The organism is Bradyrhizobium nanningense, from assembly GCF_004114535.1.
Lineage (GTDB): Bacteria > Pseudomonadota > Alphaproteobacteria > Rhizobiales > Xanthobacteraceae > Bradyrhizobium > Bradyrhizobium nanningense.
Genome location: NZ_LBJC01000031.1, coordinates 330,081 through 380,630, shown reverse-complemented (window position 1 = coordinate 380,630; position 50,550 = coordinate 330,081). Strand labels below are relative to the sequence as shown.

Sequence of the window (50,550 nt, the reverse complement as noted above, 5' to 3'; positions counted from 1 at the left end):
CCGCGCTCAAGCGCTCGGCCGGCGGCCGCGGCCTGCTGCTGGGCGGCGTGCCCGGCGTGCAGCCGGCGCGCGTCGTCGTGCTCGGCGGCGGCGTGGTTGGAATGCAGGCGGCGCGCATGGCCGCAGGCCTCGGCGCCGAAGTCACCGTGATCGACCGCTCGATTCCGCGCTTGCGCGAATTGGACGATCTCTTTGCCGGACGCGTGCGCACTCGCTTCTCGACCATCGAGTCGGTCGAGGACGAGGTGTTCGCTGCCGACGTGGTGATCGGCGCGGTGCTGGTGCCGGGCGCCAGCGCACCCAAGCTGGTGACGCGCGCGATGCTGAAATCGATGCGGCCCGGTGCCGTGCTGGTCGACGTTGCGATCGACCAGGGCGGCTGCTTCGAGACCTCGCATCCGACCACGCATAGCGATCCGACCTACGAGGTCGACGGCGTCGTGCACTATTGCGTCGCCAACATGCCGGGCGCGGTGCCGGTGACGTCGAGCCAGGCCCTGAACAACGCGACGCTGCCGTTCGGCCTGATGCTGGCGAGCAAGGGCTTTGCCGCGGTGCTGGAGAACCCGCATCTGCGCAACGGGCTGAACGTGCATCGCGGGCGGATCACCAACAAGGCGGTGGCGGAGAGTCTCGGGTTGGAGTTTGCTCCTGTCGGAAGTGGGCTTGCCGCGTAGAGGCCGCAACCTCCGTCATTGCGAGCGTAGCGACGCAATCCAGAATCCCTCCGCGGAAAGACCCTGGATTGCTTCGCTACGCTCGCAATGACGACGTGGGACGAACGCAATTCAAGCGTCGGCCAAGTCAGCGCCGAGAGATTGCTCCTAAGCTTTCGTCAAGCTGTACTGCCGCAGATCCGGATCGTGCGTCATGCGCCAGTAATCGACGAACCGCCACGGCATTGCCGAAAACACGCGGCCGCTCGAATTGCGGTAGTAGGTGCTCATGCCTGGATGGGTCCAGATCATCGCCTCGTGCTCGGCATCGACCTTCCGGACATAATCGTCGAGCACGTCTTGGCGAACGTCGATCGCGGCGACGTCGTGCTCGATCATGCTGGCGAGACAGGCGGCAATGTAGCGGCTCTGACATTCCGACTGGAAGATGACGCTGCCGCCGTGGGCCGGGCCGGAGTTCGGCCCCAGCATGCAGAAGAAGTTCGGGAAACCGGGCACGGTGAGGCCGAGGAAGGCGGTTGGATCGTCGTTGGCCCAGGCCTGCCGCAAATCCTTGCCGCCGCGGCCGCTGATGTTGAGACGCGCCGCCATTTCCGTGACCTTGAAGCCGGTCGCGACCACGATGATGTCGGCGGGGCGCTGCTTGCCGTCCGCGGTGACGATGCCGCTCGCGTTGAAATGATCAATCGCGTCGGTGACGAGCTCGACGTTGTCGCGCCTCAGGGTCTTGAACCAGTTGTTGTCGAGCAGAATGCGCTTGCCGTAGGGTGGATAGGTCGGCACGCATTTTGCGATCAGGTCCGGCCGCCCCTGCAGCTCCGACAAGATGAAGTCCGTCAGCTCCTGGCGGTGCCGGTCGTTGCCCTTGTTGACGGCGCGCTCGGGATGCGGCCAGGCCGGGTCCTTGCGCAGGAAAGGCAACAGGCCGTCGCCATAGCGCCAGAACATGTTGAAGCGGTACCACTGCACGTAGAACGGCAGGTGTGCCAGCAGCCAGCGGGCGCCCTCGCTGATCGGATCGGCATAACCCTTCACCGGCCGCGCCCATTGCGCGCTGCGCTGATAGACCGCGATCGAGGCAACGCGGCCCGCGATCGACGGCACCAGCTGCATCGCGGTCGCACCGGTGCCGATCACCGCGACATGCTTGCCGTCGATGTTGATATCGTCGGACCATAGCGCCGAATGCAGGATCGTTCCCTTGAAGTGCTCCTCGCCCTTGAAGCGGGCACGGGAGGGGTCGTTGAGCTGGCCGATCGCGCTGACCAGCGCGGTGGCTTCAAACGTCTCTTCGCCGTTCTTGGTCTTCAGCGTCGAGATCCAGCGTTTCTTGCCCTCGTCCCAGCGCGACGAAGTCAGCTCGGTGTTGACGCGCAGATGCTTGCGAATGCCGTATTCGTCCGCGACCTTCTGGAGGTAGAAGAGCAACTCCTCGCGCTGGCAGAAATAGCGCGTCCATGCGTTCCCTGAGCCGAACGAATAGGAATAGGAATGGTTCGGCGTATCGACGCCGCAGCCGGGATAGCGGTTGATCCACCAGGTGCCGCCGAGCTCGGCATTCTTCTCGACGATGGTGTAGGGGATGCCGAGATGGCCGAGTGCCACACCGAGCGCAATGGCGCAGACGCCGGCGCCGACAATCAACACATGCTGCTCGGCGAGCTTGTCGTTCGACGGCTGCTTGATCCAGCGCGCCTCCCGTGAGACAAAGCCCATCTCTTCGCGCATCAAGGGCGCGTATTCCGGCGCGACGTTCTCGCCGAGGCAGGCGCGCATCATCCTCAATAGCAGCTCTTCGCCGGGATCGGTGATGACCGGCTTCGGCGTACCATTGGCGAACAGCTTGACCACCGCGGCGCGGATTTCGTCCTGGATCTCCCGGGGCACACCGGCCTCGGGATCCGGGATGAGGCGGATGTCGCGCTTGGGCAAGTACGGCGGCGCGAGCCATTTCTCGTCGCCGGTCATGTGCACCAGCACCATCAGCAGGCAGCGGATGTCGCCTTCTGCGATGGTCGAGGCAAGGTCGAGCCTATGCGGAGATTCGACGTTCATGGCGTGTCCTGGTCTGCCGACGGATTGAAGAGGCCGCGCGTCATCAGCTTGCGATAGGCGGAGATGACATGATCGGGGACGGCGGTGACGACGCCTTGCGAATAGGAATAGCGGCGGCTGAGATAGCCGCGTGCGCCCATCAGCATGTGGACGATCGCTTCGAACTCCTCGTCGCTGTAATCCTCGATCGCGCCCGCAAGACGTGCCCGGCGCAAGATACGGACATAGGCGACCGAGATGTTGTCGAGATGCTTCTGGTAGCCGACGGGAGCGAAGAACTCCGCCTCGTTGAGGATGCGCAGGAATTCCGGGACCTCGCGGATGAAGTCGAAGAAGGCTGAAAAGCGCTCGATCTCCTGCCGCGCCGCATGGGCGGTGCCGGTGCGGGCTCGGATGAACTGAACCATGTCGAGGCCGATCTTCGGCAGCAGCTGGTCGAGCAACTCCTGGCGGTTCTCGAAATGATTGTAGAAGGTGCCTTGCGCCACGCCGGCCTGTTCCGTGATGCGGGCAACGGAGGCTTCGGCATAGCCATGCTTGCCGACGACCTTGGTGGCGGCCTCGAAGATCTTCTGCTTGGTCCAGGCGTTGCGCTCGACGCGGTTGAGTTTTGTGATCTTGGCGGTGGCTGGGCCTTGCGTCATGCCTCGGTCTCCAATTCAGCACGCAGCACGCGCTTGAGGATCTTGCCGCTGGGATTGCGCGGAAGGCCGTCGCGGATCACCAGCTGTCTCGGCACCTTGAAGCCTGCCAGCCGCGCGCGGCAGTGCTCGGTGAGAGCAGGGAGCTCCAGCGTGGCACCTTCCGCCAAAACGACCACGGCGACCGGACACTCGCCCCAGTGCGCATCGCGCAGGCCGATCACTGCGACTTCGCGCACCTCGGGCAATTCATAGATGACGCGCTCGACCTCGGAGGAGGCGATATTCTCTCCGCCGGAGATGATCATGTCCTTCTTGCGGTCGGTCAGGTACAGAAAGCCTTCTTCGTCGAGATAACCGACATCGCCGCTGCAGAACCAGTCGCCGAAGAAGGCGGATGCCGTCTTCTCCGGATCCTTCCAGTAGCCGCGCGTGATCTTGGGACCGCGGAGGCAGATTTCGCCGTTGACGTTGGGCGGAAGCGTCTTGCCGTGCTCGTCGCGGATCTCGATCTCGACATGGGCGATGGCGCGCCCGGTTGAGCCGATCTTCTCGATCTCGCGGCCGGCCTCCATGAAGGTGTCGCCGCCAACGGTTTCGGTGAGGCCGTAGGCGTCGATGTAGCGCGCGTTGCGGAAAAACTCGGAGAAGGCGCGGATCCGCCCTTCCGGCGTCTTCTCGCCGCCGCCGATGGCCCATTTCAGGCTGGAGACGTTATAGCGGTCGCGCGTCGGGCAGGTGAGCATCGCCGTGGTCATCACGGGGGCAAACCAGGCGGCGTTGAGCTTGTCCTCGGCAATGGCGGCAAGCGCCGTCTCAGGCTCGAAATTGCGTTCGATGCGAATGAAGCCGCCATGCCAGAGCACGGCGATGCCGGGTAAATCGAGCGCGCCGACGTGATAGAGCGGGCCGACGACGAGAAGGCGCGTACCGGCACTGAGGCCGAGCGCGATCGTCTGGTCCGCCGACTTCCAGTAGAAATTATCGTAAGAGAGCATCACGCCCTTGGGGCGGTCGGTGGTGCCCGATGTGTACATCAGCCGCATCAGGTCGGATGGCTGGCGAACGTGCATGGCGGCGGGCGGCGCATCGCTCGCCAGATGCGTGACGCTTTGCTGCGCGGCTTCGTCGAGTGCGGTGATCTTCGCGCCTGCTGCGTTGGCGGCGAGTTCTTCATCGACGATCAACAGCCGTGCGCCGGCATTGCCGGCGATGTAGCCGACCTCGTCGCGGGAGAGGCGGAAGTTGATCGGCAGGAAGATCGCGCCGAGATGGCTGGTCGCAAACACCAGCTCCAGGAAGGCCGCGCTGTTCTTCATCAGCACGGCGACGACATCGCCTGCGCCAATGCCCTGTGTCGCCAACCAGCCGGCGGCTTTGCGGACCCGGGCGTCGAAGACTGCATAGGAGATCTCCTCGCCGCGATATTTCAGCGCAGGCCGATCCGGCGTGCGGCGGGCATGAAAGGCGATGAAGCTCGACAGGTTGATCATTGCGCTTGTTTTGAGCCGGTTGGCGGCCTCATTCTCTCCCTTGATGAATTCTGACTCGTAATTCATCTTTGGCTTGACGTCACCCCCCACCCTCTGAAATCCTTGAGAACACGGAGACGCGACGATCTCCGACAGGGACAGGAAACGCCGACCCGCAAGAGGGAGGGGAAAATGAAGAGAACCCGCACGCCGGGCATCAGCCGCCGTTCAACACTGGCGCTGATGGGCGCCGGTGCGATGACTTTTGCCGCGCCGTGGGTGGCGCGCGCCCAAGCCAAGACCATCAAGATCGGAATGCCGACCATCCTGTCGGGCCGCGTGGCGCAGCTCGGCACGTCCTCGCGCAATGCGGTGATGCTCGAGGTGGAGAAGGTCAACGCCGCCGGCGGCCTCGCCGGGCGTCAGATCGAGATGGTGATCCGCGACTCCAAGGGCCAGCCGCAGGAAGCGGCGCGCGTCGCGCGCGAGCTCGTCAACACCGACGGCTGCGAGCTGCTGCTCGACGGCGAGGCGTCGTCCGGATCGTTCGCGGTGCACGAGGTCGCGCGCGATCTCGGCGTGCTCTGCATCCACACCTGCTCGGAAGCATCGTCGCTCACGGCCGATCCGAAGCAGCACATCCCCAACGCGTTCCGCTGCGTGCGTCAGGGCATCCACGATTCCATCGTCGGCGGCAGCTACGCCGCCGGAATCGCCAAGGCCAAGGGCTTGAAGAAATGGGCGACCTGCTCGCCCGATTACGCCTATGGCCGCGACACCACGGGCGAGTTCACGCTGTACCTGAAGCGCTTTGCGCCCGACGTAGAAATCATCAGCGAGTCCTGGCCAAAGCTGTTCCAGCCCGACTACACCGAGGTGGTGACGAAGATCCTGCAGGCCAAGCCGCAGGCGCTCTACTCCTGCCTGTGGGGTGGCGATCTCACCTCCTACATCGACCAGGCCAACATCTACGCGATGTTCAATCAGATGGAGGTGTTCGCGGTCAACATGGCCGACTACACCGCGCTCACGGTGGTGAAGAACCTGCCGAAGGGTATCCACTCCGGCAATCGCTACATCAAGACGTTCCCGACCACGCCGGAGAACGCCGCCTGGGGTGATGCCTACAGGGCCAAGTACAATGAATATCCGACCAATTGGTCGTGGCAGAACGCGACCGCGGTGATGTTCCTGGCCGAAGCCGCCAAGAAGGCGAACTCGGCCGACGGCAAGAAGATCGCGGAGGTGCTGAAGGGCCTCACCATCAAGTGCCCGTTCGGCGCCGACGGCACCGTGACGATGCGCGGCGACGACCACACCTTGGTCGGCTACGCCATCGGCTGGGGCACCACGATCCCGCAGGAGCCCTATGTGCCCGAGGTCAAGGCCGGCGACTGGAAGACCATCTTCGAGCTCGAGGCCGAGTGGAAGAAGAGCAAGGGCTACACCTGATGTGATGCGCGGCGGAGGCGGGCGACCGCCTCCGCCGTTTTCGTTTGGTCCTCCGCGCCGTCTCGGGCTCGCGACAATGAAAGTGCTTCCGTGGATCTCGATGCCCTTGCCGGCTGCCTTTCCAGCTCCGCCTGCCTGGTGACGCAGACCACCAGCGGCCTCATCATCGGCATGCTGCTGTTCCTGGTCGCGGTCGGACTGACCCTGATCTTCGGTGTACTGAAGGTGGTCAATTTCAGCCACGGCGCCTTCTACATGTTCGGCGCCTATTTTGCGATGACCGCCTATCAGCTCACCGGCAGTTTTGCACTTGCGATGCTGGTCGGGGCGGCAGGCACGGCAATACTCGGATTGATCTTCGAGCGCGTCTTCATGAGCCGCGTCTATGGCGCGGACGTCTTGATGCAGCTGCTCGTCTGCTATGCCTTCGTGCTGATCTTTGACGACGTCGTGCGCATCATCTGGGGACCCGAATTCAAGTCGATGGGCATGCCCTCCGCGTTCCAGGTGATGCCGCTGTTCATCGCCGGCGGCGTGGTGCCACCTTATTATCTGCTGCTGATTGGCGTGGCGCTCGTCGCGGCGATCGTGCTCGGCATCGGGCTCTCGCGCAGCCGCATCGGCAAGGTGATCCGCGCCGCCGCGCATAATCCCGGCATGGTCTCCGCGCTCGGCATCAACACCGGCCTGATCTATGGCGGCGTGTTCGCGCTCGGCGGCATGCTGGCGGGCCTTGCCGGCGCACTGGCCGCGCCGGTGCGCTCGCTGACGCCGGGGATGGGATTCTCGGTGCTGATCGAATCCTTCATCGTCACCGTGATCGGCGGCATGGGCTCGATCCTGGGCGCGCTGATCGGCGCGCTGCTGCTCGGCTTGATCCGCTCGTTCGGTTCGCTTGGCTTTCCCCTGTTCACGGAAGGCCTGATGTATCTGTTCATGGTGATCGTCTTGGTCTCAAAACCCACCGGCCTGTTTGGTAGGGAGGCGGCATGACCGATCTGGAGGCCGGGCGCACCGAGAGGCTGCTGCCGGTGCGCGGCGGCGTCGCGCTGCAACGCTATCGCGACGTTCTGATTGCGCTGGTCGCCTTCGTCGTGCTGGCGAGCCTTCCGTTGTTCACCGGCAGCAAGGCGCTGCTCGATTTCGTCATCCGATGCTCGGCTTACGGCCTGTTCGCGACTTCGCTCAATCTGCTGGTCGGCTATACCGGCCTGACCTCGTTCGGCCATGGCATGTTCTTCGGCCTTGGCGCCTACGGCTTCGGCCTGATCATGCAGAAGCTCGCCGTGCCCATTCCGGTCGCTTTCATCGCGACGCTCACAATCACGGCGGTGGTCGCCGCCGTGATTGGCGCGATCTGCGTGCGGCTGAAGGAAATCTATTTCGCCTTCGTCACGCTCGCCTTCCAGATGCTGATCCACTCGACCATCTTGTCCTGGGCCTCCTTCACGGGCGGCGACCAGGGCCTGCGCGGCGGTATTCCCAGGCCTGCGTTTCTCGGCATCGACCTTTCCAACCACGTCCATCTCTATGTCACGAGCTGCGCGCTTCTGGTCCTCGGTCTGCTGGCGATGCGTCAGATCGCGCAATCGCCGTTTGGATACACCTTGCGCATGATCCGCGACAATGCCGCGCGCGCGAGCTTCCTCGGCATCGACGTTTGGCGCGCAAAACTCACCGTCTTCGTGCTGGCGGCGCTGTTCGCGGCGATGGGCGGCATGGTGATGGCGCTGTTCGTTTCGGGCGCTTATCCGGAATTCGCCTACTGGACCATCTCGGGCGAGGGCATCTTCATCAACATGCTCGGGGGTGTCTCGACCTTTCTGGGGCCCATGGTCGGAACGGTGCTATTTCTGCTGCTCAACGACACCGTGACACGGTTCACCGAGTATCACGGCATCGTGCTCGGCGTGGTCATCCTGTTCTTCGCGCTGGGTCTGCGCAAAGGTCTGCTCGATTTCGTCGCCGAGTGGGCGGCGCGGCGGCGCGAGACAGGCGAGGGGCGCTAGCGATGCTCGAGATCCGCAACCTCGCAAAGTCCTTTGGCGGCGTGAAGGCGACCAATGACGTCACGCTCGACTTCCCTGATGGCTCACTCACCGCGGTGATCGGCCCGAACGGCGCGGGCAAGAGCACGTTCTTCAACCTGATCACTGGTGCGCTCAAACCGGACACCGGACAGGTCCTGCTCGACGGCGTCGATCTCGCCGGCCGCTCGCCGCCGGAGATTGTCCGCCACGGCATCGGCCGCGCCTTCCAGGTTGCCAGTATCTTCAAATCGTTGACGGTGCAGGAGACCATGCTGGCTGCCGTGAGCGCGGATCAGCACTCGTCCTCGGTGCTGCATAAGCGGTTTCCACTACCGGAGGCGCGCGACCGCGCCGAGCATGTGATGGAGCTGCTAGGCTTGGCAAGCAAGCGTCAGCGTACGGCGGCAACGCTGTCGCATGGCGACCAGAAGCTGCTGGACATCGCGCTGGCGCTAGTGCTCGAGCCAAAGGTGCTGTTGCTGGACGAGCCGACGGCCGGCATGGGTCCGGAAGAGCGCTGGCGCATGATCGACAAGGTGCGTGAGCTCTGGGAGACCCAGAGGATCACGGTCGTCTTCATCGAGCACGACATGGACATCGTGTTCAAGATCGCCCCAAAAATTGTCGTGCTGTGCTACGGCCGCATCCTCGCGACCGGAACGCCCGACGAGATCCGCAACAACAGCGCCGTGATCGACGCCTATCTCGGCACCGAGCATGCGGGAGCCGCCGCATGAGTTCTGTCGTCATCGAAGTCGCCGATCTCGACGTCTATTACGGCACCAGCCAGATCCTGTTCGGCGTCAGCCTGTCGGTGCGGCAGGGCGAGACTATGGCGCTGCTCGGCCGCAATGGCGCCGGCAAATCGACGACTATGAAGGCGATCATGGGCCTCGCGCCGCCGCGGCGGGGCAAAGTGAGCCTGCGCGGTACGGTGATCTCCGGCCAGAAGCCGCATCATATCGCCCGCGCAGGCCTCGGCTTCGTGCCGGAGGACCGCCAGATCTTTCCGGAGCACAGTGTCGAGGACAATCTCGTCATCGGTCGCAAGAAGGGACCGGAGGGCCAGGACGAATGGCCGATCAGGCGCATCTACGACGTCTTCCCGCTGCTGGAGCCGCTGCGCCATCGCATCGCCGGGCGCCTCTCCGGCGGTGAGCAGCAGATGCTGGCAATCGCGCGCACGTTGATGGGCAACCCGGCGCTGCTGCTGCTGGATGAGCCGAGCGAGGGGCTGGCGCCGATCATCGTGCAGCGGATTGGCGAGCTGTTGCGCCAGCTGCGAAGCATCGGATCGACCGTGCTGATCGCCGAGCAGAACATGCATTTCTGCCTCGGCCTTGCGAGCCACGCCACGGTCATCGACAAGGGGCAGATCGTCTATGCCGCCGGAATCGACGAGCTGAAGGCCAACGATGCCATCCGGCGGCGTTATCTGGCCCTGTAGGCCGGGCCCCGGTGTCCAAGTAGGCTGGAAGAAGAAAACTATTGTCCCGAGCTCGGCTGACGGAAGGAGATTTCCCTCCATGGGGCAAAAACGCCAATCGCTTCCATTGCCGTTTGGGCGGGAAACGACGACATTCCCATCACGATTTGATGGATTGACGGTTATGGAACGCACCGGATTTGAGCCCTTCGGCGAGCAGCTGGTGTCCGCAACGGACGCGCAGCCGAAATCGCGCGCCTCGAAGCTCCTGCTGCGGGCCGGCACCGCTCTGTTCTGGTCGCTTGTCGCCGGCATTGTGCTGGCGCGTGCGGCCTTCTTCGAGCCGGGTATTTATGACGGCTTCAGCCGGGTCGCCTCGCTCGCCAAGAATCTGATCTTCTAAGGCCGCCTGATCTTCTGACCCCCGAATATTCCGGGCTGAGGACAGAACTTCCCTCGGCCCTGATATGCCGAAAACTTATTCCCCATCGCGCTGGCGCTGCGTATAAATATTTCTCCTCTGGGAGAGATTTGTGTCGCAGAATCAAGCATCCAGCCCGGCCGATACCAAGCCAGCCTCCGCCACGAGCCGGATTGCGGCACTGATTCCGGGCATCCTCCTCTGCATTGCGGTCGCCGGTGTTTCGGCCCTGCTCGAACGCGCGGAACTGGGGGTTTTCGAGCATCCCTATGTCGAGGCGCTGGTGATGGCGATCCTGCTCGGCATGGCGCTGCGCAGCTTCTGGAAGCCCGCGCCGCGCTGGCAGGCCGGCATCGCCTTCAGCGCCAAACAGCTCCTTGAAGTGGCGGTGATGCTGCTCGGCGCCTCGATCAGCTTCGCGGCCATCGCCGCCTCCGGCATCGCGCTGCTGGCTTCGATCGCCGCGGTCGTCGTGGTCGCGCTCTGCGTCTCCTTCGGCCTCAGCCGGCTCCTCGGCCTGTCGACGCGACTGTCGATCCTGATCGCCTGCGGCAACTCGATCTGCGGCAATTCCGCGATCGCCGCGGTGGCGCCGATCATCGGCGCCACCAACGACGAGATCGCATCCTCGATCTCCTTCACGGCGATCCTCGGCGTGATGATGGTGCTGGGCCTGCCGCTGCTGATTCCGCTGCTGCAATTGTCGGCCACGCAATACGGCATCCTCGCAGGTCTCACGGTTTATGCGGTCCCGCAAGTGCTCGCGGCGACGGTGCCGGCCGGGCTCGTCTCGACGCAGATCGGCACGCTCGTGAAACTGATGCGCGTCCTGATGCTCGGACCGGTGGTCGTTGGCCTGTCGCTGGTCGCCTCGCGCTGGCAGAGCGACGCCAAGAAGGCCAATGTCGGCTTCTTCCGCCTAGTCCCCTGGTTCATCCTCGGCTTCCTCGCGCTCGCGACCCTGCGCTCCCTCGAGATCGTGCCGAGTACGGTGGTGGCGCCGATAACGAAGATCACCAGCTTTCTCACGGTGGTGTCGATGGCTGCACTGGGATTGGGCGTCGACGTCCGCGTACTTGCCAATGTCGGAGGCAGGGTGACCGCCGCCGTGACGCTGTCGCTGATGCTGCTGCTCGGAATCAGCATCGCGCTGGTGCACTGGTTCAAGTGAGGGACGCGAGATTGCCGTAGGGTGGGCAAAGGCGCGAACGCGCCGTGCCCACCAGTTCTACATGAGACGAAGAATGGTGGGCACGCTTTCGCTTTGCCCACCCTACGAGACCGTCATCGCCGCGAGCGGATCGGCTAAATCAGATCACGTCCGCCAGCGAGTGCCCGTGCAGCTCGATGCTCAGCCCTTGCATGCCCATGTCGGTGATCTCACCGCCCATTGCCTTCAGGCTTTCCTCGCGGATCAACGACATCAGCCCGCGGCGCAGCGCCAAAAACTCCGACGACATCATCATCGATTGCTGGCGCGGCCGCTCCAGCGGGATCGGGATCTCCGCCTTGATCGAGCCGGGGCGCGCGGTCATGCAGTAAACGCGATCGGACAGGAAGATCGCCTCGTCGATATCGTGTGTGACGAATAGCACCGAAATCTTCAGCCGCTGCCACATGTTGGTGAGGATCTGCTGCATGATGACACGGGTCTGCGCGTCGAGCGCACCGAACGGCTCGTCAAGCAGCAGCACTTTCGGGCCGGTGGCGAGCGCCCGGACGATGCCGACACGCTGCTTCATGCCGCCGGAGAGTTTTTCCGGATAATGTTTCTCGAAGGCCTCCAGCCCTGCGAGCCCCAGGAGCGTGCGCGCGGCGCGCTCGCGTTGCGAGCGCGGCATGCCGCGCATCTTCAGGCCGAACTCGACGTTCTCTCGCACCGTCTTCCAGGGGAACAGTGAATATTGCTGGAAGACCATGCCTCGTTCGGCGCTGGGGCCGTTCACGCGTTCGCCGTCGACGGTGACAATGCCGGTGGTGGGTTTAAGGAAGCCGGCGACCGCGTTGAGCAGCGTCGACTTTCCGCAGCCGGAGGGGCCGACGATCGAGACGAACTCACCAGGTTTCACATGGATCTGCGTGTCGGTCACGGCCTGCACCGCTCCCTCGATGGTCTCGTAGGCGAGGGAGAAGTCCCTGACCTCGATATGGCCCTTCGGCGCGTTCACCGAGACCTCGCTCATTTTGCTCTCCACGGCATCACCAATCGTCCCGCGCCCCTGATCAGGACGCTCGATCCGAGTCCGAGCACGCCGATCGCGATCATGCCGAGCGCGATGTCCGCGTATTGGACCAGCGAATAGGCCTCCCAGGTGAAGTAGCCGATGCCGTACTGCCCGGAGATCATCTCAGCGGCGATCAGGGACACCCAGGCAACGCCCATGCCGACGGTGAGGCCGGTGAAGATGTGCGGCAGCGAGGCCGGAAAATACACCTCGCGGAAGATCGAGCGTTCCCGCGCGCCAAGACATTGCGCGGCGCGCACCAGCACGGGGTCGACCAGCGACATGCCGTGCAGCGTGTTGACCAGGATCGGGAAGAACGAGCCGAGGAAGGTGATGAAGACGATGCTCTGCTCGTTGGTCGGCCACAGCATGATCGCCATCGGCACCCAGGCGATCGCCGGAATCGGCCGCAGCACTTCGGCGACCGGGAAAATGATCTCGTGCACCAGCTTGAAGCGTCCCATGATCAGGCCGAGCGGCACGCCCACGATGGCGGCGAGCGAGAAGCCGATGAAGATGCGCCGGCAGCTCAAGAGGATATGCATCAGGAATTTGGGATCGTGGATCGCCTTGGTGAAGCTTGCATAGACTGCAAGCGGTGAGGGTACGTTGGTGAAGCGCACAAAGAACACGACGCGATAGGTCGTGAGCAGGTGCCAGACCAGCAGGAAGGCGAGCAGTGAAATCACGCCGATCGCGGCCGCGCGCAGGCCTGCGCGATTGAGCCGGTACCAGCGCAGTGCGAGTGTGCCGAAAGAGGGGGGCATCGCGGACGGAGTGACGACGGCGGGCGCGGAGTCCGCCTCTGCAAGCGCTGTTGCCGGCATGCTGTCCTCGGAATGTCTGACGAGGGCGGGACTGCTCACGTCTTGCCTCCACCGACGGCCGCCTTCACCGCGTCTTCGAAGCCGAGCACCTTACCGCTGATCTTGGCGGCATAGGCTTCGGCATCCTTCTTCAGCAGGAAGGGGGCGACGTCGCCATTGCCGACCGCGAAGAAGGCTTGGTCGGCGAACAGCTTGATGCCGCGTGTGGTATCGAAGACGTAGGCGACGTTGATCTTCTTGCCCTTGGCCTTGAAGTCGGCATAGGCGCCAAGGGTGCAGGCGGGCGACGAGAAGGGCAGGATGCCAAGGTCATCGACCCAGACCTCACCGGCCTTGCGCGGATCGGCGATCGGCTTCTTGCAGAAGGAATCTTCGCCGGAAATCTCGTAATTCTTGGTGCTCGCAAGCTGTGCATCGTAGTCGAGCTTCATCTCGGCATAGGCCTTGCGGATGTAGCTGTCGTCGACCCATTTCTTCGGATCGAACTCCTTCATGCGGCCGAGGTTTTGGAGAACCTTGACGTCGGCGTTGGCTGCATCTATCAGCGCCGGCTTCACCGTCGGATCAGTGGTCATGTTGCCGCTCGGCCCCAGGAAGATGTAGACGACTTCCTTGTTGATGCCGGTCCATTCCTGGATTTTTTCGGCAGCCAGCTTTGGATCGTCGCGCAGCCACTGGTTGGCGGCGATCAGCGCCTTGAAATAGGCGACGACGACCTCCGGATATTTCTCGGCGAAATCGGTGCGGACCACGATGCCGTGAAAGGTCGGCAGGTTCGTTTCGACGCCGTCAAAGATCTTTCGCGCGAAGCCGCGGAACGGCAGCAGCTCGGCGAAGGGGACGAAGTCGGCGTGTGCGTCGATCTTCTTCTCCTGGAGATTGGTCGAGCCGACCTCCGGGCTCTGGCTGACGAGCTGGAAGAAGTCGGGGGCATAGCCGCGATCCTGCATCGCTTTCAGCACCATGCCGTGCGCGGCGGAGCCGAAAGGCACGCTGACGAGCTTGCCCTTGAGATCGGCGAGGTCGTAATAGGGCGAGTCCTTGTGGACGACGAGGCCGTTGCCCGAGCCGGACAGGCTGTAGGCGGCGATGCCCATCAGGCGGCTCTTGCTCTCCGGGTTACTCTCGAAGGTGAAGCCGTTCACGATCAGCGGATAGTCGCCCATCATGCCGATCTGCAGCTTGTTCGCCATCATTGCATTGGTGACGGGCGGACCTGAGGTGAAGTTCTGCCACTCCAGCTCGAACTTGATGTTGGCGTACTTGCCGTCCTTCGGCAGGTATTTCTCGAGGAGATGCAGCTGCCGGATGACGACGCCCGCGGTCACGGTGTTGGTCGTGGTGTCCTGCGTTCCGATGCCGAGCGTGACGGTTTCCGCCGAGGCCGGCTGCGCGGTTAGAAGCGCCAGCGACGTCACCGACATCGCGATCGAGAGCGTGGGAAGATGGCGGACCATTCTCATCCTCATTCGGTTGGATGTGCTGTGGTTGCCATGATTGGGTGAGGACGGGGGCAGGGCAAATCCGGAATGGCGACTGCAGTCGATTAGTTGCCGGGAAAAGGTGATTGCATACTCCTTGAGCAGTCCTGCACTATAAAGCCGCTTGCCTGTGCACCGGCCTTGGCCGCAAATTCTCCTAGTCAGATGCGTGACCGCGCATCTCCTCCAGCACGTCGGTCCGGCAGACCACGATCTGCGACCGCTTGGTCTGCACGATTCCCTTCTCCTGCATGCGCTTCAGGCTGATCGTGACCCATTGCCTGGTGGCGCCGACCATGTGGGCTATGTCGGCGTGGGTGAAAGCTGCGGCGATCACGGTGCCGTCGGCGTCGCCGACGCCGTAGAGCTCGACGAGATGCAGCAAGAGATGCGCAAGGCGCTGGGTGATCGAGCGCGTTCCCAGCATCTGCGCCAGCGCCGAATAGCATTTGCCCTTGAAGGTGAGGCCTTCGATCAGGCCGATCGCAAGGTTCGGGATTTCGGCGGCAAGGGACCGCAACTCCTTGCCGGGCAGGTGCACCACGCTGCAATTGCTGGAGGCGACGCCGGACCATTGGTGCACCGTGCCTTCGAACACTTCAGGGCCGCCGACGAAATTGCCGACATGCCAATAAGCGAGCGTGATCTCGCGGCCGAGCGGCGAGGTGTAGAACACGCGGACGCGGCCGCTCTCGATCAGCCAGATACCGTCATGCTTGCCGCCCTGGCTGAAGAGCGTCTGGCCGCGGTTCAGGACCTTTCGGCGGCCCTGCTTCAGCACCAACTCCCGCTCGCGCGGTGAGAGCTTGTCCATCAACGGTGGTGGACCGCCGATCCATTGCTGGTTCTCGGTGAGCAGCAGCGAGGAGCTGCCCGCAGGCCGGACTGTCGGGGGGGCGGCCCCGCGAACCGCATTCGCCGCCTGCAACATCGTCTGCCTCCGGAACGTTCAAACCGTTCTAAAGAGGAGCAATGTCCGTGCCAGATTTACTCCGCTGTCATCGCCCGTGAAGACGGCGATCCAGTATTCCAGAGGCCGGCGTTGGAGCGCTCGCTCTCACCACATCCGCCGCGGCGTACTGGATGCCCCGGTCAAGCCGGGGCATGACGGCGGAGGTCGTGGAACGGCTTGAGGGTCAGCGCCCCGCCAGGCTCAGCAGATACGTCTTCGGGTAAATCCCCCGGTTATGGCCGTCCGAAAACGAGATGTTCAGCCCATAGCCGAGATCGCCGATCTCGGTGATTGCAATTCCCGGAAATGTTTCCGGGAAGCGACCGTCGAAGCGGGCGCGGGTGCAGTGGGCGCATTTGCATGAGAGGCGGAGTGTTTCGGCGGGCACGCTGAGCGCGTCATCCTGCGTGGTGCGGACAAGGAGCGATGCGAGATCGGAGCTGGTTTCGTAGTCAGACACGATCGGCGCCACCAATGGAGTCATAGTCATGACGAACCTCCGACTTTCATCTATGTCGGCTCAGGCGTGCACGAATAGCAACTAATTGCCGGCGCGGGCGTGACCGCGTGCCTTCTGCTGGATCACCGCCCGCGAAATGTGAAACTAATCGACCGGGAAATTCACTTCCGAATTGCCGGACTCTCCTCTCTTCGTGACCTTGGCGTCATCGACAAGGAGAGACCATGAGTGCATTTCAGAAGGAAACGGTTCTGTCGGTCAGGCACTGGACCGATTCCCTGTTCAGCTTCACCGCGACGCGCGATCCCGGCTTTCGTTTCCAGAACGGCCAGTTCGCCATGATCGGGCTGGAGGTCGAGGGCAAGCCGTTGATGCGGGCCTACAGCATGGCCAGCGCCAACCACGAGGAGGCGCTCGAATTCTTCTCGATCAAGGTGCAAGACGGCCCGCTAACCTCTCGCCTGCAGAAGATCAGGGAGGGCGACATCATCCTGGTCGGCCGCAAGGCGACGGGCACGCTGATCACTGGCAACCTCATTCCGGGAAAGCGCCTGTTGCTGCTCTCGACAGGCACGGGCCTTGCGCCGTTCGCCAGCCTGATCAAGGACCCTGATGTTTACGAGAACTACGAGACCATCGTGCTCGCTCATGGCTGCCGACAGGTCTCCGAGCTCGCTTACGGCGAACACCTCGTCGAAGGCCTGCGCGATCACGAATTCTTCGGACCCCTGATCCGCGACAAGCTCGTCTACTACCCGACCGTGACCCGCGAGCCGTTCCGGAACCGAGGCCGCATCACCGACCTGATCGCGTCCAACCAAATGTTCGACGACATTGGGCTATCCGGCCTCGATATCGAGACCGATCGCATCATGCTGTGCGGCAGTCCCGCGATGCTCGAGGACCTGCACGCGATGTTCTCCGCCCGCGGCTTTGTCGAGGGCAACCACAGCAAGCCCGGTCATTTCGTCATCGAAAAGGCTTTCGTCGAGCGCTGAGGCGCAAATCGCGTCCCGGCGACAACTAATTGCTATCCCCGGGAGGCCCTCTGAACAAATCTGATGCAAAGGCGCCGGGGATCGGCGAGCCAGGAGCAAGTGATGTCACTAGATCAGATCGTCGACGGACTTTCGGAAGTTTCCTGCGATGTGCTGGTGATCGGCGGCGGCACGGCCGGCCCGATGGCAGCGCTGAAGGCGAAGCTGAAGAACCCGAAGGCCAACGTCGTCCTGCTCGAAAAGGCCAACGTCAAGCGCTCCGGCGCAATCTCGATGGGCATGGACGGCCTGAACAACGCCGTCATCCCCGGCTACGCGACGCCGGAGCAGTACACCAAGGAAATCACCATCGCCAATGACGGCATCGTCGATCAGAAGGCGGTCTATAAATACGCCCAGAACTGCTACAAAATCATCGAGGAGCTCGACAGCTTCGGCATCCGTTTCCTGAAGAACGAGAACGGAGATTACGCCGTCAAGAAGGTGCACCACATCGGCACCTACGTGCTGCCGATGCCGAACGGCGAGACCGTGAAGAAGGCGCTGTACCGCCAGCTCCGCCGCGCCCGCATCCTGATCTCCAACCGCTACATGGCGACGCGGCTGCTGAAGTCCGCCGATGGTCGTATCGCCGGCGCCGTGAGCGTCAATACCCGCACCGCCGAGATGCTGGTGATCAAGGCCAAGGCCGTGGTCCTCTGTATGGGCGCCGCCGGCCGCCTCGGTCTTCCGACCTCCGGCTACATGTTCGGCACCTATGAGAACGCCGCCAATTCCGGCGACGGCTACGCCATGGCCTATCACGCCGGCGCCGCGCTCGCGAACCTCGAATGCTTCCAGATCAACCCGCTGATCAAGGACTATAACGGCCCGGCCTGCGCTTATGTCGCCGGCCCCTTCGGCGCCTACACGGCGAACAACGAAGGATCGCGCTTCATCGAATGCGACTACTGGTCCGGCCAGATGATGCTGGAGTTCTACAATGAGCTCCTGTCGGGCAAGGGCCCGGTGTTTCTCCAGCTCAAGCATCTGCATCCCGACACCATCTCCGAGATCGAATCCACGCTGCACAAGGTCGAGCGTCCGACGCGCGGCTTGTTCCAGCAGGGGCGCGGCGTCGACTACCGCAGCGAGTCGATCGAGATGCACATCTCCGAGATCGGTTTCTGCTCCGGCCACAGCGCTTCCGGCGTGTTCGTCGACGACAATGCGCGCACCACCGTGCCCGGCCTCTACGCCGCCGGCGACATGGCGAGCGTGCCGCACAATTACATGCTCGGGGCCTTCACCAACGGCTCGGTCGCGGGTATCGACGCCATGGAATTCGCCGACAATCACGATTTTGCGGAGTTCGACGCCGCCGACGTCGCGATGGAGCGCGACCGCGTGATGGCGCCGACCAAGCGCGAGGACGGCATTCCGCCCAACCAGGTCGAATACAAGACCCGCCGCCTCGTCAACGACTATCTCCAGCCGCCAAAAGTCACGCGCAAATACGAGCTCGGCATGCGCCGCCTCGCCGAGGCGCGGGAGGACATGCAGGAGCGCATGATCGCGCGTAACGCGCACGAATTGCTCCGCGCGCTCGAAGTGCAGTCGATCATGGACTGCGCCGACATGGCCGCGCACGCCTCCCTCTACCGCGAGGAGAGCCGCTGGGGTCTCTATCACTGGCGCACGGATTTTCCGGAGAAGGACAACGAGAACTGGTTCTGCCACACGCTGCTGTCCAAGCAGGACGGCAAGATGACCAGCGAGAAGCGCGCCGTCGAGCCCTATGTCGTTCCGATCGCGGACGACGAGAAAGACCTCTACGACAAGCAGCGCATCCGCGCCTCCGCCTGATCACAGCGCAAAAGCAACAGGAGACATCAAATGCCTCTCGCGTCCTATCAGACATCGGTTCCGGTGGTCGTCGACGACGCCAAATGCATCGCGGACAAGGGCTGCACGGTGTGCGTCGACGTCTGCCCGCTCGACGTGCTTCGCATCAGCGACATGACCAACAAGGCCTACATGGCCTATGACGAGTGCTGGTACTGCATGCCTTGCGAGGCCGATTGCCCGACCGGCGCCGTCACCGTCAACATTCCGTATCTGTTGAGGTGAACATGTCGAGCCCGTTCGAGTCCTACGACGACTTGGAGGACGCCGACGAGCGGCTTCAGGCCGCCGATCCCGCCGAGCGCCGCGTTGCCATCATCGCGCTCGGCCATTCCGGCGATCCCGCAGCTGTCGCGCATCTCGCCAACATGGTGGCCGATCCTGACGCAGGCGTGCGCCAGCAGGTCGCGATGGCGCTGGGGGAGTTCGACGGGCCGGAGGCGGCAAGTGCGCTGGTGAAGCTGCTGGTCGATCCCGAGAGGATCGTCGCGGCCGCTGCGGCCGACAGCATGGCCGAGTTCAAGGATCCTGCCTGCGCCGATGTGATCCTGCCGCTGGTCAGGCATACCCATGCTTTCGTCCGCATGGGTGCACTGCGCGCGCTCAAGGAGCTGCGCTGCAAGGACACGCTGAAACCCGCGCTGGAAGCGCTCCAGGATGCAGATGCCGCCGTGCGTGTGCAGGCGATTGGCGTGATCGGTTTCCTCAAGCTGGAGGAATCGATCCCCGCGCTGACCGCGCTGATCAACGATCCCGATGCCCATGTGCGCCGCGCCGCTGTGAGCGCGCTTGCGTTCTCGCAGATGAAGCCCGCGGCCGAAACCATCACGCGGGCGCTGAAGGATTCGGATTGGATGGTGCGCGAGATGGCCGCGGAAACGCTGGGCTTGAACGCCAATGGCGGGATCGCGGCTGATCAACTCGTCGCTTGCCTTGCAGACGAGTTCTGGCAGGTGCGGCTGAAGGCGATCCGCAGCCTCGGGAAGATGAAGATCGAGCGCGCAGTGCGGCCGATTGGCCATTGCGTCAATCATGACCAGGCCAACCTGCGCAAAGAAGCGGCCGCCGCGCTCGGCGAGATCGCCCATCCCGACGGCGAGGCGTTCCTCGCCGTGATCGCCGACGATCCCGATCCCGATGTCCGCAAGAATGCACGTTGGGCGCTGCAGCAGATCGCGGCGCGAAAGGCGCGGGCAGGGGCATAGCCGCACGGCGCGCAGCCGCTCTGGACTTCCCCCGCCAGACGTTTATTGGTCTTCGCCAATGGGATCGGCGGCTGCAAATGCAGCTGGTCCTTAGAAACAGCGAGGGCTCGGCCATGACGACATTGACAGTGAAAGACCTTCTCCCCGCGGATGGAACGAAGGGGACGCTGGTCGGCCGTGTCTGGCTGCCGCGGGTGAGCGGTCCGGCCGTGGTTGCCGTACGCAGTGATGGCGTGTTCGACGTCACCTCGAGGTTTCCGACTGTCAGCGCGCTCTGCGAGGAAGACAATCCGGCCAAGGCGCTTGGCGCGACCAAGGGCGAACGCATCGGCGATCTCGACGCCATCGTGGCCAACACCGCCCCCGACGGCCGCGACCCCAACAAGCCCTGGCTGCTTGCGCCGGTCGATCTGCAGACCCTGAAGGCCGCCGGCGTCACCTTCGCCATCTCGATGCTGGAACGTGTGATCGAGGAGCGCGCCAAGGGCAATCCGGCCTCCGCCGAAGCGATCCGCAAAGAAGTGACGCGCCTGATCGGCGACGATCTGTCAAAACTCAAGCCGGGCTCGGATCAGGCCATGCACCTGAAGCAGGTGCTGATCGACCAAAACGCCTGGAGCCAGTATCTCGAAGTCGGCATCGGCCCCGATGCCGAGGTGTTCACCAAGGCCCCGACCATGTCGTCTGTCGGCACCGGCATGGATGCAGGCCTGCATCCGAAGTCGACCTGGAACAATCCCGAGCCGGAGCTGGTGCTGTTCGTGTCGAGCCGCGGCAAGATCGTCGGCGGCGCACTCGGCAACGACGTGAATCTGCGCGACTTCGAGGGCCGCTCGGCGCTGCTGCTGTCGAAGGCCAAGGACAACAATGCGTCCTGTTCGATCGGCCCGCTGCTGCGCCTGTTCGACGACACCTTCACGCTCGACGATGCGCGCAAGCTCGACATCAGCCTGAACGTGACCGGCACGGACGGGTTCGTTCTCGACGGCCATTCCTCGATCAGCAAGATCAGCCGCGATCCGACTGACCTCGTCGCGCAGACCATCGGCAAGATCCATCAATACCCCGACGGCTTCGTGCTGTTCCTCGGCACGATGTTCGCTCCCGTGAAGGATCGCGATGCGCCGGGGCAGGGCTTCACCCACAAGCGCGACGACATCGTCACCATCGCTGCGCCGGAGCTCGGCAAGCTCATCAACCGCATGCGCACCAGCGAAGAGTGCGAGCCCTGGACCTTCGGCATCGGCGCGCTGATGAAGAACCTGGCGCAGCGGAAGCTGATCTAGCTTCGCCTCTCCCCGCGCGTGGGGAGAGGCCGGCAGGCAAAGCGTGGCGGGCGAGGGGCCCCACCACGAGTTGGTCAGGTTGATAGACGCAGAGCTCTATCCACACCGTCATTGCGAGCGCAGCGAAGCAATCCAGGGTCTTTCCGCGGAGGAATTCTGGATTGCTTCGCTACGCTCGCAATGACGGGAGAGAGCTCGCGCGACTGGTTATCACCGTCGCTGCGGATCGAGCGCCTGCACCCCAACGCGTAAATTCCTTTCATCTCCCCGTTGCATCAATGGAACAAAATCGCGCTGAGCGTGTCATAGAACCGCGTGCCATCATGCGTCGCGCTTTCCACCAAATAGTCAAATAATATGACTAGTCGGAACCCATCTTCCGTGAAATAGTGCCTCCCGCCGCCTCAAAGGGTCGGCCTGCGGGTGCCATGCTACCAATCAGCGCCCGAGATAACACAAGATGACTTCTTGGGAGACACGCCTGATGACCCTCAAAGCCCTTTTTGCGGCCAGCGCCATGGCCGCGTTGCTTCTGCCGCTGCCGGCCAAGGCCGGCCAGCTCACCATCGGCTTCTCGCAGATCGGATCGGAGTCCGGCTGGCGCGCGGCCGAGACTTCGGTGTCCAAGCAGGAGGCCGCCAAGCGGAAGGTCAATCTCAAGATCGCCGACGCGCAGCAGAAGCAGGAAAACCAGATCAAGGCGATCCGCTCCTTCATTGCCCAGAACGTCGATGCGATCTTCCTCGCGCCCGTCGTCTCGACCGGCTGGGACTCGGTGCTGAAGGAGGCCAAGGAAGCCAAGATCCCGGTCGTGTTGCTCGACCGCGACATCGATCCCTCCGGCAAGGAGCTCTATCTCACCGCCGTCACCTCCGACAGCGTGCATGAAGGCGAGGTGGCCGGCGATTGGCTCGCCAAGACCGTCGGCAGCAAGCCCTGCAACATCGTCGAATTGCAAGGCACGGTCGGCGCCAGCGTTGCCACCAACCGCAAGAAGGGGTTTGACACCGCCATCGCCAAGCACGCCAACCTGAAGGTGGTGCGCAGCCAGACCGGCGATTTCACCCGCGCCAAGGGCAAGGAGGTGATGGAGAGCTTCATCAAGGCCGAAGGCGGCGGCAAGAACATCTGTGCGGTCTATGCGCACAACGACGACATGATGGTCGGCGCGATCCAGGCGATGAAGGAGGCCGGCCTCAAGCCCGGCAAAGACATCCTCACCGTTTCGATCGACGCGGTGCCCGACATCTTCAAGGCAATGGTCGCCGGCGAAGCCAACGCCACGGTCGAGCTGACGCCGAACATGGCGGGCCCGGCGCTCGATGCCGTCGCGGCCTTCAAGGACAAGGGCACGGTTCCGCCGAAATGGATCCAGACCGAGTCCAAGCTCTATACCGCCACAGACGATCCGCAGAAGATCTACGACAGCAAGAAGGGCCTCGGTTACTGAGGCGGGCTTGGCCGGACCGCGGCTTGCGGTCCGGCCACCCTCTTCGAAACGGCCGCGCAAACGCATAGGCTGGATGTCCGCATCGCCGGCGGGCACCCCTGGGAGTGACTTTGCCATGCAGAACAGCCTTGATCCTGCTGCCTCCCTGTTGGAGGTGCGCGGGATCAGCAAGAGCTTCGGCGCCGTGCACGCGCTGCAGCAGGTCGATTTCACGCTTCGTGCCGGCGAGATCCATGCGCTGCTCGGCGAGAATGGCGCCGGCAAGTCGACGCTGATCAAGGTCGTCACCGGCGTGTTCCCGCGCGATGCCGGCATCGTCAGGATCAGTGGCGAAGAAATTGCGCCGCGTTCGGCCAAGGCGGCGCTTGGGGCCGGCATCGCCACCGTCTACCAGGAAGTCAATTTGCTGCCGAACCTCTCCGTGGCGCAGAACCTGTTCCTCGACCGCCAGCCGATGCGCTTCGGCATCGTGCGCGAGCGCGAGATGCGGCGTCGCGCCAAGGCGCTGCTTGCGGATTTCGGTCTCGACATCGACGTCGCCGCACCGCTCGGCAACTATTCGGTGGCCGTGCAGCACGTCACCGCGATCGCCCGCGCCGTCGATCTCTCCGCGCGTGTGCTGATCCTGGATGAGCCGACCGCGAGTCTCGATCGTCACGAGGTCGAGATCCTGTTTGGTATCATGCGGCAACTCGCCGGGCGCGGCATCGGCATCGTCTTCGTCAGCCATTTCCTTGATCAGGTCTACGAGATATCCGACCGCATCACCGTCTTGCGCAATGGCCGCCTGGTCGGCGAGCGCGAGACCGCCTCGCTGCCGCGGCTCGAATTGATCCGGATGATGCTCGGCCGCGAGTTGGCCGAGACCACCAGCGAGCGGGCATCAGTAGGCGAGCACACGGTGCGCGATGTCTGTGCGAGCTACGAGGGTTACGGCAAGGCCGGTTATGTCGCGCCGTTCAATCTCGAGCTGCGCCATGGCGAGGTCGTCGGCCTTGCCGGCCTGCTCGGCTCGGGCCGCACCGAGACGGCGCGGCTGGTGTTCGGCGCCGAGCGCGCCGATTGCGGGCAGGCGAGGGTAGAGGGCGCGCCCGTCCGGCTGCAGTCGCCGCGCGACGGCGTCCGCCATGGCTTCGGCTATTGCCCGGAGGAGCGCAAGACCGACGGCATCGTCGCCGAGCTCACCGTGCGCGAGAACATCGTGCTCGCGCTCCAGGCCAAGCGCGGCCTGCATCGTCCGCTGTCGCGCCGCGAGCAGGACGAGATCGCGCGGCGCTACGTCAAGATGCTCGACATCCGCCCGGCCGATCCCGAACGTCCTGTCGGCCTGTTGTCGGGGGGCAATCAGCAGAAAGTGCTGCTGGCGCGCTGGCTCGCGACCTCGCCGCGGCTCCTCGTGCTGGACGAGCCGACCCGCGGCATCGACGTCGGCGCACATGCCGAGATCATCCGCCTGATCCGCGAGCTCTGCGACGACGGCTTGTCGCTGCTCGTGATCTCCTCCGAGCTGGATGAGATCGTGACCTATTCCGACCGCGTCGTGGTGCTGCGCGACCGCGCCCATGTCGAGGAGCTCGCGGGCGAGGCGGTCGACGTCGGCAACATTCTCGCAGTCATTGCCGCCGACGGCGCTGTGACAGCGCACGAGGGGCGGGCATGACAGCGCTGTTGCCGCGCCGCGGCCTCGCCCAGATTCTTGCGCTAATCGTGATCCTCGCGGTCGACCGCGTAGTGTCGCCGCAATTTTTCGACCTGCGCCTCCAGGACGGTCGTCTCTTCGGTAGCCTGATCGACGTGCTCAACCGCGGCACGCCGGTGGCGCTGCTGTCGCTTGGCATGGTGCTGGTGATCGCAACGCGCGGCATCGATCTGTCGGTCGGCGCCGTGATGGCGATCTGCGGCGCGATCGCGGCGAGCCTTGCTGACAGTCACGGCCTGCCAGTGGTGCTGGCTGCCGCACTCGGGGCCGGCCTTGTCTGCGGATTGTGGAACGGATTTCTCGTCGCGGTCCTCGGCATGCAGCCGATCGTGGCGACGCTGATCCTGATGGTGGCAGGGCGCGGCATCGCCCAACTCATCACCGAAGGACGCATCGTCACTTTCTCCTCGCCGGATCTGGTCTGGCTCGGCAATGGCTCGGTGCTCGGCCTGCCGGTGCCGGTCGTGATTGCCCTCGGCATGCTCATCCTCACCGGCGCCGTGGTGCGCGGCTCTGCGCTCGGGCTTTTGATCGAAGCGACCGGCGGCAACGCGCGCGCGAGCGAGCTTGCCGGTGTCGGCACCCGTGCGATGATCCTGTCGGTCTACGTCTGGTGCGGCGTCTGTGCCGCGCTCGCCGGCGTGATCGCGGCGGCCGACATCATGGGGGCGGACGCCAACAATGCCGGCCTTTGGCTCGAGCTCGATGCAATCCTCGCCGTAGTGATCGGCGGCACCTCGCTGTTCGGCGGCCGATTCAGCCTCGTGCTCGCCGTGTTCGGCGCGCTGATCATCCAGACCATGAACACCGGCATTTTGCTGTCCGGCTATCCGCCGGAGTTCAACCTGCTGGTCAAGGCGGTGGTGGTGCTTGCGGTGTTGCTGCTGCAGTCGCCGAAACTGTCTGGCGTTGCCGGCATCGCCGCGCGGCTGCGGAGGACGAAAGCATGAGAGGTCTGTCGCCCGCCCTCATCACGGCGATCGTGCTGGTCGCGGGCTTTGCGGCCTGCGCGGTGCAGTTTCCCAACATCGCTTCCACCCGTGTGGTGGGCAATCTCCTCACCGACAATGCCTTCCTCGGCATCGTCGCGGTCGGCATGACCTTCGTCATCATCTCCGGTGGCATCGATCTCTCGGTCGGCTCGGTGATCGGCTTCACCACCGTCTTCGTTGCGCTCGCGATCGAGCGCTGGGGCGTGCCGCCGCTGGTCGCCTTCGTCGCCATCCTCGTACTCTCGGCAGCCTTTGGCGCGGCGATGGGTGCGGTGATCCATGTCTTCGATTTGCCACCGTTCATCGTGACCCTGGCCGGCATGTTCCTGGCGCGCGGCGCGAGCTTCCTGCTCTCCACCGAATCGGTCCCGATCACGGCACCGATCTATTCTACGGTGTCGGACTTCGCGCTGCGGATGCCAGGTGGCGGGCGGCTGACAGCAATTGCCATCATCATGCTCGTGATCGTGACCGGCGGTGTCCTGCTGCTGCATCTCACCCGGTTTGGCGCCAACGTCTACGCGCTCGGCGGCAGCCGGGCGACCGCGAGCCTGATGGGCGTTGCGGTCGGCAAGATGACGGTGAAGATCTACATGCTGTCGAGCCTGCTCGCAGGAATCGCCGGCATCGTCTTCTCTTTCTACACCAGCGCCGGCTATTCGCTCTCTGCCGTCGGTGTCGAACTCGATACCATCGCCGCCGTCGTGATCGGCGGCACGCTGCTCACGGGCGGGCAGGGCTCGGTGATCGGGACCTTCCTCGGCGTCCTGATTCAGGGCCTGATTCAGACCTACATTAATTTCGACGGCACGCTGTCGAGCTGGTGGACAAAGATCGCGACCGGTGTCTTGCTGTTTGCATTCATCGCTTTGCAGCAGGGATTGGTCGCGCTTGCGCGCCGGCCCGCGACGAAGAGGCTGGGAGCCGCGACATGACCTCGCGCATCGTTGTCATCCCGACACGGCGGGCTCACTCCAACCATGCGGAGGTCGCCCGCTCGATCGGCGTCGACATCATCGCCGGACGTTACGCGGAGGGGACGCGCCTGCCGGGCGACGCCGAGATGATCGCGATGTTCGGCGTGTCGCGGCCGGTGCTGCGCGAGAGCGTGAAGACTCTGGTGGCCAAGGGGCTGCTCACCACCAAGGCGCGCGTCGGCACCGTCGTGCGCGAGCGCGGCGCCTGGAACATGTTCGATGCCGACGTGCTGGCCTGGCATCTGGACGCCGGCATCGACAAGCGTTTCCTGAACGACCTCGCCGAGATCCGTCTTGCGGTCGAGCCGCGCGCGGCGATGCTGGCCGCCACACGGCGATCGGACGAGGATCTCGCCGAGCTTCGGCGCAGCATGGAGCGCATGCGGCTCGAAGCGTCGGACTCGGTCGGCTTTGCCGATGCCGACCTCGCGCTTCACGTCGGCGTGGCCCGCGCCTCCGGCAATCTGTTCATGCGCTCGATCGGTCACGTCATCGAGGCGGCTCTGCGCGCCTCGTTCCTGCTAAGCGCCCCCGTGGAATCGGAGGACCGCGACACCGTGCTGCTCTGGCACCAGAAGATCGTCGATGCGATCGCGGCGGGCGATGCCGAGGCCGCTTCGGAGGCGATGGTCTTCGTCATTCACAACGGCATGCATCGCCATGAGGACACGGTCATCGAGACCGCACCGGCCGAGGCGCTGCCATCCCCGGAATCTGGAGAGAGATCGTGACCGAGCTTCGGATCGCCATCGTCGGCTTCGGCAAGATCGCGCGTGATCAGCATGTCGGTGCGATCGCCGCGGTGCCGGGTGCAACGCTGGCGGCGATCGCGAGCCGCAACGCTTCGCTGCCGGGTCTGCCGCACTTCGCCACCATTGAGGAATTGCTGGAGAGGGGGCCGCCGATCGATGCCGTCTCGCTCTGTACGCCGCCGCAGGTGAGGCGGGCGCAGGCCGCCGCGGCGCTCGCCGCCGGCAAGCACGTCATGCTGGAGAAGCCGCCGGGCACCGGCGTGGCCGAGCTCGATCCGCTGATCGCAATGGCGACGGAGGCAAAGCGAACGCTGTTCGCGACCTGGCATTCGCGCCATGCGCCGGCGGTCGAACCCGCGCGACAATGGCTCGCCGATCGACGCATTGCCTCTGTGCATATCAGCTGGAAAGAGGATGTCCGCGTCTGGCATCCCGGTCAGAGCTGGATCTGGGAGCCAGGCGGTCTTGGCGTGTTCGACCCCGGCATCAACGCTCTGTCGATCCTGACCAGGATCCTGCCGAAGCCGGTGTTCGTCACCGCGGCCGAGCTGGCCTTTCCCGCAAACTGCCAGGCGCCGATCGCCGCGAACCTGACACTGATCGACATTGACGGCCTGCCTGTGACCGCCGAATTCGACTTTCGCCAGACCGGCCCGCAAAGCTGGGATATCGTCGTCGACACCGACCGCGGTCGGATGACCTTGTCCAGCGGTGGCGCGCGCATGGCAATTGACGGCAAGGTGCTTGCCGAAGCGCCCGATGAGGAATATCGCGGACTCTACCGGCGCTTCGTCGAGCTCGCGGCGACCGGCGCAAGCGACGTCGATCTGGCACCGCTTCGCCTCGTTGCCGACGCCTTCCTGCTCGGCAGGCGCACAATTGTCGAACCGTTTGTGGATTAGACATGGCAGGCTCAAAAATCGAAAAAGATGTCTTCGGAAGACTGCCTGATGGCCGCAATGTCGAGCGCATCGTGCTGCGCGGTGCAGGCGGGTTCGAAGCGCGCATCATCACCCATGGTGCGGTGCTTCAGGCGCTGATCGCGCCGGATGCAAAGGGTGGCCATGACGACGTCGTGCTCGGCCATGACGCGTTCACCGGCTATCTCGCGGAACGAAAGTTCTTCGGCGCCACCGTCGGCCGCTACGCCAACCGCATCGCCAAGGGACAGTTTTCGCTGGATGGTGAGATGGTGCAGCTTGCCGTCAACAACGGCCCGAATGCGCTGCATGGTGGCCTCGTTGGGTTCGACCGTAAGCTCTGGGCGGTCGCGGAGATCGACGAGGGCGCCGAGCCCGCGGTGACGCTGACCTATGTCAGCCCGCATGGTGAGGAGAATTATCCCGGCCGGCTCGACGTCCGCCTGACCTATCGCGTCACCGGGCCGACCGAGCTGTCGCTTTCCATGGAAGCGCGGACCGACCGACCGACCATCGTCAACCTGACCAACCACAGCTTCTTCAATCTCGAAGGCGCGACGTCGGGCACGTCCATTCTCGACCACCGCTTGACGGTCGCCGCCGAGCATTTCCTCGCCATCGATCCCACCGCCATTCCGTTGCCGGAGCCGCCGCGGCGCGTTGCCGGCACGCCGTTCGACTTCCGCGAACCTCGGCCGGTCGGCGAGCGCATCCGGCAGGGCGACCAGCAATTGCAGAACGGCAGGGGCTACGACCACACCTATTGCCTCGGGCGTGATGGCAAGCTCGCGCTCGCCGCGCGGCTGGAGGCGCCGCGCTCGGGGCGGATCATGGAGCTGTTTACCGACCAGCCTGGCCTTCAGGTCTATTCCGGCAATTATCTGGACGGCACAATCTCGGGGAAGGGCGGCAAGCTCATCCGGCAGTCGGACGCCATGTGCCTGGAGCCGCACATCTGGCCTGATGCGCCGAACCGGCCGGATTTTCCGAGCCCGCGCCTTGATCCGGGCGAGGTCTATCGGCATCACACGGTCTATCGCTTCGCAGTGAGGACGCCATGATCGAGCAAGTCCCCACCTCCGTTCTCTCGGACGATCCCTGCCATCTCGGCGAGGGCCCGACTTATGACATGACCACCGATACCGCCTGGTGGTTCGATATCCGCGAGGGACGGCTGTTCGAGGCGCAACTTGGCAGCGGTAGCATCCGCGTCCATGCGCTCGGCCGGATGGCGAGCGCGCTCGGGCGCATCGATGCCGAGCGGCAGCTGATTGTCGCCGAGGACGGGCTTTACATCCGTAAGCTTGCTGACGGCGCGATGACGCTGTTCCTTCCGCTCGAGGCGGACAATCCCGCCACGCGCTCCAATGATTGCCGCGTGCACCAGTCCGGCACGTTCTGGATCGGCACCATGGGCAAGAAAGCCGAGCCGAAGGCAGGGGCGATCTACGCGCTCCATCGCGGCAAGATCTCGACGCTGTTTCCCGGCGTCAGCATCCCCAATTCGATCTGCTTCTCTCCGGATGGCGCCACCGGCTACTTCACCGACACCCCGCGCGCCGTGCTCTATGCCGTGCCGCTCAATCCCGCGACCGGCCTGCCGCGCGGTGAGCCGGAGGTGCTGCTGCGCCATACCGGCATTGGCGGTCTCGACGGCTCGGTGTGCGACGCCGACGGGCAGATCTGGAACGCCTGCTGGGGCGCGAGCCGGATTGATGTCTACTCTCCGCAAGGTGAACGCCTGCGCTCGCTCAGCGTGCCGGCGAGGCAGGCGAGTTGCCCGGCCTTCGTCGGCCCCGACCTGTCGCGTCTCCTCGTCACGTCCGCCTGGCAGGACATGGACGCGGCCGCACGCGCCGCCGATCCGCAAGCCGGTTGCACGTTTCTACTGGAGGCATCCGCGCGCGGTCGCGCGGAGCCCGACGTCAAGCTCGCATAGGAGGCCCGAAGCAGCCCACGACCACGTTCTCCACGACACGAAGAAACAATCTGACACCCAAGGGAGTAAAACATGCTGAAACTGAAGACCACATTCCTCGCGCTGGCGCTGGCGGGCGCTGCGACGATGGCGACGAGCCTCACCGCTTCCGCCCAGGACAAGGCGACCGTCGGCATCGCCATGCCGACGAAGTCGTCGGCGCGCTGGATCGACGACGGCAACAACATGGTCAAGGTGCTGAAGGAACGTGGCTACAACACCGACCTGCAATATGCCGAGGACGACATTCCGAATCAGCTCTCGCAGGTCGAGAACATGGTGACGAAGGGCGCGAAAGCGCTGGTGATCGCCGCAATCGACGGCACCACGCTGTCCGACGTGCTCAAGCAGGCGAAAGCAAAAGGCATCACCGTGATCGCCTATGACCGCCTGATCCGCGGCACGCCGAACGTGGATTACTACGCGACCTTCGACAACTTCCAGGTCGGTGTGCTTCAGGCGCAATCGATCGAGAAAGGTCTCGGTCTGAAGGAAGGCAAGGGTCCGTTCAACATCGAGCTGTTCGGCGGCTCGCCCGACGACAACAATGCCTACTTCTTCTACAACGGCGCGATGAGCGTGCTGAAGCCCTACATCGACAGCGGCAAGCTCGTCGTCGCCTCGGGCCAGATGGGCATGGACAAGGTCGCGACGTTGCGTTGGGATGGCGCCACCGCCCAGGCCCGCATGGACAATTTGCTCAGCGCTTACTACGGCAACAAGAAGATCAATGCCGTGCTGTCGCCCTATGACGGCATCTCGATCGGCATCATCTCCTCATTGAAGGGCGTCGGCTATGGCAGCGCCGACCAGCCGATGCCGATCATCTCGGGGCAGGACGCCGAGGTGCCTTCGATCAAGGCGATGCTGCGTGGCGATCAGTACTCGACCATCTTCAAGGACACCCGCGACCTCGCCAAGGTGACCGCCGACATGGTCGACGCCGCGCTCGCCGGCAAGCAGGTCACGGTCAATGACACCAAGACCTATGAGAACGGCGTCAAGACCGTACCGTCCTACCTGCTCAAGCCGGTCGTGGTCTACAAAGACAATTGGGAGAAGGTCCTGGTCGACAGCGGCTACTACAAGAAGTCGCAGTTCCAGTGAGGTTTCCTTTTCCCTCTCCCCGCGCGCGGGGAGAGGGGGACTCTCGATGAGGGACGAAAAGCACGTCCACAAACTCGTCATGCCCGGGCTTGTCCCGGGCATCCACGCCCTTCGTCGCAGGCGGCTGCACGTGGATGGCCGGGACAGGCCCGGCCATGACGACGCGGAGACGTTCAGGAGTATGATCGCATGACCGCCATGCTGGAGATGCGCAACGTCAGCAAGAGCTTTGCCGGCGTCCAGGCGCTGCGCGACGTCAACTTCTCGGTTCAGGCCGGGCAGATCCACGCGCTCGTCGGCGAGAACGGCGCCGGCAAGTCGACGCTGATGAAGGTGCTGAGCGGGGTCTACCCGCATGGCAGCTACGAGGGCACTATCGTCTTCGAGGGTGAGGAGCGGCGCTTCCGCGACATCAACGATTCCGAGGCGCTCGGCATCATCATCATTCATCAGGAGCTGGCGCTGATTCCGCTGATGTCGATCGCGGAAAACATCTTCCTGTCGCATCCGCCCTCGAAGCTCGGCGTGATCGATCGCGATGAGGTGTACCGGCGCACGCGCGAGCTGCTGGCGCAAGTCGGTTTGAAGGAATCTCCGGACACGCTGATCACCGATCTCGGCGTCGGCAAGCAGCAGCTTGTCGAGATCGCCAAGGCGCTGTCAAAGCGGGTGCGGATGCTGATCCTGGACGAGCCGACCGCCAGCCTGAACGAGGCGGACAGCGCTGCGCTGCTCGAACGCCTGATGGCATTCCGCGAGCAGGGCATCGGCTCGATCCTGATCTCGCATAAGCTTAACGAGGTCGCCAAAGTCGCCGACCACATCACGGTGCTGCGCGACGGCCGCACCGTCGACAGCATCGACTGCCATGCCGAACCGATCCAGGAAGACCGCATCATTCGCAGCATGGTCAATCGCGATATGGCTCACCGTTTCCCGGAGCGTAGCGCCAAGATCGGCGAGCCCGTGCTCGACGTCGCGAACTGGTCGGTCTATCACCCGATCCATCCCGAGCGGCAGGTGATCAAGAACGTCAATTTCGGCGTCAGGCGCGGCGAGGTCGTCGGCATTGCCGGATTGATGGGCGCGGGCCGCACCGAATTCGCCATGAGCCTGTTCGGTCGCTCCTGGGGCACTGCGATCAGCGGCACCCTGCGGCTCGAAGGCCGGGACATGGTGTTGCCGAGCGTCGCGGCGGCAATCGACGCCGGGCTTGCGTATGTCACCGAGGATCGCAAGCAGCTCGGCCTGATCCTGGCCGACGACGTCCGCAAGAACATCACGCTCGCCAGCCTCGACCAGGTCGCACCCGGGAGGGTGATCGACGACATCGCTGAGCTGAAGATCGCCAGCGATTATCGCGCCCGCATGCGCATCCGCTGCTCCGACGTCTACCAGGAGACCGGCCAGCTCTCCGGCGGCAACCAGCAGAAGGTGGTGCTGTCGAAGTGGCTGATGACCGACCCAAAAGTCTTGATCCTGGACGAGCCGACGCGGGGCATCGACGTCGGTGCCAAATACGAGATTTACTGTATCATCAACGAGCTGGCGGAAGCCGGCCGCGGCGTCGTGGTGATCTCCTCGGAGATGCCCGAGCTGCTCGGGATCTGCGACCGCATTTGCGTCATGAATGACGGCGCCTTCGTCGGGGAGTTCACAGGGGCCGAGGCAACGCAGGAAAAGATCATGCGCGCCATCATGCGCAACGAACGAAACATTGGGAACGCCGCGCCAGCGGCCGCGGAGATGGGAGGATCGCAGCTATGACCGACAAGACGGTATCGCTGCCCGAGGAGCGCCGGCACGGCAGCTTCATCAAGAACAATTTGCGCAATTACGGCATGCTGATGTCGTTGATCGCGATCATGCTGTTCTTCCAGGTCATGACAGGCGGCACGCTGCTGCAGCCGCTCAACCTGACCAACCTGGTGCTCCAGAACAGCTACATCGTCATCATGGCGCTGGGCATGCTGCTGGTGATCGTCACCGGCCATATCGACCTCTCGGTCGGCTCGGTCGCGGGCTTCGTTGGCGCGGTCGCCGCCGTGCTGATGGTGACTTACAAGGTCGATTACACGCTCGCCTTCATCGCCTGCCTGCTGCTAGGGGCCGCCATCGGCGCGGCGCAGGGCTATTGGGTGGCATTCTTCGGGATTCCGTCCTTCATCGTGACGCTGGCGGGCATGTTGGTGTTCAAGGGCCTCGCGCTCGCGGTGCTGCAGGGCCAGTCACTCGGCCCGTTCCCCGCGACCTTCCAGAAGCTGTCCTCCGGCTTCATTCCGGAGCTTCTGCCCGAGGCTGGCACGCTGCATCCGACCTCGATGCTGATCGGCGCCGTGCTCGCGCTCGGCCTCGTCTATGCCAGTGCCAAGGGCCGCTCGCGCGAGCAGTCGCACGGCATCGAGGTCGAGCCTTACGCGTTCTTCCTGGGCAAGAGCATCCTGCTCGCGTGCGCCGTGCTGTACTTCACCTACCTGATCGCCTCACATCGCGGCCTGCCGAACGTGCTGGTGATCATGACCGCCCTGATCGCGCTGTATGGCTTCGTCACCCGGCGTACCGTGATTGGCCGCCAGGTCTATGCGGTCGGCGGCAATGCGAAGGCGGCAAAATTGTCGGGCATCAAGACCGAGCGGCTGACTTTCCTCACCTTCGTCAACATGGGCGTGCTCGCAGCACTCGCGGGCCTCGTCTTCGCCGCGCGCCTCAACACCGCGACCCCGAAGGCCGGCCTCGGTTTCGAGCTCGACGTCATCGCCGCCTGCTTCATCGGCGGCGCTTCAGCTTATGGCGGCGTGGGTCGCGTCGGTGGCGCCGTGGTCGGCGCCATGATCATGGGCGTGATGAACAACGGCATGTCCATCCTCGGCATCGGCATCGACTATCAGCAGGTCATCAAGGGTCTCGTGCTGCTCGGGGCGGTGTGTATCGACGTGTATAATCAGCGGCGGTAGCTGCAACGGCAGTGCCGCAGGGTGGGTTAGCGAAGCAGATGTGCGAAGCGCATCTGCTTCGCGTAACCCACCAATTCGTTGCGGGTCCGCGGAAGCATGGCGGGTTACGCCTTCGGCTAACCCACCCTACGGCACTACGGCAGCGGTGATTGCGTCGTGAACAGCACCGCCGCGATCGCGACCGACAAGCCCACCGCCGATACGGTTGCCGCGGTCGACAGCACCCCCATTCGCCGAAGTGCGATGGCGAACGCGACGATGATGGGGGTCGCGGTCATCAGCCCGATTTGTGCCTCGCTCATCGCATTGCTCGCCGTTTTGGGGAACCGCCGGATGCATTCAACTTATGTCGGCGCGACGGGCGGAACGTTGCGTTAGCGCAAACGCGCCTCTGGCCGGTTGCATTATTTGTCCGGCGACAAAGTTGGAATCGCGCCGGTTGGATATCTGTCCGGCGGCTTGAGGCGGAAGGCAGATGTCGGCGACGGATTGCGAGCAACAGGGCACCGGCTGGGGAATCCTGGAAGATCTTCCCGGCGATCCCATGATCTGGGTGCTGATCTTCAGCGAACTCGCCGCTTTCGGCCTGTTCCTCGGTGCCTTCGTCATCGCTCGTGCGCTTCACCCAGCGCTTTTCGCGGCCGGTCAGGCCACGCTCGATGCACATCTGGCGGGAATCAACACCATCGTGCTCGTGACCAGTGGCTGGGCTGCCGCGCGCGGGGCGGCTGCGGCACGGGCGGGCGAAAGGGTGCGTGCGCGCGGCTGGCTGTTCGGCGCCATGGCGCTCGGCGCGCTCTTCATCGCGGTCAAGCTGTTCGAATATGCCGGCGAGATCGCGTTAGGAAACGGCCTGGAGACCAGTCCGTTCTTCACGCTGTACTTCCTTCTCACCGGCTTCCATCTGCTGCATGTCGGCCTCGGCATCGTGATCCTGGCCGTCGTTTCCTGGGGGGCCCGGCCGGAGGGCGTCGAAACCGGAACCGCTTTCTGGCACATGGTCGATCTGCTCTGGATCGTCATGTTCCCCATCATCTATCTGGTGCACCCGTGATTCCAGATCGTCTCGACATTGCCTGGATCATGTTGATCGGCCTCGCGCTCGCGACCATTTTGGTGCCCCCGCTGGTGGTGTCCCGCCCCTTGTTCGCCAATGCTTTGCTGCTGACCTTCGCCGCCCTCAAGGGCCGCCGTATCGTGCTCGATTTCCTCGATCTTCGCTCAGCGCCGGCGCTTTGGCGCGGCCTCGTCAGCGCCTGGGTCATCATCGTGGTGCTGTTCGCCTGGCTCGCATCCGCCATCGTTGCCCTGATCTGACGAGCGGTTGCGCATCGTCGCAATCCTTGCGCTTCCTCAAAGAGCGACCCGAGCCAATCGGCAATAAATCGCATCACCGATTTTCTCGACTCAAACCGGAAAGGATTGGCAATGGCTGAACGCCTGACCAAGTCGGCCGCTCGAAATGTCTTCTACGGCGGTTCGGCCTTCTTCTTCGCCATCTTCATAGGGCTGACGGCGCACAGCCATTACTACATGGCCACGACATCGACGGACGCGGCGATGCTGACGTCGTCGGTCGCCCGCGGCAAGCATGTGTGGGAGAAGAACTCCTGCATCAACTGCCACACCCTGCTCGGCGAGGGCGCCTATTTCGCGCCTGAAGTCGGCAATGTCTGGGATCGCTGGGGCGGCAACGAGGATCCGGCCGCAGCGCGCGAAACGCTGAAGGCCTGGATGCAGTCGCAGCCCTCGGGTGCGCCGGGCCGGCGGCAGATGCCGCAGTTCAATCTCACCAACCAGGAGCTCGACGATCTCGCCGACTTCCTGCAGTGGACCAGCAAGATCAAGCGGCAGGATTGGCCGCCGAACAAGGCCGGCTAAGCGCTTTCCTCTTTCAAGACAGAGAGACCTCCGAGATGAAATATCAAACTCAGAAAGTCGCGATGCTGTATTTCTACGGCGCGCTGACCCTGTTCCTGGCCCAGATCCTGTTTGGCCTTCTCGCCGGAACGATCTACGTCCTGCCCAATACGCTGTCGAGCGTCCTGCCGTTCAACATCGTCAGGATGATCCACACCAACGCGCTGATCGTATGGTCGCTGATCGGCTTCATGGGCGCGACCTACTTCCTGCTCCCGGAAGAGACCGAGACCGAGCTCTATAGCCCGCTGCTGGCGAAGATCCAGTTCTGGATGTTCTTCGGCGCAGCTGGCGTCGCCGTGGTCGGCTATCTCTTCCATTATCACGAGGGCCGCGAGTTCCTCGAACAGCCCTTCATCATCAAGGTCGGCATCGTCGTCGTCTGCCTGATGTTCCTGTTCAACGTCACGATGACGGCGCTGAAGGGCCGCAAGACCACGATCACCAACATCCTGTTGTTCGGCCTGTGGGGCGTCGCGATCTTCTTCCTGTTCGCCTTCTACAACCCGGCGAACCTCGCCGTCGACAAGATGTACTGGTGGTACGTCGTCCATCTCTGGGTCGAAGGCGTCTGGGAGCTGATCATGGCCTCCGTGCTCGCTTATCTCATGATCAAGCTCAACGGCATCGATCGTGAAGTCGTCGAGAAGTGGCTCTACGTCATCATCGGCCTTGCCCTGTTCTCGGGCATCCTCGGCACCGGCCACCACTTCTACTGGATCGGCGCGCCCGGCTACTGGCAGTGGATCGGCTCGCTGTTCTCCACGCTCGAAGTGGCGCCGTTCTTCACCATGGTGATCTTCACGGTGCAGATGACCTGGAAGGCCGGCCGCAAGCATCCGAACCGCGCCGCGCTGCTGTGGTCCGTCGGCTGCTCGGTGATGGCGTTCCTCGGCGCCGGCGTGTGGGGCTTCCTGCACACGCTGTCCTCGGTGAACTACTACACCCACGGCACGCAGGTCACCGCCGCGCACGGCCATCTCGCCTTCTTCGGCGCCTATGTGATGCTGAACCTGTCGGTGATGGCTTATGCGGTCCCGCAGCTCAAGGGACGTGCGCCCTATAACCAGTGGCTCTCGATGGCGAGCTTCTGGATCATGTGCACGGCCATGATGGTGATGACCTTCGCGCTGACCTTCGCCGGCGTGGTTCAGGTCCATCTCCAGCGCGTGCTCGGCCAGGGCTATATGGACGTGCAGGACCAGCTCGCGATGTTCTACTGGGTCCGGCTCGGCTCCGGTGTGTTCGTCGCGATCTCCGCGCTGATGTTCGTCTGGGCCGTGCTGGTGCCGAGCCGCGCGAAGCAGGCGGTCATCCCCGGCGCATTGCAGCCGGCTGAGTAGACGCAAATGGCGGCCGCGGTTCGCCGCGGCCGCCTGCTTCCTGGAAAGTCCGGAGAGACATCATGAAAGCTGCCCTTCACACGGTGACCTCGACGCCCGAGCTGCCGGACTATGTTCCATCCGGAAACGAATGCGAGCTTTTCGAGCATGCCTGGCGACGGCGTCTGCCGGTTCTGCTCAAGGGGCCGACCGGCTGTGGCAAGACCCGCTTCGTCGCGCACATGGCGGCGCGGCTGGGACTGCCGCTTCACACCGTCGCCTGCCATGACGATCTGACCGCCGCCGATCTCACCGGCCGCTATTTGCTCAGGGGCGGCGACACCGTGTGGACCGATGGTCCGCTGACGCGCGCGGTGCGCGAGGGCGGCATCTGCTATCTCGACGAGGTCGTGGAGGCGCGCAAGGACGTCACCGTCGTGCTGCATCCTCTGACCGACGATCGCCGCATCCTGCCGCTGGAGCGTACCGGCGAGGAGCTGGTGGCGCCGAGCAGCTTCATGCTGGTCGTCTCCTATAATCCCGGCTACCAGACGCTGCTGAAGGCGCTGAAACCCTCGACGCGGCAGCGCTTCGTCGCCATCGAATTCGATTTCCTGCCGCCAGAGCAGGAGATCGGCGTCGTGTCCGCCGAAAGCGGGCTGTCGCCGGAGCGCGTGCGGCCGCTGGTGGGGCTGGCTGGGCGGCTGCGCGCGCTCAAGGGCCACGATTTGGAGGAGGGCGTCTCGACCCGGCTCGTGGTCTATTGCGCGACGCTGATCGCCGCGGGCACGCCGGTCGCCGATGCCGTGCTGGCGGGCATGATCGAGCCGCTCACCGACGACGCCGACGTGAAGGCGGCGCTTCTGGACGTCGCGCGCGCCGTCATCGGGTGAGGCCGCGTCATGCTCGACTTCCTCGAACTGGAGGAGACGGTCGGCCGCGCCTGGCACAGGATGGTCGGCGGCATCGCGAGCTATCCGGTTCACGACGATCACGCCGTCGCACTGACCGAGGTGAGGGGGCGGCTCGCGGTGATGTTCCGCGCGCTCGGCGGCGAGACCGGGGTGCAGATTGCGAGCGCAGGCGCGCGAAAATCGGGGCATCGTCTCGGCTGGCGGCAGCGCATCGGCCTCGGAGACGAGCGGCTCGAGCAGCCGGGCCGTGACGCCGCGACCATCTTCCTTCCCGATCGCATCTCGATCTTTCCCGACCGCGGGTTGAACGCAGCGCTCTATCGCTGGCTGGCGGCATGGTTCGCCGCCGCGCCGATCGATACGATCACGGAAGTCGATGCGCTGCGGCGGGATCTTCTGGTGTTGCGCCGGGCGAGCGAGACGGCGGTCTTCGTGCTCATGCAATTTCCCGGTCTTGTTGGCGATTATGCGAAGCTCGCCGCAGCGACGGCCGAGGCCAGGCCTCGCCGCCCCCTGCCGCGCATCGAGCAGGAGGTCGAGCAGATCGTGCTGGCCCTGCTCGGAGCCGGCAAGGCGCCTGCGGGTAGACTGTGGCCGGCGATGATGGGGACGGGCCCGCTGCCCGACAAGGCGCCGCCGGGCTATCATTCGATCCTGCCGTGCCCGCTCTGGGGGGATTGCTGGACGCGCGAGCTCTCCCCCGCCCATGCCGGCGAGGACGAATGCGCGCCGGGCGCGGAAGCCGCGCCCGAGAACGATCGCAAGCGCTTTGCCGTCCGCGAGCGCGAGGACAACGCCAACCGCCGCGATCCGTTCGTGCTCAACCGCTTCGAGAAGATCCTCGCGATGGCCGAAATGGTCAACGTCGACCGTCCGGCCGACGACAGCGAGGACGAGGATGCGCAGAAGGCCGCCGACGATCTCGAGGAGATCACGCTGAGCCGCCGCACCGGCAAGCCGGCGAGCCGGTTCAAGTTCGATCTCGACCTGCCGCCGGAAGCTCTCGATGCCTCGAAGCTGAATGCAGATCTTACCTATCCCGAATGGGACTATCGTAGCGGCTCCTATCTGCCGGACCATTGCCGCGTGCTCGCAGGCGCAGCCTCCGAGCAGGGTGAGAGCTGGACGCCTGACGATGCCACGCGTCGGCACATTCGCCAGGTGCGCCGCCGCTTCGAGGTGCTGCGGCCGCGCCACGAGCTGATGCGCGCCCAGGCCGACGGACATGATCTCGATCTCGACGCGCTCGTGCGTGCGCGGTGCGACCTCCGCGCCGGCAGCGGCGGCAGCGGTCTCGATCGCATCCACGTCGCCATGCGGCCGCAGGGGCACGATCTCGCCGTCACGCTGCTCGTCGACGTCTCGTTGTCCACGGACGCCTGGGTCGATGGCTATCGCGTGCTCGACGTCGAGAAGGAGGCGCTGCTGGTGCTTGCGCATGGGCTGTCGGCCTGCGGCGATCACCACAGCATTCTGACCTTCACCTCGCGCCGGCGCTCCTGGGTGCGGCTCGAGACGGTGAAGGCCTTCGGCGAGCCGATGAGCGGGACGGTGGAGCGCCGGATCGGCGCGCTGAAGCCGGGCTATTACACGCGGATCGGCACGGCGGTGCGCCATGCCGCGGCCGAGCTCGCCCGCCAGCCGCAGCGCAAGAAGCTGCTGATCGTGCTCACCGACGGCAAGCCGAACGATGTCGATCATTACGAGGGACGCTTCGCGGTCGAGGACACCCGCAAGTCGGTGCAAGAGGCGCGCCGGCTCGGCATCGCCGCCTTCGGCGTCACGGTGGACGCGACAGCCCAATCCTACTTCCCGACCCTGTTCGGCCGCGGCGGCTACGCCATCGTCGGCAACATCAAGCGGCTGCCAGCGGCGCTGCCGGCGATCTACCGGCAGGTCGCGCATTGATGTCGGAACCTGCGGGCATGCGCTCTTGGTGAGCTATTGCTCACTTAATGGGTATATGATCGAATGGCCGGATGGAGCAGGGCCGGCCAAAACCAGATCTGATCATCTTCGATTGCGACGGCGTGCTCGTCGACAGCGAGCTGCTGAGCTGCCGGTGTCTGTCCGAGGTACTGGCCGGGTTCGGCATTGGGCTCAGCCAGCAGCAGGCGCTCGAGCTCTTTCTCGGGCGCAGTACCAAGGCGATCGAGCAGCATTATCGTGATCTCGGGCAGATCGTACCGGAGAGCTTTCTGCCGTGCCTGAAGTCGCAAGTGCTGTCGACGTTCGCAGCTTCGCTTCAGCCGATCCCCGGCGTTGCCGGCGTGGTGTCCGACCTGTCCGTGCCGTTTTGCGTGGCCTCGTCCAGCGACCTCGATCGCGTCGCGCTCTCCCTCGACGTCACCGGCCTGCGGGCGCATTTTGGCGACCGGATCTACACGGCGCAAATGGTCCGGCATGGCAAGCCGGCGCCGGATCTCTTCCTGTACACGGCCGAGAAGATGCACATCTCGCCCGAGCGCGCCCTGGTGATCGAGGACAGCGTCAGCGGCGTGAAGGCGGGCAAGGCGGCCGGCATGACCGTCTGGGGATTTGTCGGCGGCAGCCATTACCGCGGCCGTGACGGGCAGGCTATATTGTCCGGTGCGGGGGCCGACCGGGTCTTCGCGCGCATGAGCGATTTCTGGGAGGCGTGAGGCCCGCATGGCCGCCGAGAACGACAAGTCGCGACTCGACGATGCCGCGCGCGCCGGCTGGCTTTATTTCATCGCCGGTCACACCCAGGACGAGATCGCGAAGATGCTCCAGGTCTCGCGGGCCTCGGCGCAGCGGCTGGTCTCGCTGTGCCTCGCCGAACGCCTCATCACGTTCCGGCTCGAGCACCCCATCGCCGCTTGCATGGAACTTGCGGCGCGCCTGAAGGAGCGGTTCGACCTTGTCCATTGCGAGGTGGTGCCGGCTGATCCTGCGGCGCCGCAGGCCACTGCGGGCATTGCCGAACGCTGCGCCAATCTGCTCGATGCGACGCTGCGCTCTGAGACGCCCGTGATCGTCGCGCTCGGCACCGGCAGGGCGGTGCGCGCAGCGGTCGAGCGCGTCACGCCGATCGACCGACCCAATCACCAGATCGTCTCACTGGTCGGCAACATCTCCGCCGACGGTTCGGCGAGCTTTTACGACACCGTCGGCCGGCTCGCCGACCGCACCGGGGCGCGGCATTATCCGATGCCGCTGCCGTTCCTGATGTCGTCCGAGGACGAGCGCAACAAGATGGTCCGCATCGAGCCGATCGCCAAGGTGAAGGCGGTGGCGGCCAAGGCGGATTTGCGCCTCGTCGGCATCGGCCAGATGGACCAGAAGGCGCAGGTTCACATCGACGGCTTCGTCACCCGCGACGAATTGTTCGAGATGATGCGGCTCGGCGCCATCGGCGAGATCACCGGCTGGGCCTATGATTCCAAGGGACGTCTGCTCAAGGCCGGCACCAACAAGCGCCTCACCAGCATTCCGCCGGAAGTGCCGGCGAAGACCACGACGATCGGCGCCGCGGTCGGCGCGGCCAAAGTGACGGCGATCGCCGCGGCGCTGAACGGCGGCCTGATCAATGGGCTCATTACTGATGAGACAACCGCGCAGGCGATTCTGGAGCGGTAGGGGGCGTTCGGTGTAGCCGCGTCGGAACTGCGCTCCCTCTCCCGCAAGCGGGAGAGGTGAAGAATCCGCCGCCCTCGTCTCAGTTCGACTCACGCCCTCCCGCACCGCAGCACTCATAAGTTGCGCAAATGCCCGCGCGCCTGCTTGACAACGGTCGCCGCTCCGTTGAACATACGCCCAACGCGTGGGCATATGCTCAAACGCGAATTGAGGGGAGGTCACCGTGAAACATGTCCTGGGCGCCGTCTGCGGCGCGTCTGCACTTTTGCTGGCCGTCCCCGGGATGGCCGAAACGACCCTGACCATCGCCACCGTCAACAATGGCGACATGATCCGCATGCAGGGGCTGACCGCCGAATTCACCAAGAAAAACCCCGACATTGCGGTGAAATGGGTGACGCTGGAGGAGAACGTGCTGCGTCAGCGCGTCACCACCGACATCGCCACCAAGGGCGGGCAGTTCGACGTGCTCACCATCGGTACCTATGAGGTGCCGATCTGGGCCAAGAAGGGCTGGCTGGTGCCGCTTGCCAATCTCGGCGGCGATTACGACGTCGCCGACCTGCTGCCCAAGATCAAGGACGCGGTCTCCGTCGACGGCAAGCTCTACGCCGCGCCGTTCTATGGCGAGAGCTCGATGGTGATGTATCGCACCGATCTGTTCGAGAAGGCCGGCCTGAAGATGCCGGAAAAGCCGACCTGGGATTTCGTCGTCGATGCCGCCAAGAAGCTCACTGACAAGAGCGCCGGCACCTACGGCATTTGCCTGCGCGGCAAGGCCGGCTGGGGCGAGAACATGGCGTTCCTCTCGGCCATGGCCAACTCCTACGGTGCGCGCTGGTTCGATGAAAAGTGGCAGCCGCAGTTCAACACGCCGGAATGGAAGACGACGCTGACGACTTACGTCAACCTGATGAAGGAAGCCGGCCCGCCCGGCGCCAGCTCCAACGGCTTCAACGAGAACCTGGCGCTGTTCAACGCCGGCAAGTGCGCGATGTGGATCGACGCCACGGTGGCGGCATCCTTCGTCACCAACCCGAAGGACTCCAAGGTCGCCGACAAGGTCGGTTTCGCGCTGGCGCCGAACACCGGCCTCGGCAAGAACGCCAACTGGCTGTGGGCGTGGAACCTCGCGATCCCCGCCGGCTCCAAGAAGACGGAAGCCGCCGAGAAGTTCATCGCCTGGGCAACCAGCAAGGACTACACCAAGCTCGTCGCGTCGAAGGAAGGCTGGGCCAACGTGCCGCCGGGCACGCGCACCTCGCTCTACCAGAACCCCGACTATCTGAAGGTCGCCCCGTTCGCGAAGCTGACGTTGGCCTCGATCGACGCAGCCGATCCGAACAAGCCGACGGTGAAGCCGGTGCCTTACGTCGGGGTGCAATACGCCGCGATCCCCGAATTCCAGGGCATCGGCACCCAGGTCGGCCAGCAGTTCTCGGCCGCACTTGCGGGCTCGATGACGGTCGATGCCGCGCTGACCGCGGCGCAATCGGCGACCGAGCGCGAGATGAAGCGCGCCGGCTACATCAAGTGAACCCGAGCTCGACCTCCTGAGCTCAGACTTGCGGCCATCCGCCCGTCCCAGGATGGATGGCCGCCTTCTTCCCGAGGTTTCATTTTGACGCGTTTTCTTCCCGCGAACCGGTCTCCACTTCGCTCGAAAACGCTCTGAAGGAGAAGTCAGGGATGGCAACCCGGCAGACGCAGTTCCTTGCGCGCTCGCTCCTGACGCCTGCGGTCGGGCTGCTCTTCATCTGGATGATCGTTCCGCTCGCGCTGACGATCTACTTCTCGACCCTGCATTACAGTCTGCTCGATCCCGGCTCCGAGTCGTTCGTGGGCCTGGAGAACTTCCGTTACTTCCTCACCGATCCGGCCTTCCTGGCCTCGCTTCAGAACACGCTGGTTTTGGTCGGCTCCGTGCTGGCGCTGACGATCCTGCTCGGCATTCCGCTCGCGCTGTTGATGGACCAACCGGTGATCGGGCGCAATTTCGTGCGGCTGATGGTGATCGCGCCGTTCTTCGTGATGCCGACGGTCAGCGCGCTGGTCTGGAAGAATTTGTTGATGCATCCGGTGTCCGGCCTGTTCGCCTGGCTCGCCTCGCTGTTCGGCCTGACGCCGATCGACTGGTTCAACGACGTGCCGCTCCTTGCCGTGATCCTGATCGTGACGTGGCAATGGCTGCCGTTCGCCACGTTGATCCTGCTCACCGCGCTGCAATCGCTCGACGAGGAGCAGAAGGAGGCCGCCGAGATGGACGGCGCCAGCGCGGTATCGACCTTCATCTACATCACGCTGCCGCATCTGGCGCGCCCCATCACGGTCGTGATCCTGATCGAGACGATCTTCCTGCTGACGGTGTTCGCCGAGATCTTCGTTACCACCGGGGGAGGGCCGGGCCTTCAAACCACCAACATCGCCTTCCTGATCTATTCGCAGGCGCTGATCCAGTTCGACGTCGGCAGCGCCTCGGCGGGCGGCCTCGTCGCGGTGGTGATCGCGAACGTCGTCGCCTTCTTCCTCGTCCGCATCGTCGGCCGCAATCTGGAGGCTTGACCCATGGCACGGATGGCGACGACGCGGCGGGTGGTGGTCTCGACGATCGGAGCGTGGTTCTTCGGCTTCCTGATCTTCTTCCCGATCCTGTGGATGGTGCTGGCGAGCTTCAAGACCGAGCTCGAGGCCTTTGCCGTGCCGCCGTCCTTCCTGTTGTTCCACTGGACCACGGAGAACTATGCGACCGTGCAGGAGCGCAGCGACTATTTTCACCACGCGATGAACTCGATCATCATCGCCGGCGGCTCGACGCTCATCGCTCTCTTGATAGCTATTCCCGCGGCCTGGTCGATGGCGTTCTCGCCGACCAAGCGCACCAAGGACATCCTGCTCTGGATGCTCTCGACCAAGATGATGCCGCCGGTCGGCGTGCTGGTGCCGATCTACCTGATCTACAAATCCTTCGGTCTGCTGGATTCGCGCATCGGCCTCGTCTTCATCCTGTGCCTCGGCAACCTGCCGATCGTCATCTGGATGCTTTTCACCTATTTCAAGGAGATCCCGCGCGACATTCTCGAAGCCGCGCGCATGGACGGCGCCACCATCGGCCGCGAGCTGGTTTACGTGCTGACGCCGATGGCGATCCCGGGGCTGGCGTCCACGCTGCTGCTGAACCTGATCCTCGCCTGGAACGAGGCGTTCTGGACGCTCAATTTGTCGACCTCGAACGCGGCGCCGCTCACCACCTTCATCGCCTCCTATTCCAGCCCGGAAGGGCTGTTCTGGGCAAAGCTGTCGGCGGCCTCGACGCTGGCGATCGCGCCAATTCTCGTCCTCGGTTGGTTCAGCCAGAAGCAGCTCGTGCGCGGGCTCACCTTCGGCGCGGTGAAGTAGAGGGGCTGCCGGATCATGGGTCAGATCACACTTCAAGGCGTGCAGAAATCGTTCGGCCCCGTGCACATCATCAAGGGCGCCGACCTCGACATCGCCGACGGCTCCTTCGTGGTCTTCGTCGGCCCGTCCGGCTGCGGCAAGACCACGCTGCTGCGGCTGATTGCCGGGCTCGAAGACGTCTCTGGCGGCAACATCCTGATCGACGGCAAGAACGTCGTCGACACGCCACCCGCCAAGCGCGGACTGTCGATGGTGTTCCAGTCCTACGCGCTCTATCCGCATATGAGTGTGCGCGGCAATATCGGCTTCGGCTTGAAGATGGCCGGCCTGCCGAAGGACGAGATCAACCGCAAGGTCGAGGCCGCCGCCGCGACGCTGAACCTCACGCCCTATCTCGATCGCAAGCCGCGCGAGCTCTCCGGTGGCCAGCGCCAGCGGGTCGCGATCGGCCGCGCCATCGTGCGCGAGCCCAAGGCGTTCCTGTTCGACGAGCCGCTCTCCAACCTCGATGCCGCGCTGCGCGTGCAGATGCGTATCGAGGTGACGCGGCTCCAGAAGCAGCTCGGTACCACCGCGATCTACGTGACCCACGACCAGGTCGAGGCCATGACCATGGCCGACAAGATCGTCGTGCTCAACGGTGGCAAGATCGAGCAATATGGCTCGCCGCTGGAACTCTACGAGCGGCCGGCAAATCTCTTCGTCGCCGGCTTCATCGGATCGCCCAAGATGAACTTCGTCACCGGCGAGCTGGCCAAACAGCAGGGCGCGGCCACCATCGGCGTGCGACCGGAGCATCTCAAGATCGAGCGCGACGGCGCCGGCGGCTGGCAGGGCACGATCGCGGTCGCCGAGCATCTCGGCAGCGACACTTTCCTTTACGTCGATGCCGGTCAGCTCGGCATGCTGACGGCGCGCTATATCGGGGAATTGAGCCTGCACGCCGGCGACCGCGTCTCGCTGCTGCCGGACCCTGCGCGCATCCATCGCTTCGATGAGGCCGGCAACGCGCTTCGAGGCTGACAAGAAACGGCAAGAAAGCGGCAAGAAACGGAAAGAACCACCATGTACCTCGAAAAATTCAAGCTGAACGGCAAGACCGCGTTCATCACCGGCGGCGGGCAGGGCATCGGCCTTGGCTGCGCGGAAGCGCTGGCTGAAGCCGGCGCCAGGGTCATCATCGGCGACCGCGACAGCAAGATCGCCGACAGTGCCAAGGCCAGCCTGAAGGCGAAGGGCTTTGACATCGAGACCGCGATCATGGACGTCACCGATACCAAGCGCGTGGCGGAGGTCGCGAACGACCTCGTCGCCCGTCACGGCAAGGTCGACATTCTCGTCAACAATGCCGGCATCGCCCGTAGCGAAACCCCGGCCGAAACCGTCACCGACGAGCACTGGCTCAACGTCATCGACGTCAATCTCAACGGCACCTTCTGGTGCTGCCGCGAATTCGGCAAGCACATGCTGAAGGCGAAAAGTGGCGCCATCGTCAATGTCGGCTCGATGTCCGGCTTCATCGTCAACAAGCCGCAGGAGCAGTGCTTCTACAACGCCTCCAAGGCTGCCGTGCATCACCTGACCAAGTCACTGGCCGCCGAATGGGGTGCGCGCGGCATCCGCGTCAATGCGGTGGCGCCGACCTATATCGAGACCCCGCTCAACGCCTTCGTGAAGAGCAACGCCAAGATGTACGACGCCTGGATCGGTGGAACTCCGATGGCGCGGATGGGGCAGGTCGAGGAGATCGCCTCCGTCGTGCTGTTCCTCTCCTCGGAGGCCGCGAGCCTGATGACCGGCAGCATCGTGCTGGTGGATGGCGGCTACACTTGCTGGTAGGTTTACCGTCAAGACTGACGGAAAGCGACCGGGAGCGACAATGCCGCGAGCGTATATCGGCGTCGACGTGGGGACCACGAGCACGCGGGCCGGGGTGTTTGACGAGGCCGGAAACCTGCTTGCGACCGCGCGGCATCCGATCCGGATCTGGCACGAGCCTGGCGACATCGTCGAGCAATCATCGCAGGACATCTGGGAGGCCTGCGTCAGATCGGTGCGGGCGGCGATGGCGGAAGCGGCCATCGCGCCCGACAGCGTCGGCGGCATCGGCTTTGACGCCACCTGTTCGCTGGTCGTCCTGGATCGACAGGGCGAGCCGCTCACCGTCAGCGCATCCGGCGAGGCGCAACGCAATGTCATCGTCTGGATGGATCATCGTGCCATTGCCGAGGCGCGGCTGATCAACGAGACCGAGGACGCCGTGCTGCGCTATGTCGGCGGCTCGATCTCGCCCGAGATGGAAATGCCGAAGCTGTTATGGCTGAAGCGGCACCTTCGTGGGAGCTTCGATGCCGCTGGCCACTTCTTTGATCTCTCGGATTATCTGACCTGGCGCGCGACCGGCTCGCTGCAGCGCTCGACCTGCACCGTCACCTGCAAATGGAACTATCTCGCCCATGACGGCGGCGGCTGGAGCGCGCAATTCTTCAAGCGCATCGGCCTGTCGGACTTCGTTATCGAGAAATACGCCCGCATCGGCACCGAGATCGTCGCCCCCGGCACGCGACTGGGCACCGGCCTTAGCCGCGCAGCCGCCGCCGAGCTCGGCCTGTCGCCGGGCCTGCCGGTCGGTGCCTCGCTGATCGACGCCCATGCCGGCGGCATCGGGGCGATCGGCGGCCGCGACGGTTCGGGCGGGGCCAGCGACGTCTGTGACCGGCTCGCCTACATCATGGGAACGTCGGCCTGCATCATGGCGACGACGAAGGAGCCGTATTTCGTGCCGGGCGTCTGGGGACCTTATTATTCCGGCATGGTCCCGGACTTCTGGCTCAACGAGGGCGGCCAGTCTGCCGCGGGTGCGGCGATCGACCATCTCCTCAAGTCGCATCCGGGCCACACTGATGCGAGCGCGGCGGCGCGCAGCGAGGGCCTCGACCTCATCGACCTCCTCGAACGCCGCATCATCGCGCGCGCGGGCAGCGCCAGCCGCGCCGCGCTGCTCGCCCGCGATATCCATGTGCTTCCTGAGTTCATCGGCAACCGCTCGCCCTACGCCGATCCTGATACGCGCGCGGTGATCGCGGGCCTCGATCTCGACACCGACATCGCCTCGATGGAGCGGCTGTTCGTCGCCGGCCTGTGCGGGCTCGCCTATGGGCTCGCCGAGGTGATCGAAGCCTTTGCCGCGCACGGCGTGCGCTCCAGCATGATGATCATGGGCGGCGGCGCCAGCCGCAGTGCGCTGGTACGGCAGATCATGGCCGACACGACGGGGCTCACGGTCGCGCTGCCGCAGACGAAGGAGCCGGTGCTGCTCGGTGCCGCGATGTTGGGTGCGGTGGCCGGCGGTGCCTATGCTTCGATCGGCGAGACCATGGCCAAGATGTCGGCGCTGGGAGGGAAGAGCGAGCCGACCGCGCCCGACATGGCGGCGTTTCACACGCGCAAGCGCGAGGTCTACAAGCTTCTGCGCGAGGTCGACCGCGGCAGCCGCGCGGCCATGCGCGACATCGCGAGAGGTTGAAAAACATGCTGATTGCCTGTGGCGATGCGCTGATCGATTTCGTGCCGACGCGAAATGAGGAGGGACGTGAGGCGCTAATGCCGGCGGTGGGCGGCTCCTGCCTCAACGTTGCGATCGGCATGGCGCGCCTGGGCGCGCCGACCGGCTTCGTCGGCGGCATCTCGACCGACCTATTCGGCCGCATGATCGCCGATCACGCGACCGGCTCGAACGTCATGCTCGATCTCGCGACCCGAAGCGATCACCAGACCACGCTCGCTTTCGTGCGTATCGTTGCGGGCGAGTCGCATTACGCCTTCTACGATGCCGAGACCGCGACGCGGAACTGGACCTACCGACGCGGGTCGATCCCGTTCGATACCGTCGAAGCCGTCCATGTCGGCTCGACGACGCTCGTCAACGACCAGGGCGCCCGCGAGACGAAGGCGCTGATCGCGGACGCGCGGGCGTCGTCCACGATCTCCTTCGATCCAAATTGTCGGCCCAATCTGGTCAAGGACAAACCGGCCTATCTCGCGCGCATGGCCGAGTTCGCGGCGAGCGCCGATCTCATCAAGATGTCGGATGTCGACTTCGCCTATCTCTTCGGCGACGAGGCCTACCAGCAACGTGCGAATGTGCTGCTCGGGCAGGGTACCAGCCTCGTCGTGATCACCCGCGGCAACGATGGTGCGATTGCCTGGCATGCGCGGGCGGGGCAGATCGAAGTGCAAGCACCCAAGATCGAGGTTGCCGACACCATCGGCGCCGGCGACAGTTTTCAGGCGGCCCTGCTGGCCGTCTTGCACGAACAGGGGCGGCTTTCGCGCCGGCAGTTGAAGGACATCAGCACCGAGGAGCTCCGCCGCGCGCTGTCCTTTGCCGCCCATTGCGCCGGCCTCACCTGCACCCTCCCGGGCGCCGATCCGCCCTGGAGCCATGAGATCAATTGGAGTTGGTAGCCCGCCTCACATCCGCGCGACGGCCTTCTCGGCGCATTTGAGGAAGGTGCGGATCAGCGGGCTCTGGGAATCCCGTCGCCAGCACACCGCGATGTCGATGGAATCGGCTGCATCGCGCAGCGGCCTGAACACGATGCCACGTGGCGCGCCGAGCTTGGCGCAGGCCGGCACGATCGCAAAACCTTCGCCGGCGAGAACCAGGCTCATCGCCGAATGCACGGTCTCCACCCGGCTCGCAATCGGCATCACGATCTGATGCCGGCGCAGCAGGGCCGAGACCGCGGAGGAGGCGGGATCTTGCTCCGGCGGCGGCAACGCGATCAGCGGGCGGCCCTGCAACCGCGCCATCGGCACGGTGCCGAGCCGCGCGAGCGGCGAGCGGATCGGCATTGCCAGCATGAAGGGCTGGGCACCGATCCGAGCCACCTGGATCTCGGGATGGTTGATGGCCGGCATGCACAGCGCGACCGTGACGCTGCGATCGAGCAGCCGGGCCTCGCGCGTCGATGCGCTGAGCTCGGCGAACTCGAGGTCGACGCCGGGAACCGAGCGCCGTAGCTCAGGGATGAGCCGCGGCAGCATCGCATTCGCCAGCACGAACATGTAGCCG

General features: G+C 64.4%; 49 protein-coding genes. 39 read left to right on the top strand and 10 right to left on the bottom strand.

Going from position 1 to position 50,550, the window contains the following annotated elements; translation table 11 throughout:
* A partial coding sequence (locus XH84_RS27835) for an alanine dehydrogenase (RefSeq protein WP_164937400.1) occupies positions 1-677 on the top strand: 677 nt, incomplete at its 5' end.
* 147 nt (positions 678-824) lie between these two features.
* Here XH84_RS27835 and XH84_RS27830 read toward each other — a convergent pair.
* Genes XH84_RS27830 through XH84_RS27820 form a run of 3 tightly spaced genes read right to left on the bottom strand, consistent with a single transcriptional unit; the run spans position 825 to position 4,866 of the window.
* Positions 825-2,732: a flavin-containing monooxygenase gene (locus tag XH84_RS27830; protein WP_128922667.1), complete on the bottom strand. Its 1,908-nt coding sequence runs from the start codon at positions 2,730-2,732 to the stop codon at positions 825-827.
* Positions 2,729-3,376 carry a TetR/AcrR family transcriptional regulator gene (locus tag XH84_RS27825; protein WP_128922666.1) on the bottom strand — a complete coding sequence of 216 codons (648 nt, stop codon included), beginning with the start codon at positions 3,374-3,376 and terminating at the stop codon, positions 2,729-2,731. The genes XH84_RS27830 and XH84_RS27825 overlap by 4 nt, the downstream gene beginning before the upstream one ends.
* Positions 3,373-4,866: an AMP-binding protein gene (locus tag XH84_RS27820; protein ID WP_128922689.1), complete on the bottom strand. Its 1,494-nt coding sequence runs from the start codon at positions 4,864-4,866 to the stop codon at positions 3,373-3,375. Before XH84_RS27820 ends, XH84_RS27825 begins: the two co-directional genes overlap by 4 nt.
* Positions 4,867-5,037: 171 nt before the next feature.
* Between XH84_RS27820 and XH84_RS27815 the strand changes: the two genes are divergently transcribed.
* From XH84_RS27815 to XH84_RS27785, 7 genes are all read left to right on the top strand, one after another.
* Complete coding sequence (locus tag XH84_RS27815) at positions 5,038-6,297, top strand: ABC transporter substrate-binding protein (protein WP_128922665.1); 1,260 nt, start codon at positions 5,038-5,040, stop codon at positions 6,295-6,297.
* A 90-nt stretch (positions 6,298-6,387) separates the two neighbouring features.
* Entirely contained in the window at positions 6,388-7,290 is a 903-nt protein-coding gene (locus tag XH84_RS27810; protein WP_128922664.1) for a branched-chain amino acid ABC transporter permease, read from the top strand.
* Positions 7,287-8,306 (top strand): branched-chain amino acid ABC transporter permease, encoded by a 1,020-nt coding sequence (locus XH84_RS27805; protein WP_128922663.1) that lies wholly within the window; start codon positions 7,287-7,289, stop codon positions 8,304-8,306. The genes XH84_RS27810 and XH84_RS27805 overlap by 4 nt, the downstream gene beginning before the upstream one ends.
* Before the next feature lie 2 nt (positions 8,307-8,308).
* Positions 8,309-9,064, top strand: coding sequence for an ABC transporter ATP-binding protein (locus XH84_RS27800; RefSeq protein ID WP_128922662.1), 756 nt, complete (start codon positions 8,309-8,311; stop codon positions 9,062-9,064).
* Complete coding sequence (locus tag XH84_RS27795; protein WP_128922661.1) at positions 9,061-9,774, top strand: ABC transporter ATP-binding protein; 714 nt, start codon at positions 9,061-9,063, stop codon at positions 9,772-9,774. The genes XH84_RS27800 and XH84_RS27795 overlap by 4 nt, the downstream gene beginning before the upstream one ends.
* Positions 9,775-9,937: 163 nt before the next feature.
* A complete protein-coding gene (locus tag XH84_RS27790; RefSeq protein ID WP_122404048.1) occupies positions 9,938-10,156 on the top strand; it encodes a hypothetical protein in 219 nt (72 codons plus the stop codon).
* A 130-nt stretch (positions 10,157-10,286) separates the two neighbouring features.
* A complete protein-coding gene (locus XH84_RS27785; RefSeq protein WP_128922660.1) occupies positions 10,287-11,345 on the top strand; it encodes a YeiH family protein in 1,059 nt (352 codons plus the stop codon).
* Between the two features lie 139 nt (positions 11,346-11,484).
* On the opposite strand, the gene XH84_RS27780 is transcribed toward XH84_RS27785, so the two are convergent.
* From XH84_RS27780 to XH84_RS27760, 5 genes are all read right to left on the bottom strand, one after another.
* Positions 11,485-12,357, bottom strand: a complete 873-nt coding sequence (locus tag XH84_RS27780) for an ABC transporter ATP-binding protein (protein WP_128922659.1) — start codon at positions 12,355-12,357, stop codon at positions 11,485-11,487.
* A complete protein-coding gene (locus tag XH84_RS27775) occupies positions 12,354-13,265 on the bottom strand; it encodes an ABC transporter permease (RefSeq protein WP_128922658.1) in 912 nt (303 codons plus the stop codon). Before XH84_RS27775 ends, XH84_RS27780 begins: the two co-directional genes overlap by 4 nt.
* Entirely contained in the window at positions 13,262-14,683 is a 1,422-nt protein-coding gene (locus XH84_RS27770; RefSeq protein ID WP_164936655.1) for an ABC transporter substrate-binding protein, read from the bottom strand. Before XH84_RS27770 ends, XH84_RS27775 begins: the two co-directional genes overlap by 4 nt.
* Positions 14,684-14,864: 181 nt before the next feature.
* On the bottom strand, positions 14,865-15,638 hold the full coding sequence (locus XH84_RS27765) for a Crp/Fnr family transcriptional regulator (RefSeq protein ID WP_128922656.1): 774 nt from the start codon (positions 15,636-15,638) through the stop codon (positions 14,865-14,867).
* Positions 15,639-15,843: 205 nt separating this feature from the next.
* Complete coding sequence (locus XH84_RS27760; protein ID WP_128922655.1) at positions 15,844-16,149, bottom strand: gamma-butyrobetaine hydroxylase-like domain-containing protein; 306 nt, start codon at positions 16,147-16,149, stop codon at positions 15,844-15,846.
* 194 nt (positions 16,150-16,343) lie between these two features.
* On the opposite strand from XH84_RS27760, the gene XH84_RS27755 reads away from it, so the two are divergent.
* The 16 genes from XH84_RS27755 (at position 16,344) to mmsB (ending at position 34,321) form a co-directional block, all read left to right on the top strand.
* Positions 16,344-17,117, top strand: coding sequence for a ferredoxin--NADP reductase (locus XH84_RS27755; RefSeq protein ID WP_128922654.1), 774 nt, complete (start codon positions 16,344-16,346; stop codon positions 17,115-17,117).
* 102 nt (positions 17,118-17,219) lie between these two features.
* The gene (locus XH84_RS27750; RefSeq protein ID WP_164936654.1) at positions 17,220-18,962 is read left to right on the top strand and encodes a fumarate reductase/succinate dehydrogenase flavoprotein subunit; all 1,743 of its coding nucleotides are present in this window, start codon (positions 17,220-17,222) and stop codon (positions 18,960-18,962) included.
* A gap of 30 nt (positions 18,963-18,992) precedes the next feature.
* Positions 18,993-19,226, top strand: coding sequence for a 4Fe-4S dicluster domain-containing protein (locus XH84_RS27745; RefSeq protein WP_007593252.1), 234 nt, complete (start codon positions 18,993-18,995; stop codon positions 19,224-19,226).
* A 2-nt stretch (positions 19,227-19,228) separates the two neighbouring features.
* Positions 19,229-20,206 carry a HEAT repeat domain-containing protein gene (locus XH84_RS27740; protein WP_164936653.1) on the top strand — a complete coding sequence of 326 codons (978 nt, stop codon included), beginning with the start codon at positions 19,229-19,231 and terminating at the stop codon, positions 20,204-20,206.
* A gap of 113 nt (positions 20,207-20,319) precedes the next feature.
* Positions 20,320-21,492 carry a fumarylacetoacetate hydrolase family protein gene (locus XH84_RS27735; RefSeq protein ID WP_128922651.1) on the top strand — a complete coding sequence of 391 codons (1,173 nt, stop codon included), beginning with the start codon at positions 20,320-20,322 and terminating at the stop codon, positions 21,490-21,492.
* Between the two features lie 484 nt (positions 21,493-21,976).
* Complete coding sequence (gene ytfQ, locus XH84_RS27730) at positions 21,977-22,942, top strand: galactofuranose ABC transporter, galactofuranose-binding protein YtfQ (RefSeq protein ID WP_128922650.1); 966 nt, start codon at positions 21,977-21,979, stop codon at positions 22,940-22,942.
* A 115-nt stretch (positions 22,943-23,057) separates the two neighbouring features.
* A complete protein-coding gene (locus XH84_RS27725) occupies positions 23,058-24,602 on the top strand; it encodes a sugar ABC transporter ATP-binding protein (protein WP_164936652.1) in 1,545 nt (514 codons plus the stop codon).
* Entirely contained in the window at positions 24,599-25,591 is a 993-nt protein-coding gene (locus XH84_RS27720; protein ID WP_128922648.1) for an ABC transporter permease, read from the top strand. The genes XH84_RS27725 and XH84_RS27720 overlap by 4 nt, the downstream gene beginning before the upstream one ends.
* On the top strand, positions 25,588-26,568 hold the full coding sequence (gene yjfF / locus XH84_RS27715; RefSeq protein WP_128922647.1) for a galactofuranose ABC transporter, permease protein YjfF: 981 nt from the start codon (positions 25,588-25,590) through the stop codon (positions 26,566-26,568). The genes XH84_RS27720 and yjfF overlap by 4 nt, the downstream gene beginning before the upstream one ends.
* Entirely contained in the window at positions 26,565-27,341 is a 777-nt protein-coding gene (locus XH84_RS27710; protein WP_128922646.1) for a FadR/GntR family transcriptional regulator, read from the top strand. The genes yjfF and XH84_RS27710 overlap by 4 nt, the downstream gene beginning before the upstream one ends.
* Positions 27,338-28,264 (top strand): Gfo/Idh/MocA family protein, encoded by a 927-nt coding sequence (locus XH84_RS27705; RefSeq protein ID WP_128922645.1) that lies wholly within the window; start codon positions 27,338-27,340, stop codon positions 28,262-28,264. Before XH84_RS27710 ends, XH84_RS27705 begins: the two co-directional genes overlap by 4 nt.
* A gap of 2 nt (positions 28,265-28,266) precedes the next feature.
* A complete protein-coding gene (locus tag XH84_RS27700) occupies positions 28,267-29,343 on the top strand; it encodes an aldose epimerase family protein (RefSeq protein WP_128922644.1) in 1,077 nt (358 codons plus the stop codon).
* Positions 29,340-30,221, top strand: coding sequence for an SMP-30/gluconolactonase/LRE family protein (locus XH84_RS27695; protein WP_128922643.1), 882 nt, complete (start codon positions 29,340-29,342; stop codon positions 30,219-30,221). The genes XH84_RS27700 and XH84_RS27695 overlap by 4 nt, the downstream gene beginning before the upstream one ends.
* Positions 30,222-30,293: 72 nt before the next feature.
* Positions 30,294-31,367 (top strand): multiple monosaccharide ABC transporter substrate-binding protein, encoded by a 1,074-nt coding sequence (gene chvE, locus XH84_RS27690; RefSeq protein ID WP_128922642.1) that lies wholly within the window; start codon positions 30,294-30,296, stop codon positions 31,365-31,367.
* 189 nt (positions 31,368-31,556) lie between these two features.
* A complete protein-coding gene (gene mmsA, locus XH84_RS27680) occupies positions 31,557-33,134 on the top strand; it encodes a multiple monosaccharide ABC transporter ATP-binding protein (protein WP_128922640.1) in 1,578 nt (525 codons plus the stop codon).
* Entirely contained in the window at positions 33,131-34,321 is a 1,191-nt protein-coding gene (gene mmsB, locus XH84_RS27675) for a multiple monosaccharide ABC transporter permease (RefSeq protein ID WP_128922639.1), read from the top strand. Before mmsA ends, mmsB begins: the two co-directional genes overlap by 4 nt.
* A 134-nt stretch (positions 34,322-34,455) precedes the next feature.
* On the opposite strand, the gene XH84_RS40060 is transcribed toward mmsB, so the two are convergent.
* On the bottom strand, positions 34,456-34,623 hold the full coding sequence (locus XH84_RS40060; protein WP_164936651.1) for a hypothetical protein: 168 nt from the start codon (positions 34,621-34,623) through the stop codon (positions 34,456-34,458).
* 173 nt (positions 34,624-34,796) lie between these two features.
* Between XH84_RS40060 and XH84_RS27670 the strand changes: the two genes are divergently transcribed.
* From XH84_RS27670 to XH84_RS27600, 15 genes are all read left to right on the top strand, one after another.
* Positions 34,797-35,375, top strand: a complete 579-nt coding sequence (locus tag XH84_RS27670; protein ID WP_128922638.1) for a cytochrome c oxidase subunit 3 family protein — start codon at positions 34,797-34,799, stop codon at positions 35,373-35,375.
* Positions 35,375-35,638, top strand: coding sequence for a cytochrome C oxidase subunit IV family protein (locus XH84_RS27665; protein WP_164936658.1), 264 nt, complete (start codon positions 35,375-35,377; stop codon positions 35,636-35,638). The genes XH84_RS27670 and XH84_RS27665 overlap by 1 nt, the downstream gene beginning before the upstream one ends.
* Positions 35,639-35,749: 111 nt before the next feature.
* The gene (locus XH84_RS27660) at positions 35,750-36,202 is read left to right on the top strand and encodes a c-type cytochrome (RefSeq protein WP_128922636.1); all 453 of its coding nucleotides are present in this window, start codon (positions 35,750-35,752) and stop codon (positions 36,200-36,202) included.
* Positions 36,203-36,237: 35 nt separating this feature from the next.
* Positions 36,238-37,584, top strand: coding sequence for a cbb3-type cytochrome c oxidase subunit I (locus XH84_RS27655; RefSeq protein ID WP_128922635.1), 1,347 nt, complete (start codon positions 36,238-36,240; stop codon positions 37,582-37,584).
* Positions 37,585-37,646: 62 nt separating this feature from the next.
* Entirely contained in the window at positions 37,647-38,456 is an 810-nt protein-coding gene (locus tag XH84_RS27650) for a CbbQ/NirQ/NorQ/GpvN family protein (protein WP_128922634.1), read from the top strand.
* Positions 38,457-38,465: 9 nt separating this feature from the next.
* A complete protein-coding gene (locus tag XH84_RS27645; RefSeq protein WP_128922633.1) occupies positions 38,466-40,385 on the top strand; it encodes a VWA domain-containing protein in 1,920 nt (639 codons plus the stop codon).
* A 71-nt stretch (positions 40,386-40,456) separates the two neighbouring features.
* Entirely contained in the window at positions 40,457-41,119 is a 663-nt protein-coding gene (locus tag XH84_RS27640) for an HAD family hydrolase (protein ID WP_128922632.1), read from the top strand.
* A gap of 7 nt (positions 41,120-41,126) precedes the next feature.
* Complete coding sequence (locus XH84_RS27635; protein WP_128922631.1) at positions 41,127-42,077, top strand: sugar-binding transcriptional regulator; 951 nt, start codon at positions 41,127-41,129, stop codon at positions 42,075-42,077.
* 283 nt (positions 42,078-42,360) lie between these two features.
* Positions 42,361-43,614 carry an ABC transporter substrate-binding protein gene (locus XH84_RS27630; RefSeq protein ID WP_488226032.1) on the top strand — a complete coding sequence of 418 codons (1,254 nt, stop codon included), beginning with the start codon at positions 42,361-42,363 and terminating at the stop codon, positions 43,612-43,614.
* Positions 43,615-43,766: 152 nt separating this feature from the next.
* Complete coding sequence (locus XH84_RS27625; protein ID WP_128922629.1) at positions 43,767-44,639, top strand: carbohydrate ABC transporter permease; 873 nt, start codon at positions 43,767-43,769, stop codon at positions 44,637-44,639.
* A 3-nt stretch (positions 44,640-44,642) separates the two neighbouring features.
* Positions 44,643-45,473 carry a carbohydrate ABC transporter permease gene (locus tag XH84_RS27620; RefSeq protein ID WP_128922628.1) on the top strand — a complete coding sequence of 277 codons (831 nt, stop codon included), beginning with the start codon at positions 44,643-44,645 and terminating at the stop codon, positions 45,471-45,473.
* A 15-nt stretch (positions 45,474-45,488) separates the two neighbouring features.
* On the top strand, positions 45,489-46,496 hold the full coding sequence (locus XH84_RS27615; RefSeq protein WP_128922627.1) for an ABC transporter ATP-binding protein: 1,008 nt from the start codon (positions 45,489-45,491) through the stop codon (positions 46,494-46,496).
* A 42-nt stretch (positions 46,497-46,538) separates the two neighbouring features.
* Positions 46,539-47,312 carry an SDR family NAD(P)-dependent oxidoreductase gene (locus tag XH84_RS27610; RefSeq protein ID WP_128922626.1) on the top strand — a complete coding sequence of 258 codons (774 nt, stop codon included), beginning with the start codon at positions 46,539-46,541 and terminating at the stop codon, positions 47,310-47,312.
* A gap of 40 nt (positions 47,313-47,352) precedes the next feature.
* Entirely contained in the window at positions 47,353-48,999 is a 1,647-nt protein-coding gene (locus XH84_RS27605; RefSeq protein ID WP_128922625.1) for an FGGY-family carbohydrate kinase, read from the top strand.
* Between the two features lie 5 nt (positions 49,000-49,004).
* Positions 49,005-49,940, top strand: coding sequence for a carbohydrate kinase family protein (locus XH84_RS27600; RefSeq protein ID WP_128922624.1), 936 nt, complete (start codon positions 49,005-49,007; stop codon positions 49,938-49,940).
* Between the two features lie 6 nt (positions 49,941-49,946).
* On the opposite strand, the gene XH84_RS27595 is transcribed toward XH84_RS27600, so the two are convergent.
* On the bottom strand, positions 49,947-50,550 hold a 604-nt coding region (locus tag XH84_RS27595; RefSeq protein ID WP_245471870.1), incomplete at its 5' end, for a LysR family substrate-binding domain-containing protein.

Bases quoted from the DNA above. Each gene is read 5' to 3' on its own strand.
- XH84_RS27830 (WP_128922667.1), bottom strand. From the start codon at position 2,732: ATGAACGTCGAATCTCCGCATAGGCTCGACCTTGCCTCGACCATCGCA.
- XH84_RS27825 (WP_128922666.1), bottom strand. From the start codon at position 3,376: ATGACGCAAGGCCCAGCCACCGCCAAGATCACAAAACTCAACCGCGTC.
- XH84_RS27820 (WP_128922689.1), bottom strand. From the start codon at position 4,866: ATGATCAACCTGTCGAGCTTCATCGCCTTTCATGCCCGCCGCACGCCG.
- XH84_RS27815 (WP_128922665.1), top strand. From the start codon at position 5,038: ATGAAGAGAACCCGCACGCCGGGCATCAGCCGCCGTTCAACACTGGCG.
- XH84_RS27805 (WP_128922663.1), top strand. From the start codon at position 7,287: ATGACCGATCTGGAGGCCGGGCGCACCGAGAGGCTGCTGCCGGTGCGC.
- XH84_RS27800 (WP_128922662.1), top strand. From the start codon at position 8,309: ATGCTCGAGATCCGCAACCTCGCAAAGTCCTTTGGCGGCGTGAAGGCG.
- XH84_RS27795 (WP_128922661.1), top strand. From the start codon at position 9,061: ATGAGTTCTGTCGTCATCGAAGTCGCCGATCTCGACGTCTATTACGGC.
- XH84_RS27790 (WP_122404048.1), top strand. From the start codon at position 9,938: ATGGAACGCACCGGATTTGAGCCCTTCGGCGAGCAGCTGGTGTCCGCA.
- XH84_RS27780 (WP_128922659.1), bottom strand. From the start codon at position 12,357: ATGAGCGAGGTCTCGGTGAACGCGCCGAAGGGCCATATCGAGGTCAGG.
- XH84_RS27770 (WP_164936655.1), bottom strand. From the start codon at position 14,683: ATGGTCCGCCATCTTCCCACGCTCTCGATCGCGATGTCGGTGACGTCG.
- XH84_RS27765 (WP_128922656.1), bottom strand. From the start codon at position 15,638: ATGTTGCAGGCGGCGAATGCGGTTCGCGGGGCCGCCCCCCCGACAGTC.
- XH84_RS27760 (WP_128922655.1), bottom strand. From the start codon at position 16,149: ATGACTATGACTCCATTGGTGGCGCCGATCGTGTCTGACTACGAAACC.
- XH84_RS27755 (WP_128922654.1), top strand. From the start codon at position 16,344: ATGAGTGCATTTCAGAAGGAAACGGTTCTGTCGGTCAGGCACTGGACC.
- XH84_RS27750 (WP_164936654.1), top strand. From the start codon at position 17,220: ATGTCACTAGATCAGATCGTCGACGGACTTTCGGAAGTTTCCTGCGAT.
- XH84_RS27745 (WP_007593252.1), top strand. From the start codon at position 18,993: ATGCCTCTCGCGTCCTATCAGACATCGGTTCCGGTGGTCGTCGACGAC.
- XH84_RS27740 (WP_164936653.1), top strand. From the start codon at position 19,229: ATGTCGAGCCCGTTCGAGTCCTACGACGACTTGGAGGACGCCGACGAG.
- XH84_RS27735 (WP_128922651.1), top strand. From the start codon at position 20,320: ATGACGACATTGACAGTGAAAGACCTTCTCCCCGCGGATGGAACGAAG.
- ytfQ (WP_128922650.1), top strand. From the start codon at position 21,977: ATGACCCTCAAAGCCCTTTTTGCGGCCAGCGCCATGGCCGCGTTGCTT.
- XH84_RS27725 (WP_164936652.1), top strand. From the start codon at position 23,058: ATGCAGAACAGCCTTGATCCTGCTGCCTCCCTGTTGGAGGTGCGCGGG.
- XH84_RS27720 (WP_128922648.1), top strand. From the start codon at position 24,599: ATGACAGCGCTGTTGCCGCGCCGCGGCCTCGCCCAGATTCTTGCGCTA.
- yjfF (WP_128922647.1), top strand. From the start codon at position 25,588: ATGAGAGGTCTGTCGCCCGCCCTCATCACGGCGATCGTGCTGGTCGCG.
- XH84_RS27710 (WP_128922646.1), top strand. From the start codon at position 26,565: ATGACCTCGCGCATCGTTGTCATCCCGACACGGCGGGCTCACTCCAAC.
- XH84_RS27700 (WP_128922644.1), top strand. From the start codon at position 28,267: ATGGCAGGCTCAAAAATCGAAAAAGATGTCTTCGGAAGACTGCCTGAT.
- XH84_RS27695 (WP_128922643.1), top strand. From the start codon at position 29,340: ATGATCGAGCAAGTCCCCACCTCCGTTCTCTCGGACGATCCCTGCCAT.
- chvE (WP_128922642.1), top strand. From the start codon at position 30,294: ATGCTGAAACTGAAGACCACATTCCTCGCGCTGGCGCTGGCGGGCGCT.
- mmsA (WP_128922640.1), top strand. From the start codon at position 31,557: ATGACCGCCATGCTGGAGATGCGCAACGTCAGCAAGAGCTTTGCCGGC.
- mmsB (WP_128922639.1), top strand. From the start codon at position 33,131: ATGACCGACAAGACGGTATCGCTGCCCGAGGAGCGCCGGCACGGCAGC.
- XH84_RS40060 (WP_164936651.1), bottom strand. From the start codon at position 34,623: ATGAGCGAGGCACAAATCGGGCTGATGACCGCGACCCCCATCATCGTC.
- XH84_RS27670 (WP_128922638.1), top strand. From the start codon at position 34,797: ATGTCGGCGACGGATTGCGAGCAACAGGGCACCGGCTGGGGAATCCTG.
- XH84_RS27660 (WP_128922636.1), top strand. From the start codon at position 35,750: ATGGCTGAACGCCTGACCAAGTCGGCCGCTCGAAATGTCTTCTACGGC.
- XH84_RS27655 (WP_128922635.1), top strand. From the start codon at position 36,238: ATGAAATATCAAACTCAGAAAGTCGCGATGCTGTATTTCTACGGCGCG.
- XH84_RS27650 (WP_128922634.1), top strand. From the start codon at position 37,647: ATGAAAGCTGCCCTTCACACGGTGACCTCGACGCCCGAGCTGCCGGAC.
- XH84_RS27645 (WP_128922633.1), top strand. From the start codon at position 38,466: ATGCTCGACTTCCTCGAACTGGAGGAGACGGTCGGCCGCGCCTGGCAC.
- XH84_RS27640 (WP_128922632.1), top strand. From the start codon at position 40,457: ATGGAGCAGGGCCGGCCAAAACCAGATCTGATCATCTTCGATTGCGAC.
- XH84_RS27635 (WP_128922631.1), top strand. From the start codon at position 41,127: ATGGCCGCCGAGAACGACAAGTCGCGACTCGACGATGCCGCGCGCGCC.
- XH84_RS27630 (WP_488226032.1), top strand. From the start codon at position 42,361: ATGGCCGAAACGACCCTGACCATCGCCACCGTCAACAATGGCGACATG.
- XH84_RS27625 (WP_128922629.1), top strand. From the start codon at position 43,767: ATGGCAACCCGGCAGACGCAGTTCCTTGCGCGCTCGCTCCTGACGCCT.
- XH84_RS27620 (WP_128922628.1), top strand. From the start codon at position 44,643: ATGGCACGGATGGCGACGACGCGGCGGGTGGTGGTCTCGACGATCGGA.
- XH84_RS27615 (WP_128922627.1), top strand. From the start codon at position 45,489: ATGGGTCAGATCACACTTCAAGGCGTGCAGAAATCGTTCGGCCCCGTG.
- XH84_RS27610 (WP_128922626.1), top strand. From the start codon at position 46,539: ATGTACCTCGAAAAATTCAAGCTGAACGGCAAGACCGCGTTCATCACC.
- XH84_RS27605 (WP_128922625.1), top strand. From the start codon at position 47,353: ATGCCGCGAGCGTATATCGGCGTCGACGTGGGGACCACGAGCACGCGG.
- XH84_RS27600 (WP_128922624.1), top strand. From the start codon at position 49,005: ATGCTGATTGCCTGTGGCGATGCGCTGATCGATTTCGTGCCGACGCGA.